Annotated in this window: 50 protein-coding genes, 1 pseudogene and 1 riboswitch (2 of these 52 cut by a window edge); of the genes and pseudogenes, 36 read left to right on the top strand and 15 right to left on the bottom strand. The window is 70.6% G+C overall.

Annotated features, from left to right (window positions below; translation table 11 throughout):
- The 3 genes from ABZ823_RS14085 to ABZ823_RS14075 form a co-directional block, all read left to right on the top strand.
- On the top strand, positions 1–884 hold the 3' portion of the coding sequence (locus ABZ823_RS14085) for a FadR/GntR family transcriptional regulator (protein ID WP_361658553.1). The gene continues 4 nt to the left of window position 1, outside the view; only the last 884 of its 888 coding nucleotides appear in the window; its start codon lies beyond the left edge, outside the window; it ends in the stop codon at positions 882–884.
- A gap of 597 nt (positions 885–1,481) precedes the next feature.
- On the top strand, positions 1,482–3,005 hold the full coding sequence (locus tag ABZ823_RS14080; protein ID WP_361658550.1) for an RNA polymerase sigma factor: 1,524 nt from the start codon (positions 1,482–1,484) through the stop codon (positions 3,003–3,005).
- A 119-nt stretch (positions 3,006–3,124) separates the two neighbouring features.
- The gene (locus ABZ823_RS14075) at positions 3,125–3,943 is read left to right on the top strand and encodes a serine protease (protein ID WP_361658548.1); all 819 of its coding nucleotides are present in this window, start codon (positions 3,125–3,127) and stop codon (positions 3,941–3,943) included.
- A gap of 232 nt (positions 3,944–4,175) precedes the next feature.
- Here the strand turns inward: ABZ823_RS14075 and ABZ823_RS14070 are convergent, their stop codons facing one another.
- Positions 4,176–4,403, bottom strand: coding sequence for a hypothetical protein (locus ABZ823_RS14070; protein ID WP_361658545.1), 228 nt, complete (start codon positions 4,401–4,403; stop codon positions 4,176–4,178).
- 443 nt (positions 4,404–4,846) lie between these two features.
- On the opposite strand from ABZ823_RS14070, the gene ABZ823_RS14065 reads away from it, so the two are divergent.
- The 6 genes from ABZ823_RS14065 to ABZ823_RS14040 all read left to right on the top strand — a co-directional run bounded on the left by ABZ823_RS14065 (position 4,847) and on the right by ABZ823_RS14040 (position 11,983).
- Entirely contained in the window at positions 4,847–6,970 is a 2,124-nt protein-coding gene (locus tag ABZ823_RS14065) for a DNA topoisomerase IV subunit B (RefSeq protein WP_361658542.1), read from the top strand.
- 438 nt (positions 6,971–7,408) lie between these two features.
- Entirely contained in the window at positions 7,409–7,933 is a 525-nt protein-coding gene (locus ABZ823_RS14060; RefSeq protein ID WP_361658539.1) for a DUF1453 domain-containing protein, read from the top strand.
- Entirely contained in the window at positions 7,930–9,081 is a 1,152-nt protein-coding gene (locus ABZ823_RS14055; RefSeq protein ID WP_361658536.1) for a sensor histidine kinase, read from the top strand. The genes ABZ823_RS14060 and ABZ823_RS14055 overlap by 4 nt, the downstream gene beginning before the upstream one ends.
- Positions 9,078–9,761 (top strand): response regulator transcription factor, encoded by a 684-nt coding sequence (locus ABZ823_RS14050; RefSeq protein ID WP_361658533.1) that lies wholly within the window; start codon positions 9,078–9,080, stop codon positions 9,759–9,761. The genes ABZ823_RS14055 and ABZ823_RS14050 overlap by 4 nt, the downstream gene beginning before the upstream one ends.
- 69 nt (positions 9,762–9,830) lie before the next feature.
- On the top strand, positions 9,831–10,394 hold the full coding sequence (locus ABZ823_RS14045) for a DUF485 domain-containing protein (protein ID WP_361658530.1): 564 nt from the start codon (positions 9,831–9,833) through the stop codon (positions 10,392–10,394).
- Entirely contained in the window at positions 10,391–11,983 is a 1,593-nt protein-coding gene (locus ABZ823_RS14040) for a cation acetate symporter (protein ID WP_361658528.1), read from the top strand. Before ABZ823_RS14045 ends, ABZ823_RS14040 begins: the two co-directional genes overlap by 4 nt.
- A 105-nt stretch (positions 11,984–12,088) precedes the next feature.
- Here the strand turns inward: ABZ823_RS14040 and ABZ823_RS14035 are convergent, their stop codons facing one another.
- Positions 12,089–12,781 (bottom strand): response regulator, encoded by a 693-nt coding sequence (locus ABZ823_RS14035; protein ID WP_361658525.1) that lies wholly within the window; start codon positions 12,779–12,781, stop codon positions 12,089–12,091.
- Positions 12,782–12,941: 160 nt separating this feature from the next.
- On the opposite strand from ABZ823_RS14035, the gene ABZ823_RS14030 reads away from it, so the two are divergent.
- The 3 genes from ABZ823_RS14030 (at position 12,942) to ABZ823_RS14020 (ending at position 15,784) form a co-directional block, all read left to right on the top strand.
- Entirely contained in the window at positions 12,942–13,757 is an 816-nt protein-coding gene (locus ABZ823_RS14030; RefSeq protein ID WP_361658522.1) for an ABC transporter ATP-binding protein, read from the top strand.
- On the top strand, positions 13,747–14,610 hold the full coding sequence (locus ABZ823_RS14025) for an ABC transporter permease (protein ID WP_361658519.1): 864 nt from the start codon (positions 13,747–13,749) through the stop codon (positions 14,608–14,610). The genes ABZ823_RS14030 and ABZ823_RS14025 overlap by 11 nt, the downstream gene beginning before the upstream one ends.
- 112 nt (positions 14,611–14,722) lie before the next feature.
- A complete protein-coding gene (locus ABZ823_RS14020) occupies positions 14,723–15,784 on the top strand; it encodes an ABC transporter substrate-binding protein (protein ID WP_361658516.1) in 1,062 nt (353 codons plus the stop codon).
- Positions 15,785–15,814: 30 nt separating this feature from the next.
- On the opposite strand, the gene ABZ823_RS14015 is transcribed toward ABZ823_RS14020, so the two are convergent.
- The 3 genes from ABZ823_RS14015 to ABZ823_RS14005 all read right to left on the bottom strand — a co-directional run bounded on the left by ABZ823_RS14015 (position 15,815) and on the right by ABZ823_RS14005 (position 19,301).
- Positions 15,815–16,504, bottom strand: coding sequence for a response regulator (locus ABZ823_RS14015; protein WP_361658513.1), 690 nt, complete (start codon positions 16,502–16,504; stop codon positions 15,815–15,817).
- 12 nt (positions 16,505–16,516) lie between these two features.
- Positions 16,517–18,232 carry a sensor histidine kinase gene (locus ABZ823_RS14010; RefSeq protein ID WP_361658511.1) on the bottom strand — a complete coding sequence of 572 codons (1,716 nt, stop codon included), beginning with the start codon at positions 18,230–18,232 and terminating at the stop codon, positions 16,517–16,519.
- A 118-nt stretch (positions 18,233–18,350) separates the two neighbouring features.
- The gene (locus ABZ823_RS14005) at positions 18,351–19,301 is read right to left on the bottom strand and encodes a sucrase ferredoxin (protein WP_361658509.1); all 951 of its coding nucleotides are present in this window, start codon (positions 19,299–19,301) and stop codon (positions 18,351–18,353) included.
- 374 nt (positions 19,302–19,675) lie between these two features.
- Here ABZ823_RS14005 and ABZ823_RS14000 point away from each other — a divergent pair.
- A pseudogene (locus tag ABZ823_RS14000) lies at positions 19,676–20,791 on the top strand (GTP-binding protein).
- Position 20,792: 1 nt separating this feature from the next.
- Here the strand turns inward: ABZ823_RS14000 and ABZ823_RS13995 are convergent.
- Positions 20,793–23,249 (bottom strand): DNA topoisomerase IV subunit A, encoded by a 2,457-nt coding sequence (locus tag ABZ823_RS13995; RefSeq protein ID WP_361658506.1) that lies wholly within the window; start codon positions 23,247–23,249, stop codon positions 20,793–20,795.
- Between the two features lie 297 nt (positions 23,250–23,546).
- On the opposite strand from ABZ823_RS13995, the gene ABZ823_RS13990 reads away from it, so the two are divergent.
- The 4 genes from ABZ823_RS13990 (at position 23,547) to ABZ823_RS13975 (ending at position 28,377) form a co-directional block, all read left to right on the top strand.
- Complete coding sequence (locus ABZ823_RS13990; RefSeq protein WP_361658503.1) at positions 23,547–24,926, top strand: pitrilysin family protein; 1,380 nt, start codon at positions 23,547–23,549, stop codon at positions 24,924–24,926.
- Positions 24,923–26,311, top strand: a complete 1,389-nt coding sequence (locus ABZ823_RS13985) for a pitrilysin family protein (RefSeq protein WP_361658500.1) — start codon at positions 24,923–24,925, stop codon at positions 26,309–26,311. Before ABZ823_RS13990 ends, ABZ823_RS13985 begins: the two co-directional genes overlap by 4 nt.
- Before the next feature lie 223 nt (positions 26,312–26,534).
- Positions 26,535–26,717, top strand: a riboswitch (cyclic di-AMP (ydaO/yuaA leader).
- Positions 26,718–26,729: 12 nt separating this feature from the next.
- Complete coding sequence (locus ABZ823_RS13980; protein WP_361658497.1) at positions 26,730–27,482, top strand: M23 family metallopeptidase; 753 nt, start codon at positions 26,730–26,732, stop codon at positions 27,480–27,482.
- 199 nt (positions 27,483–27,681) lie between these two features.
- Complete coding sequence (locus ABZ823_RS13975) at positions 27,682–28,377, top strand: GntR family transcriptional regulator (RefSeq protein ID WP_361658494.1); 696 nt, start codon at positions 27,682–27,684, stop codon at positions 28,375–28,377.
- Positions 28,378–28,651: 274 nt separating this feature from the next.
- Here the strand turns inward: ABZ823_RS13975 and ABZ823_RS13970 are convergent, their stop codons facing one another.
- A complete protein-coding gene (locus ABZ823_RS13970) occupies positions 28,652–28,933 on the bottom strand; it encodes an HPr family phosphocarrier protein (RefSeq protein WP_361658492.1) in 282 nt (93 codons plus the stop codon).
- A gap of 174 nt (positions 28,934–29,107) precedes the next feature.
- Between ABZ823_RS13970 and ABZ823_RS13965 the strand changes: the two genes are divergently transcribed.
- The 4 genes from ABZ823_RS13965 to ABZ823_RS13950 all read left to right on the top strand — a co-directional run bounded on the left by ABZ823_RS13965 (position 29,108) and on the right by ABZ823_RS13950 (position 34,470).
- A complete protein-coding gene (locus ABZ823_RS13965) occupies positions 29,108–31,909 on the top strand; it encodes a GNAT family N-acetyltransferase (RefSeq protein ID WP_361658489.1) in 2,802 nt (933 codons plus the stop codon).
- A 51-nt stretch (positions 31,910–31,960) separates the two neighbouring features.
- Positions 31,961–32,548 carry a DUF5998 family protein gene (locus ABZ823_RS13960; protein WP_361658486.1) on the top strand — a complete coding sequence of 196 codons (588 nt, stop codon included), beginning with the start codon at positions 31,961–31,963 and terminating at the stop codon, positions 32,546–32,548.
- Positions 32,548–33,738, top strand: a complete 1,191-nt coding sequence (locus ABZ823_RS13955; RefSeq protein ID WP_361658483.1) for a nucleotide pyrophosphatase/phosphodiesterase family protein — start codon at positions 32,548–32,550, stop codon at positions 33,736–33,738. The genes ABZ823_RS13960 and ABZ823_RS13955 overlap by 1 nt, the downstream gene beginning before the upstream one ends.
- 81 nt (positions 33,739–33,819) lie before the next feature.
- Positions 33,820–34,470: a thymidine kinase gene (locus ABZ823_RS13950; protein WP_361658480.1), complete on the top strand. Its 651-nt coding sequence runs from the start codon at positions 33,820–33,822 to the stop codon at positions 34,468–34,470.
- Between the two features lie 25 nt (positions 34,471–34,495).
- On the opposite strand, the gene ABZ823_RS13945 is transcribed toward ABZ823_RS13950, so the two are convergent.
- Positions 34,496–35,299 carry a VOC family protein gene (locus ABZ823_RS13945; RefSeq protein ID WP_361658477.1) on the bottom strand — a complete coding sequence of 268 codons (804 nt, stop codon included), beginning with the start codon at positions 35,297–35,299 and terminating at the stop codon, positions 34,496–34,498.
- Positions 35,300–35,620: 321 nt separating this feature from the next.
- Here ABZ823_RS13945 and ABZ823_RS13940 point away from each other — a divergent pair, with 321 nt between their 5' ends.
- A complete protein-coding gene (locus ABZ823_RS13940) occupies positions 35,621–36,466 on the top strand; it encodes a sulfurtransferase (protein WP_361658474.1) in 846 nt (281 codons plus the stop codon).
- Between the two features lie 124 nt (positions 36,467–36,590).
- Here the strand turns inward: ABZ823_RS13940 and sepH are convergent, their stop codons facing one another.
- From sepH to ABZ823_RS13925, 3 genes are all read right to left on the bottom strand, one after another.
- The gene (gene sepH / locus ABZ823_RS13935) at positions 36,591–37,628 is read right to left on the bottom strand and encodes a septation protein SepH (RefSeq protein WP_361658471.1); all 1,038 of its coding nucleotides are present in this window, start codon (positions 37,626–37,628) and stop codon (positions 36,591–36,593) included.
- Between the two features lie 586 nt (positions 37,629–38,214).
- The gene (locus ABZ823_RS13930; protein WP_361658468.1) at positions 38,215–39,534 is read right to left on the bottom strand and encodes a D-arabinono-1,4-lactone oxidase; all 1,320 of its coding nucleotides are present in this window, start codon (positions 39,532–39,534) and stop codon (positions 38,215–38,217) included.
- Complete coding sequence (locus tag ABZ823_RS13925) at positions 39,494–40,732, bottom strand: MFS transporter (protein ID WP_361658465.1); 1,239 nt, start codon at positions 40,730–40,732, stop codon at positions 39,494–39,496. Before ABZ823_RS13925 ends, ABZ823_RS13930 begins: the two co-directional genes overlap by 41 nt.
- A 261-nt stretch (positions 40,733–40,993) precedes the next feature.
- On the opposite strand from ABZ823_RS13925, the gene ABZ823_RS13920 reads away from it, so the two are divergent.
- Positions 40,994–42,121: a ferrochelatase gene (locus tag ABZ823_RS13920; protein WP_361658463.1), complete on the top strand. Its 1,128-nt coding sequence runs from the start codon at positions 40,994–40,996 to the stop codon at positions 42,119–42,121.
- A gap of 53 nt (positions 42,122–42,174) precedes the next feature.
- On the top strand, positions 42,175–42,948 hold the full coding sequence (locus ABZ823_RS13915; protein WP_361658734.1) for an inositol monophosphatase family protein: 774 nt from the start codon (positions 42,175–42,177) through the stop codon (positions 42,946–42,948).
- 438 nt (positions 42,949–43,386) lie between these two features.
- Here ABZ823_RS13915 and ABZ823_RS13910 read toward each other — a convergent pair whose 3' ends face one another.
- Complete coding sequence (locus ABZ823_RS13910) at positions 43,387–43,560, bottom strand: hypothetical protein (protein WP_234513720.1); 174 nt, start codon at positions 43,558–43,560, stop codon at positions 43,387–43,389.
- A gap of 415 nt (positions 43,561–43,975) precedes the next feature.
- Here ABZ823_RS13910 and ABZ823_RS13905 point away from each other — a divergent pair, with 415 nt between their 5' ends.
- The 4 genes from ABZ823_RS13905 (at position 43,976) to ABZ823_RS13890 (ending at position 47,461) form a co-directional block, all read left to right on the top strand.
- The gene (locus tag ABZ823_RS13905) at positions 43,976–44,629 is read left to right on the top strand and encodes a response regulator transcription factor (RefSeq protein ID WP_071369401.1); all 654 of its coding nucleotides are present in this window, start codon (positions 43,976–43,978) and stop codon (positions 44,627–44,629) included.
- A gap of 5 nt (positions 44,630–44,634) precedes the next feature.
- A complete protein-coding gene (locus ABZ823_RS13900; protein WP_361658732.1) occupies positions 44,635–45,867 on the top strand; it encodes a HAMP domain-containing sensor histidine kinase in 1,233 nt (410 codons plus the stop codon).
- A 393-nt stretch (positions 45,868–46,260) separates the two neighbouring features.
- Positions 46,261–46,557, top strand: a complete 297-nt coding sequence (locus ABZ823_RS13895; RefSeq protein ID WP_003993510.1) for a DUF4193 domain-containing protein — start codon at positions 46,261–46,263, stop codon at positions 46,555–46,557.
- A 13-nt stretch (positions 46,558–46,570) separates the two neighbouring features.
- Positions 46,571–47,461, top strand: a complete 891-nt coding sequence (locus tag ABZ823_RS13890; protein WP_361658458.1) for a hypothetical protein — start codon at positions 46,571–46,573, stop codon at positions 47,459–47,461.
- 36 nt (positions 47,462–47,497) lie between these two features.
- Here the strand turns inward: ABZ823_RS13890 and ABZ823_RS13885 are convergent, their stop codons facing one another.
- Positions 47,498–47,959: a DUF3093 domain-containing protein gene (locus ABZ823_RS13885; protein WP_361658455.1), complete on the bottom strand. Its 462-nt coding sequence runs from the start codon at positions 47,957–47,959 to the stop codon at positions 47,498–47,500.
- Between the two features lie 58 nt (positions 47,960–48,017).
- Between ABZ823_RS13885 and ABZ823_RS13880 the strand changes: the two genes are divergently transcribed.
- The 7 genes from ABZ823_RS13880 to ABZ823_RS13850 all read left to right on the top strand — a co-directional run bounded on the left by ABZ823_RS13880 (position 48,018) and on the right by ABZ823_RS13850 (position 54,521).
- Positions 48,018–48,602 (top strand): PaaI family thioesterase, encoded by a 585-nt coding sequence (locus tag ABZ823_RS13880; protein WP_361658452.1) that lies wholly within the window; start codon positions 48,018–48,020, stop codon positions 48,600–48,602.
- A complete protein-coding gene (gene dut, locus ABZ823_RS13875; RefSeq protein ID WP_361658449.1) occupies positions 48,599–49,114 on the top strand; it encodes a dUTP diphosphatase in 516 nt (171 codons plus the stop codon). The genes ABZ823_RS13880 and dut overlap by 4 nt, the downstream gene beginning before the upstream one ends.
- Before the next feature lies 1 nt (position 49,115).
- Positions 49,116–49,877, top strand: coding sequence for a DUF3710 domain-containing protein (locus tag ABZ823_RS13870; protein WP_361658446.1), 762 nt, complete (start codon positions 49,116–49,118; stop codon positions 49,875–49,877).
- Positions 49,878–50,078: 201 nt separating this feature from the next.
- Positions 50,079–52,622 carry an ATP-binding protein gene (locus ABZ823_RS13865; RefSeq protein WP_361658443.1) on the top strand — a complete coding sequence of 848 codons (2,544 nt, stop codon included), beginning with the start codon at positions 50,079–50,081 and terminating at the stop codon, positions 52,620–52,622.
- Entirely contained in the window at positions 52,619–53,302 is a 684-nt protein-coding gene (locus tag ABZ823_RS13860; RefSeq protein ID WP_361658440.1) for a response regulator, read from the top strand. The genes ABZ823_RS13865 and ABZ823_RS13860 overlap by 4 nt, the downstream gene beginning before the upstream one ends.
- Positions 53,303–53,366: 64 nt before the next feature.
- Positions 53,367–53,765 carry an OB-fold nucleic acid binding domain-containing protein gene (locus ABZ823_RS13855; RefSeq protein ID WP_361658437.1) on the top strand — a complete coding sequence of 133 codons (399 nt, stop codon included), beginning with the start codon at positions 53,367–53,369 and terminating at the stop codon, positions 53,763–53,765.
- Positions 53,766–53,768: 3 nt separating this feature from the next.
- A complete protein-coding gene (locus ABZ823_RS13850) occupies positions 53,769–54,521 on the top strand; it encodes a DUF3159 domain-containing protein (RefSeq protein WP_361658434.1) in 753 nt (250 codons plus the stop codon).
- Between the two features lie 46 nt (positions 54,522–54,567).
- On the opposite strand, the gene ABZ823_RS13845 is transcribed toward ABZ823_RS13850, so the two are convergent.
- A complete protein-coding gene (locus ABZ823_RS13845) occupies positions 54,568–55,245 on the bottom strand; it encodes a TrkA family potassium uptake protein (RefSeq protein WP_361658431.1) in 678 nt (225 codons plus the stop codon).
- Positions 55,245–55,916, bottom strand: a complete 672-nt coding sequence (locus ABZ823_RS13840; protein ID WP_361658729.1) for a TrkA family potassium uptake protein — start codon at positions 55,914–55,916, stop codon at positions 55,245–55,247. The genes ABZ823_RS13845 and ABZ823_RS13840 overlap by 1 nt, the downstream gene beginning before the upstream one ends.
- Before the next feature lie 388 nt (positions 55,917–56,304).
- Between ABZ823_RS13840 and ABZ823_RS13835 the strand changes: the two genes are divergently transcribed.
- Positions 56,305–57,179 carry the beginning of an APC family permease gene (locus ABZ823_RS13835; protein WP_361658429.1) on the top strand. Its footprint extends 1,177 nt past the window's final position, so the window shows 875 of its 2,052 coding nt (coding positions 1–875); it begins with the start codon at positions 56,305–56,307; its stop codon lies beyond the right edge, outside the window.

Here is a 57,179-nt window from a genome sequence, read left to right as displayed (position 1 = left end):
GTACCCTTGCGCACACCATGATGACCGCCGCCCGCTCAGCAGACTCCGGCCTGGCCGGACCGGGCGAACTCGACCGCTACCCCTACGCCGAGGCGCCCTCGGCCGACCGCGTCGGCACGCCCTCCTGGGAGGGCGCGGAACCGGAACTGGGCCGCGTCGGCCGTCGTGCCGCGGGCAGCCGCGGACGCGGACTGCACGGCCAACTCGTCCAGCAGCTCGGCCAGATGATCGTCTCCGGCGACCTCGGCGCGGACCGCCCGCTTGTCCCCGAGGAGATCGGCCAGCGCTTCGAGGTCTCCCGCACCGTCGTCCGCGAGTCGCTGCGCGTCCTGGAGGCCAAGGGCCTGGTCAGCGCCCGTCCGAACGTGGGCACGCGCGTGCGCCCCGTGAGCGACTGGAACCTCCTCGACCCGGACATCATCGAGTGGCGCGCCTTCGGGCCGCAGCGCGACGACCAGCGCCGCGAGCTCAGCGAGCTGCGCTGGACCATCGAGCCGCTCGCGGCCCGCCTCGCCGCCGGGCACGGGCGCGAGGACGTACAGCAGCGACTCGGCGACATGGTCGAGATCATGGGCCACGCCATGGGTCAGGGCGACTCCCTGACCTTCTCGCGCGCCGACGCGGAGTTCCACTCGCTGCTCATCCAGGTCGCCGGCAATCGGATGCTGGAACACCTCTCGGGGATCGTCTCGGCCGCCCTCCAGGTCTCCGGTGGTCCGGTCACCGGTTGCGAGCGGCCGAACGACGCGGCCCTCGCCCAGCACGGCCGCATCGTGGACGCGCTCGCCTCGGGTGACGGCGCGGCCGCCGAGGGGGCGATGCGTCAACTGCTCACCGTCCACCCCGAGGTGGAGCGCGTGGTGCCCGCACCCCGCGAGCACTGACCGCATCCCGCGGTCGATGCGATCGGGACCGGGCTGCTCGACGGGCAGTGTCCGACCTCGCCGCGGCCGGGCGCCGCATCTCCCGCCGTCGGGCTCCGTCGGATCCTCCCGGGACCCGGCGGAGCCCGACGGAGACCGGCGGCATCGCCGGGGTCGGTGCCGGTGCCCGTGAAGGAGTGGCGGATGTCCGCTGCCGGGCGCAGCCGTCGCGGCTTGACCCAGGCGCTCTCGGTCGTGGACTCCTGCCGTCGGTCATGGACTTCGCTGCCCGAGGCAAGCAATCCGCGGTGACGGGGCAGGGAGCCGCGACGGTCGAGCACCGGTCATGACGATCGCTGACCGCCTCTGCCCGTGTCTGGGCGTTTTTGAGCGGTTACGGGGTGTGACTCGGGCCACGCAGATTGGGCGTAACGCTCTTCGGGACTGCGCGATGACCTAAGAGGTGACAGCCGAGGAGGGAATACGGACGCCGGTCACGGCGCTGTGCATCCTCCCGGCCCCCGCCCGCGCCGTCGGCCCATCCCCAAGCCGGCGGTCGGCTCCTGTCCGTCATGGACGGGGCCGGAAGCCGTTTTCCAACGTTCCGAGAGGTTGTTCGTGTCGGCCAGCACATCCCGTACGCTCCCGCCGGAGATCGCCGAGTCCGTCTCTGTCATGGCTCTCATTGAGCGGGGAAAGGCTGAGGGGCAGATCGCCGGCGACGATGTGCGTCGGGCCTTCGAAGCTGACCAGATTCCGGCCACTCAGTGGAAGAACGTACTGCGCAGCCTCAACCAGATCCTCGAGGAAGAGGGTGTGACGCTGATGGTCAGTGCCGCAGAGCCCAAGCGCACCCGTAAGAGCGTCGCAGCGAAGAGTCCGGCCAAGCGCACCGCCACCAAGACCGTCGCGGCGAAGGCGGTGACCACCAAGAAGGCCGCCGCCCCGGCCGCTCCGGCCGCGCCGGTCGACGATCCGGCTGAGGACGCACCCGTCAAGAAGGCCGCCGCCAAGAAGACGGCCGCCAAGAAGACCGTGGCGAAGAAGGCCGTTGCCAAGAAGACCGCGGCCAAGAAGACGACGGCCAAGAAGGACGACGTCGAACTGATCGAAGAGGAAGTTCTCGAGGAGGCCAAGGGCGGCGACGAGCCCGAGGGCACCGAGAGCGCCGGTTTCGTGCTCTCCGACGAGGACGAGGACGACGCGCCCGCGCAGCAGGTCGCCGCGGCCGGCGCCACCGCCGACCCGGTCAAGGACTACCTCAAGCAGATCGGCAAGGTCCCCCTCCTCAACGCCGAGCAGGAGGTCGAGCTCGCCAAGCGCATCGAGGCCGGCCTCTTCGCCGAGGACAAGCTGGCCAACGCGGACAAGCTCGCCCCCAAGCTGAAGCGCGAGCTGGAGATCATCGCCGAGGACGGCCGCCGCGCCAAGAACCACCTTCTGGAGGCCAACCTCCGCCTGGTGGTCTCCCTGGCCAAGCGCTACACCGGCCGCGGCATGCTCTTCCTGGACCTCATCCAGGAGGGCAACCTCGGCCTGATCCGCGCGGTCGAGAAGTTCGACTACACCAAGGGCTACAAGTTCTCGACGTACGCCACCTGGTGGATCCGCCAGGCGATCACCCGCGCGATGGCCGACCAGGCCCGCACCATCCGTATCCCGGTGCACATGGTCGAGGTCATCAACAAGCTCGCTCGTGTGCAGCGTCAGATGCTCCAGGACCTGGGCCGCGAGCCCACCCCGGAGGAGCTGGCCAAGGAGCTCGACATGACCCCGGAGAAGGTCATCGAGGTCCAGAAGTACGGCCGTGAGCCCATCTCTCTGCACACCCCGCTGGGTGAGGACGGCGACAGCGAGTTCGGTGACCTCATCGAGGACTCCGAGGCGGTCGTCCCGGCCGACGCGGTCAGCTTCACGCTGCTCCAGGAGCAGCTGCACTCCGTGCTCGACACCCTGTCCGAGCGTGAGGCGGGTGTCGTCTCGATGCGCTTCGGTCTCACCGACGGTCAGCCGAAGACCCTCGACGAGATCGGCAAGGTGTACGGCGTCACCCGTGAGCGCATCCGCCAGATCGAGTCCAAGACGATGTCGAAGCTGCGTCATCCGTCGCGCTCCCAGGTGCTGCGCGACTACCTCGACTAGGTCTCGACGAGAGTGCAGAGGGGCCGGTTCCCAAGGGAACCGGCCCCTCTGCGTGTGCGCGATCCGGCGAACTGGATCACTGTGGGTGTTCTACCAACACCTCGCAGTGAGGAGTGAACATGCCTCGCCACTTCGCCCGAGCACTGGTCCTGTCAGCCGCGGCGGCCTTGATAACGCTGGGATCCCCGCCGTCTGCCACGGCGGACAGCATCGTCGTCGGAGGCTTTCCGGTGGACATCTCCCAGAGTCCGTGGACGGTCGCCATCTCCAGCCGTGACCGGTTCGGGGGTACGCGGGCCGGGCAGTTCTGCGGAGGAGTGGCGGTGGACCGGTCCACGGTGCTGACCGCGGCCCACTGCATGAGTGGGGCCGTTCTCGGCGCACCACCGGGACAAGTGCGCGATCTCAGAGTCATCGCCGGACGCACGGACCTTCTGTCCGGTCAGGGCGCGGAGATCCCGGTGCACACCGCCTGGGTCAATCCCCGGTACAACGGGGAGACGAACGTCGGTGACTTCGCCGTGCTGACGCTCGCCTCCCCCCTTCCGGCGGGTTCGGTGATCGGGATGGCGGCAGCCGGTGATCCCGCCTATACCCCGGGCACGACCGCGACGGTGTACGGGTGGGGTGATGTGACCGGGGATGGCGACTACGCGCACAGCCTGCGGGCTGCGAACCTCAAGGTGCTCCCGGACGCGGATTGCGCACGGGCCTATCCCGGTGGTGTGGACGGGAAGTACGACGCCGGCTCCATGCTGTGCGCCGGAGAGCCCAGGGGGGGCCGCGACGCCTGTCAGGGGGACAGCGGAGGCCCGCTCGTCGCCCAGGGGCGCCTCATCGGCCTGGTGTCGTGGGGCAACGGCTGCGGGCGGGCGGGGAGCCCCGGAGTCTATACGCGCGTCTCCGAGGTGGTCAGGGCCCTGGGCGGCCTCCGCTGAGCACGGCGTTCCGCCTTGCGGGCGCGTCGGACGCCAGTGGTCGTCGCGTGTGGTGCCCTGGGCCGCCTCGCACGTGCCGCGGGCCGTGTCCGGCCGGCGCGTCCGGCGGGGCGCCACGAGAATGCCGGCTCGTACGCGCCGGTACGAGTACGGGCGGCCATCCCGAGTGATCGGGATGGCCGCCCGTTCACCGGCTTCGCTGCCGGTGCAGGCTCGTCGTGGGCGCGAAGTCTCAGCGCTCCTCTTCGGAGGCGCTCGGAATGGAGGTGAGCCGCTCCGTCTCGTCCTGTATCTCAGCGGCGATCTTCTTGAGTTCCGGCTCGAACTTGCGACCGTGGTGGGCGCAGAAGAGCAGTTCTCCGCCGCTCAGGAGGACGACGCGCACGTACGCCTGGGCGCCGCAGCGGTCGCAGCGGTCAGCGGCCGTCAGCGGGCTCGCGGGGGTCAGAACAGTAGTCACGTCGCCTCTTCTCTAGCTCGACGAGCTGTCGTACCAGGGTCAACATCCAACCAGGCCGAAAACGTTCCCGCTCGCGGCTTTTCCTCGAAAAGTTTCTTTCCGAGCCGGCTGTCTGCTGCCGGTTGGCGGCGAATGTGCCGTATTGCGTGTCTTGTGTAGTACGGATTCGCGCTGTCTGTCGATTGTCTCGCCCTCCCGGCGGGGTTGCCGGTTGTTCATGAGGACGTGCCCGGAGCCTAAATGGTTCATGCCTCGAAGGGAACGTGATATGCGCTTCACCTCCTGCTGTAGATCGAACGTTCGTGCGACTGTGGACTAGTGTGGGTTCGGACGAGGGTGGCGGTACAACGGCTCTACCAGGCCTCGGTACCCTCGGACCGGTGACCGAAGCCGGCCCCTTACCCCAATGGGCCACATCCAAAATTCAGCGAGGAGCGAACCGCGTGACCGCCGAGACGTCCGTGCCGTCCACAGCGCTGCTCACCGGAGCAGACCGGGACGGTTCCAACTACACCGCGCGGCACCTGCTCGTCCTCGAAGGCCTCGAGGCCGTGCGCAAGCGCCCCGGCATGTACATCGGCTCGACCGACAGCCGCGGTCTGATGCACTGCCTCTGGGAGATCATCGACAACTCCGTCGACGAGGCCCTCGGCGGACACTGTGACCACATCGAGGTGATCCTGCACGACGACGCCTCGGTGGAGGTGCGGGACAACGGCCGAGGCATCCCGGTCGACGTGGAGCCCAAGACCCGCCTGTCCGGTGTCGAGGTCGTGATGACCAAGCTGCACGCGGGCGGCAAGTTCGGCGGTGGCTCGTATGCCGCGTCCGGCGGTCTGCACGGTGTCGGTGCGTCCGTGGTCAACGCGCTGTCCGCGCGCCTGGACGTCGAGGTCGACCGTGGCGGTCACACCCACGCCATCAGCTTCCGGCGCGGCGTGCCGGGCGCTTTCGCGGGTGAGGGCCCGGACGGGAAGTTCGAGGCCAAGGGCGGCCTGCGCAAGACGAAGAAGCTGCCCAAGACCCGCACCGGCACGCGTGTGCGCTACTGGGCCGACCGCCAGATCTTCCTCAAGGACGCCAAGCTCTCCCTGGAGACGCTGCACCAGCGCGCCCGTCAGACGGCGTTCCTGGTGCCCGGCCTGACCATCGTCGTCCGCGACGAGTACGGGCTCGGTGAGGGCGGCAGCAAGGGCGAGGAGTCCTTCCGGTTCGATGGCGGGATCAGCGAGTTCTGCGAGTACCTGGCGAACGACAAGCCGGTCTGCGACGTCCTCCGCTTCTCCGGGCAGGGCACCTTCAAGGAGACCGTTCCCGTCCTGGACGACCACGGCCAGATGACGCCCACCGAGGTGACCCGGGAGCTGGGCGTCGACGTGGCGCTGCGCTGGGGGACCGGGTACGACACGACGCTCAGGTCGTTCGTCAACATCATCGCCACCCCCAAGGGCGGCACCCACGTCGCCGGCTTCGAGCAGGCCGTGACCAAGACGCTGAACGAGGTACTGCGCGCCAAGAAGCTGCTGCGCGTCGCCGAGGACGACATCGTCAAGGACGACGCCCTGGAGGGCCTCACCGCGGTCGTCACGGTACGCCTGGCCGAACCTCAGTTCGAGGGTCAGACCAAGGAGGTCCTCGGCACCTCGGCGGCGCGCCGCATCGTCGCCAACGTGGTCACCAAGGAGCTCAAGGGATGGCTGACCTCCACGAAGCGTGACGCGGCCCAGCAGGCCCGCTCCGTTCTGGAGAAGGCCGTCGCCGCCGCACGCACACGCATCGCCGCCCGTCAGCACAAGGACGCGCAGCGCCGCAAGACGGCCCTCGAGTCCTCCTCGCTGCCCGCCAAGCTCGCCGACTGCCGCAGCGACGACGTCGAGCGCAGCGAGCTGTTCATCGTCGAGGGTGACTCCGCGCTCGGTACGGCCAAGCTCGCCAGGAACTCCGAGTTCCAGGCGCTGCTGCCGATCCGCGGCAAGATCCTCAACGTCCAGAAGTCGTCCGTGACGGACATGCTGAAGAACGCCGAGTGCGGCGCCATCATCCAGGTGATAGGAGCCGGATCGGGCCGGACCTTCGATCTGGACGCGGCCCGCTACGGCAAGATCATCATGATGACCGACGCCGACGTGGACGGCTCCCACATCCGGACCCTGCTTCTGACGCTGTTCCACCGTTACATGCGGCCCATGGTCGAGTCGGGCCGGGTGTTCGCCGCGGTGCCGCCGCTGCACCGTGTCGAGCTCGTCCAGCCGAAGAAGGGCCAGGACAAGTACGTCTACACCTACTCGGACCGCGAGCTGCGCGACAAGCTCCTGGAGCTGCAGAGCAAGAACATCCGGTACAAGGACTCCATCCAGCGCTACAAGGGTCTCGGCGAGATGGACGCCGATCAGCTGGCCGAGACGACGATGGACCCGCGCCACCGCACCCTGCGCCGGATCAACCTCTCCGACCTGGAGGCCGCCGAGCAGGTCTTCGATCTGCTGATGGGCAACGACGTGGCACCGCGCAAGGAGTTCATCTCCGGCTCGGCGGCGACGCTGGACCGGTCGCGCATCGACGCATAGCCCTGGTACGGGCCGGGCGGGACCCGGCCCCCGGTACGGGCCGGGCGGGACCCGGCGAACCCGGGGCCGGGACTGGGGGCGAGGACCCGGCGTCCACCGGGCCCCTGGGCGCCGCCGGGCGTGAACGATCCGTGCCCGCGGGGGCACCACCCTTATACGGGTCACCGCCGGAATCCGCGGGGATCCGCCGGGATCCCGCGGGGTCACCGACGTCGTCCGCAGGCATCGAGGGCCCCTGCCCGTCGGCCGAGCTCCGCACCCGGCGGTGCGGCAGGCGGTGCGGCAGGCGTCTCCACCCGTGGGTGGAGACGGAGAGCGCGCCGGGTTCCACCCACGATCCACCCGAGCGCCGATCTGCCCACCAGCGGAACTCCGTAGCGTCGAAGGCGTCGACAGCACTCGCCGTCGACAGCTCCTTTTCCGCTCACGGAGGCTCTGATGTCCGGCCTTGTCAACGCGCTGGTGATCGTGGCCGTGGCGGCCTTGGTGATCCTGCGGCAGTTCCGTGCCCGCCGGGTCGACAGCGACCGGCGCTGGTGGCTCCTGCCCGTGATCCTGGCGGTCGTGGCGCTGCGCGGGAACGGCATCCTCGATGCCCGTCACCCCACCCAGTCCGCCCTGCTGCTCGGTGCCGAGCTGCTCATCGGACTGGCCACCGGGGCCGGTTGGGCCTGGACCACCCGTATATGGGCGGAGGCGGACGGTGCCGTGTGGAGCAGGAGCACCAAGGCCAGCGTGGTCGTCTGGATCGTCGGCATCGCGCTGCGGGTCGGCCTCTTCGCGCTCGGCGCGTTGCTGGGCGTCCACCAGGACAGTTCCGCCCTGGTGCTGGCCCTCGCGGGCACGTTGCTGGTCCGCGCCGGAATCCTCGTCTGGCGTGCGCAGTCCCTTGCTCCGTCGTCCCGCCCGGCCGCGGCGTACGGTGACGGCATGCCCCGGTTCACGCGGAGGGAGCGCGTATGACGGAGAGCGCGTGGACGCGCTGGCCCTCCCGTGAGGCGCTCGGCCGCAAGGGGCTCTCGGAGCCCCGGCGACTGCTCGCCTGGGCCGTGAGGATATCGGTGCTCGGCCTGCTGCTGTGGGGCGTGTTCACCCGCAGTCACCTCCGCGGCTGGGGTGCGGCCGGGGCAGCGGCGGGCGTCATCGCGACCGCGCTGATCTCCTGGGCCTTCTTCCGCACCACGCTGGCGCACAGACTCTGGCCGTCCCTGGCACTCGTCACCGCGCTGCTCGCGCTGGCGGGCGCGGCAGAGGCAACCGACCTGCGCGTCCCGGCCCTCGTGATCTGGTGCGGCTGTGGCATCGCCGCCCTGGAGCGGTTGCCGCTCGCGGCCGCTCTGCCCGTGACCTCGGTCGCCCTCGCCTCGTACTCCGCGGTCGACAACGACGAGTGGCTGACCACCGCCGCCACGGTCGCGGGCATGGCACTGGCCGGCTACGTCCTGCGCCTCGACGCCGAGGCCCGTGGCAGCGCCCAGCGGCTCTTGGCCCAGGAGCGGGCAGCCCGGGCGGCCGAGAAGGAGTCGGCGGCGCTGGCGGAACGGGCCCGGATCGCCCGGGAGATCCACGACGTGCTGGCGCACAGCCTCTCGGCGCAGCTGGTGCATCTGGAGGCGGCCCGGTTGCTGATCGAGGGCGGAGCCGACCGGGACAAGATCCTGGAACGGGTGGTGGCGGCACGCGGCATGGCCCGGGAGGGGCTTGCCGAGACCCGGCAGGCGCTCTCCGCCCTCCGTGGCGAGATGTCCCCGCTCGAGGACTTCCTCAGCGAGCTCGTCGCCACGGCGGACGGCGCAGATGTCACCGTCTCGGGTGATCGCAGGCCGCTGCCCGCCGAGGCCTCACAGGCGGTCCGCCGAGTCGCTCAGGAGGCACTGACGAACGTCCGCAAGCACGCACCGGGCGCCAAGGTGCACATACGGCTGGAGTACGCCGACCACCAAGTGACGCTGCACGTGAGGGACTCGGGCGGATCGCCGGGTGAGCTGACGGGGTCGGGGGCCGGGTACGGTCTCCTGGGCATGCGGGAGCGTGCCGAGCTCCTGGGCGGCTCGCTCGACGCCGGGCCGGGCGAAGAAGGGTTCGTGGTGACATTGAAGGTGCCCGTATGACGGAGGAGGAGAGCGGGAAGCCCGCCCGGGTCGTGGTGGCGGACGACCAGACGGTCGTGCGCGAGGGCATTGTGATGCTGCTCGGGCTGCTTCCCGGGGTGGAGGTCGTCGGCGCTGCCGGGGACGGGCACGAGGCGGTGAAACTCGTCGCCGAACTGGCCCCGGACGTCGTGCTGATGGACCTGCGTATGCCGCGCTGCGACGGAGTCGAGGCCACACGGCGCATTCGCGAGGAGTACCCCGGGACCCAGGTCGTCGTGCTCACCACCTACGCGGACGACGACTCGCTGTTCCCGGCGCTGAGAGCGGGCGCGCGCGGCTATCTCACCAAGGACGCGGGAGGGGAGGAGATCGTGCGGGCCGTACGGAGTGTTCTGTCCGGGGACGCGGGGCTGTCCCCCGGTATCCAACGGCGCCTGCTCGAGCGGCTGTCGGAGGCGGGGCCGGAACCGCCCGCACCCGCGGTGGCGCCGGACGGTCTCACCGCACGGGAGACGGAGGTACTCGTGCTGATCGCCGAGGGGCTGACCAACCAGGAGATCGCCCGCAGGCTGCATGTCTCCACGGCCACCGTGAAGACCCACATCAACAATCTCTTCGCCAAGGCGGGACTCAAGGACCGTGCCCAGGCGGTCCGTTACGCCTATGCGAAAGAGCTGGCGCGGCCCCCGTCGAAGTGAGTCACCTGATGGGGTGAAGAGCGCGGAGAAGAAGAGTCAGGGATCTTCCCGTTCTGTCCATCCTTGTGCATGAAGTCAAGCAATGGCCATTCCCGCAGACGCGGGGAAGGCCCCGAGAGTCCGGTTGAGAAGTACGAAGGCCGCGACCCGGCCCCGGCGGTCGCCGGCGAGGACGGCCAGGCGGATTACGACGACCCCTGGTACGACACGCTCGCATCCGGCTGGAGCGAACTCGACGGAACGGGCGCTCCCGCTCCCGGCGTGCCGCACATGCGCGGGGAACAGCAAGGAACCGACCGGATGGCGGACGTCTATCTGGAGGTTCAGCGCAGCGCGGCGTTCCAGGAGGTCCGCCGCAGGTACCGACGGTTTGTGATCCCGGGGCTCGCCGTCTTCTCCACCTGGTACGTCGGCTATGTGGTGGCGGCGCAGACCGCACCCGGACTGATGGGCCGGCCGGTGGCGGGATCGGTGAACGTGGCGATGCTCGCGGGGCTCGGGCAGTTCCTGACGACGTTCCTCTTCACCTGGGCGTACGCGCGGCACGCTCGGCTGCGCAGGGACCGGGCCGCGCTGGATCTGCGGTGGGACACCCAGGAGCTGACGCGGGGACTCAGGGGTGGAGAGCGGTGACCGGACACCATCAGGCTCTGGCGCTCGTGCTGTTCAGCGTCTTCGTCGCGATCACGCTGGCGATCACGACGTGGGTGAGTCGCAACCGGCATGGGTCGGCGGAGGAGTTCTATGCGGGCGGACGGCTGTTCTCGCCCATGGAGAATGGTTTTGCCATCGCGGGCGACTACATGTCGGCGGCCTCCTTCCTCGGGGTCACCGGGCTCATCGCCCTCTTCGGGTACGACGGGATGCTGTACGTGGTGGGCTTCCTGGTGGCCTGGCTCGTGGTGCTCTTCTTCGTCGCCGAACTGGTGCGCAACTGCGGGAGGTTCACGCTCGCGGACGTGATCGCGGCGCGGATGAGTGAACGACCGGTGCGGATCGCCGTCGGCACGTCCTCGGTGACGGTGTCCGTGCTGTACCTGGTGGCGCAGATGGTAGGGGCGGGCAGTCTGGTCGCGTTGCTGTTCGGGGGGACGAGCGCGGCCGCGCGCGCGTGGACGGTGGTCGTCGTCGGCGCGCTCATGGTGATCTATGTGTCGCTGGGCGGGATGCGGGCCACGACCTGGATCCAGATCGTCAAGGCCGTCCTCCTGCTCGGCGGCACGATGGCGCTGACCGTGCTGGTCCTGGTGCGCTTCCACGGGGACGTCGATGCGCTGCTGCGCACGGCGGCGGAGCGCAGTGGGCATGGGGAGGCGTTTCTGGCGCCGGGGCTGAAGTACGGCGGGGACTGGACCGCGCGGATCGACTTCATCAGCCTGGGCCTGGCGCTGGTGCTCGGCACTGCCGGGTTGCCGCACATCCTGTCCCGCTTCTACACGGTGCCGACCGCGCGGGCCGCCCGGCGCTCGGTCGTCTGGTCGGTCGGTCTCATCGGTGGCTTCTATCTGATGACGATCGTGCTCGGCTTCGGCGCTGCCGCGGTCGTCGGGCCGAACGGGGTGCGGGAGTCCAACGCCGCCGGGAACACCGCGGTGGCGCTGCTGGCGATGAAGCTGGGCGGCGGAGCGGACTCCACCGGGGGGACGATCCTGTTCGCCGTGGTCGCCGCGATCGCCTTCGCCACCATCCTCGCGGTCGTCGCCGGGATCACACTGGCGTCCTCGGCCGCCGTAGCCCACGATCTGTACGCCTCGCTGAGGCGGCGGTGGTCCAAGCCGCGCGGCGAGGTGGCGGTGGCGCGGGCCGCCGCCGTCGGCATAGGCGGACTCGCGATCGCGCTCGGGCTGCTGGCCCGCGACCTCAACGTGGCCTTCCTGGTGGGGCTCGCCTTCGCGGTCTCCGCGTCCGCGAACCTGCCGGTCCTGATGTACACGCTCTTCTGGCGCGGCTTCACGACCAGGGGCGCCGTGTGGGCGGTCTATGGCGGACTCCTGCCCGCGCTGGGGCTCGTGGTGCTGTCCCCGGTGGTCTCGGGAAGCCCCGAATCACTCTTCCCGAGCGTGGACTTCCAGTACTTCCCGCTGCAGAACCCCGGCATCGTCTCCGTCCCGCTCGGCTTCCTCGCGGGCTGGCTCGGCACGGTCACCTCGGTGGAACCGGCGGACGAGGCCAGGCACGCGGAGACCGAGGTGCGGTCACTCACGGGCGCCGGGGCGGTCTGACGGACCCGGGCGCCGGGACGGCGGAGGGCGCCCCCGGTGACGTAGGAGACGCCGTGGCTGAGGTACGAGACGAACCGTGGCTGAGGTACGAGACCAGCCGGAGCCCTACGGCGCCACCCATGTGTACTGGTGTTCCGGCCGTCCCGTGTCGCCGTACTTCAGGGAGAGCCGCAGTCGCCCCGCCTGTTCCAGGTGGCGCAGATAGCGCTGGGCGGTGGAACGGCTGAGCCCCGTCCTGGCGGCCACCTCGTGTGCCGACAGCGGCTGGGCGGCCCGGTGCAGGACGTCGCAGATCAGGTCGGTGGTGGGTTCCGACTGGCCGCTGGGCAGCCTGGGCGACGAGGAGACCGGCGCCGTACGCAGGGCGCCGAAGATGCGGTCGACCTGCTCCTGGCCCGCCACGCCTCGGCCGCCGACCCGGTCGACGGTGCGACGCAGGGCCGCGTACGAGTCGAGGCGTGTGCGCAGGGCCGCGAAGGTGAACGGTTTCACCAGGTAGTGCAGGGCGCCCAGGCGCATCGCGGTCTGGACGGTCGCCACATCGCCGGCCGCCGTGATCATGATGACGTCGGTGCCGTGCCCGCGTTCCCGCATGCGATGGACCAGTTCGAGGCCCGTATGGTCGGGCAGATAGTGGTCGAGCAGAACGAGGTCGATCGGGGCACGCTCCACGGCGGCCAGAGCCTGGGCGGCACTGTGCGCACGGGCTGCGACCCGGAAGCCAGGAACCTTGCCCACGTACTTCGCGTTGATCTCGGCGACGCGGAAGTCGTCGTCCACGACCAGGACGTCAATCATCGGGCCCCTCTCCCTCAAGCCCAGGCGAGCGTTAAGCCCGTGTTTCGGCTCCGCTGTTGTAGCGCGAGCAAAATGAGCACAACAGACTCTTGCAAGCAGAAGACGGGGTTGCGCCCACAAGACTGCTGCTGAGGCACGCACCACATCTACGGTCCGGGCCATGAGCGCAGACACCGGCCCCGCCATCGAGCTACGGGGCGCGAGCAAGACCTTCCGGACCCCGTCGGGGGGTCTGCACACGGCCGTCCGGGGCCTGGACCTGGCCGTGGGGCGCGGCGAGTTCGTCGCCGTCGTCGGACCCACCGGATGCGGCAAGTCGACGACCCTGACCCTGGTCAGCGGCCTGGAAGAACCCTCCGAGGGCGAGGTCCTGGTGGCGGGCGAGCCGGTCGCAGGGGTGGGGGACAAGGTCGGTTTCGTCTTCCAGCAGGACGCGACGTTCCCCTGGCGCACGGTGCTGTCCAACGTCATGGCGGGCCCCCGCTTCCGTGGCGTGCCCAAGGCGGAGGCCCGGCAGAAGGCGCGCGAGTGGCTGGCCAGGGTCGGCCTCGCCGCGTTCGAGGACCGCTACCCGCACCAGCTCTCCGGCGGCCAGCGCAAGCGTGTCGCCCTCGCCGCGACCTTCGTCAACGACCCCGAGATCCTGCTCATGGACGAGCCGTTCTCGGCACTCGACGTGCAGACCAGGGCGCTGATGTCGGACGAGCTGCTGGAGCTGTGGGAGGGCACCGGCGCCTCCGTCGTCTTCGTCACCCACGACCTGGAGGAGTCGATCGCCCTGGCCGACAAGGTCGTGGTGATGACCGCCGGACCCGCGACCGTGAAGCGGGTCTTCGACATCGACCTGCCGCGTCCGCGCAAGGTGGAGTCGGTGCGCCTGGAGCCGCGGTTCATAGAGATCTACCGCGAGATCTGGGAGTCCCTCGGCGAAGAGGTCCGCATCACCCGCGAGAGGGGTGCCGCCCATGTCGCCTGACGTCATCTCCGCGCCGGCCATGGTCGACACGCCCAAGCCCGACCGCGCTCATTCACGCGCGCGTGCCGCCCGCAGACGCAAGGCCGTCGTCCTGCTGGCGCGTGTGCTGCTGCTGGTCGCCGTCCTGGGACTCTGGGAGGTGCTCTCCCGGACCGAGGCCATCGACCCGTTCAACTTCTCGATGCCCTCGAAGATCTGGGACCAGATCTACACCTGGGTGACCCACGGCACCGCTCTCGGCTCGATCGGCGAGCAGATCTGGGTCACCCTCCAGGAAGCGCTGCTGGGCTGGGTCATCGGTGTGGTGGCCGGTGTGCTCTTCGGCATCGCGCTGGGGCGGATCGCCTTCCTCGCCGATGTCCTCGGCCCGTACATCAAGGTGCTCAACTCCATCCCCAGGATCGTCCTGGCGCCGATCTTCGTGATCTGGTTCGGGCTCGGCCCGTCCTCGAAGGTGGCGTCGGCCGTCGTACTGGTCTTCTTCCCGGTGTTCTTCAACGCCTTCCAAGGTGCCCGCGAGGTCGACCGCAACCTCGTCGCCAACGCCCGCATCCTGGGCGCCAGTGACCGGCGCGTGACCCTTCAGGTCGTCATCCCGTCGGCCACCTCCTGGATCTTCACCAGCCTCCACGTCAGCTTCGGCTTCGCCCTCATCGGCGCCATCGTCGGCGAGTACATAGGTGCCACCAAGGGTGTCGGTCTGCTCGTCGCCCAGTCCCAGGGCACCTTCAACGCGGCCGGTGTGTATGCCGCGATGGTCATCCTCGCGGTCGTCGCGCTGGTGGCCGAGGGACTGCTCACCTTCGCCGAGCGCCGCATCTTCCGCTGGAAGCCGTCGGAGTCCCAGGACTGATCCGCCCGTTCCGAGGACCTCTCCGCTCCGTCCTCCGGGACACCCGTTCCTCCTCCCGCACCGCCCTCTCACAAGGCTCCCGCACCGCCCTCTCACAAGGACGTGAACCGCCATGCGCAAGTCCGCCAAAATCGCCGCTCTCGCCGCGGCAGGCCTGCTCGCCGCCACTTCGCTCACCGCCTGCGCCAACGAGGCCTCCACCACCACCTCCTCCGATTCCGGCAGCAAGGGTGACGGCAAGGGCGTGAAGGTCAAGATCATGGTGGGTGGCCTGGACAAGGTCATCTACATGCCCGCGATGCTCACCCAACGGCTCGGCTACTTCCAGGCCGAGGGCCTCGACGTGGAACTGCTGAGCGAGCCGGCCGGCGTGCAGGCCGAGACCGCGCTCGTCTCCGGACAGGTCCAGGGAGCCGTCGGTTTCTACGATCACACGCTCGACCTCCAGACCAAGGGCAAGCACGTCGAGTCCGTGGTGCAGTTCTCGCACGCGCCCGGTGAGGTGGAACTCGTCTCGGAGAAGAACTCCAAGGACATCACCTCGCCCAAGGACTTCAAGGGCAAGAAGCTCGGCATCACGGGTCTCGGTTCCTCGACCGACTTCCTCACCAAGTACCTGGCGGTCAAGAACGGTGTGAACGTCAGCGAGTTCAGCCCGGTCGCCGTCGGGGCCGGCCCCACGTTCGTCTCCGCCCTCCAGAAGGGCTCCATCGACGGCGGCATGACCACGGACCCGACCGTCGCCACGGTCCTGCAGAAGAAACTCGGGCGGGTGCTCGTCGACATGCGCACCCCGCAGGGCTCGCAGGAAGCGCTGGGCGGCCCGTACCCGTCGTCCAGCCTCTACATGCAGACGGACTGGGTGAACGGCAACAAGGACACGGTTCAGAAGCTGGTCAACGCCTTTGTGAAGACCCTGAAATGGATGTCCACGCACTCCGCGGACGAGATCGCCGCGAAGATGCCCGCCGACTACTCCCAGGGCGACAAGACGCTCTACGCGAGCGCCATCAAGAGCACGCTGCCGATGTTCACCAAGGACGGCGTGATGCCCGAGAACGGGCCCGAGACCGTCGAGAAGGTCCTCAAGGCGTTCAACCCCAACATCAAGAACGCCACCATCGACCTCGACAAGACGTACACCACGGAGTTCGTCAAGAAGGCCACCGGCTGAGCCCACCCGCTGAGCCCACCGGCCGTGCCCTCAGGCGCGGGTCGCCCAGACGTAGCGATGCTCGGGGCGGCCCGCGTCGCCGTACCTGAGGCTGAGCGTGGCCCGTCCCGTGCGCTCCAGGAGCTTCAGATAGCGCTGGGCGGTCTGGCGGCTCAGTCCGGTCCGCTCGGCGATCTCCTGGGCGGACAGCGGCCCCTCGGCGTTCATTAGGGCGCGGCGCACCAGGTCCGAGGTGGAGGGGGAGTGACCCTTGGGGAGCCCCGGCTCGGAACCGGCCGACAGAGCGCCGAAGATCCGGTCGACCTCCGGCTGCTCTGCCTCACCGCCGCCGTCGAGGGTGCGACGCAGTTCGGCGTACGCCTCCAGCTTGGCGCGCAGGCCCGTGAACGAGAACGGCTTGACCAGGTACTGGAGTACCCCGTGCCGCATCGCCGCCTGGACGGTCTGCACATCACGGGCCGCCGTCACCATGATCACATCGATGTCGTGCCCGCGTCGGCGCATCTCCTGGACGACCGCGATCCCCGTGTAGTCGGGCAGGTAGTGGTCCATCAGCACCAGGTCCGGACGGGGCAGTGTTTCCATCCGGCGCAGCGCCTCGGCCGCGCTGTGCGCCTTCGCGGCCACCCGGAAGCCGGGGACCCTGGTCACGTAGGCGGCGTTGACCCGTGCGACCCGGGTGTCGTCGTCCACCACCAGTACGTCGATCGGCCGGTTCATCGCGACTCCTCCTCAAGCCCCTGGACGGGTGTCATCGGGCCGGTCCCACCGCGCGGGCGCACCCTGCGCGGGAACCAGGTCCGGGCGGTCCCCGGCACCCGGCCGTGCCGCCGCGGCGGGCTCCTCGAGCGCCTCCGGCAGGACGACGGTGAACTCCGCGCCCCCGCCCTCAGCCTCGTCCACGTGGGCACTGCCTCCCTGGCGTTCGGCGAGACGGCGCACCATCGACAGGCCAATCCCGCGCTTGCCGTGGGCCGGGGGCTGCTTGGTCGACCATCCGTCGGTGAAGATCAACTCCCGCCGCTCGGCCGGGATTCCGGGTCCTGTGTCGCGCACCCGGAGGACCGCCGTTCGCCCCTCGGCGCGCAATTCGACCTCCACGCGCGCGTGCGGTGTGCCCGCGACGGCGTCCAGCGCGTTGTCGACCAGGTTGCCCACGACCGTGACGATGCCCCTCGGGTCGATCAACCGGTCCGGCAGCAGCGTGCGGTCCGCGATCCACAGGGCCACACCACGCTCCGCGGCGACCGTGGCCTTGCCCACCAGCAGGGCGGCGAGCAACGGGTCGTGGATCTTCTCGGTGACCTGTTCCGCGGTGGCCCGGCGGTCGCCCACCACCTCGCCGACGAACTCCACGGCGTCGTCGTACATCTCCAGCTCGAGCAGTCCCAGGAGCGTGTGCATCCGGTTGGCGTGCTCGTGGTCCTGCGCGCGCAGGGCGTCGATGAGACCGCGTGTGGAGTCCAGCTCCCGGCCCAGTTGCTCCAGCTCCGTGCGGTCGCGCAGGGTGGCGACGGCGCCGCCGTCCTCGGTGGGCATACGGTTGGCGACGAGCACCCGCTGACCGCGCACCGTGAGCAGATCGGTGCCCGTGACCCGTCCGGCGAGCACATCGGTCGTACGGCCCTCGCCGAGCGCTTCGTCGAGCGACCGGCCGACGACCTCGTCGCCGATGCCGAGCAGACGTTGTGCCTCGTCGTTGAGGAGGCGCACCCGGTCCTGCTGATCCAGGGCGACGACGCCCTCCCGTATGCCGTGCAGCATCGCCTCCCGTTCCGCGAGCAGCGCCGAGATGTCCGAGAAGGCGAGATCACGGGTCTGCCGCTGCACCCTGCGCGAGATCAGATACGCGGCGAGGGCGCCGATGGCCAGGGCCGCGCCCGCGTACGCGAACAGACCCGGTATCGCGTGGATCAGCCGGGCCCGGACGCTGTCGTACTCGATGCCCACGGAGACAGCGCCGACGATCCGGCCGTGCGCGTCCCGCAGCGGCACTTTGCCGCGGGCCGAGCGCCCCAGGGTGCCGCTGTCGATCTGCATGACCTCCTTGCCCGCCAGGGCCTCACTCGGATCGGTCGAGACCGTCTTGCCGATCTGCCAGGGGTCCCGGTGCGACCAGCGCACGCGCTGCCTGTTCATCACCACGACGTACTCGGCCCCGCTGGCCTTGCGGATCCGTTCCGCCTCGGCCTGCAAGGGCCCGTCGGGCGACGGCCGGGTCGACTGGAGATCCTCGGCGATCTGCGGCTGAGCCGCCGTGGTCTGCGCGATCGCCAGGGCTCGGCGCATCGCCTGCTCGTCCAGCGTGCGACTGAGCGGGGCCAGGAACAGCCCGGTCGCGAGCACGGCGACACCCGCGGCGATCACCACCTGCATGAGCAGGAGCTGCGAGAACATCCGCCGCGGCAGACCGAGGCGCAGCCGCCGTGCAGGGGGAGATGGGCGCATGCGTACGACGGTACGGGCACGGGGGTGCCCTGCCGTAGGGGGTGTGGCGTGGATCTCCCGTGAGGCGCGCGTGGGGGCCGGGACGAGGCTCCGGCCGCCGCCGCGCGGAGCGTGTGCCTCAGCAGTGCGCGGGGTCGGCGGCGGCCGCGGAGTGAAGCTCCCGTACCGAGACGACATCCATCCGCGCCGGCGAACCCAGCGCCGCACCGCAGCTGTCCGGTCGCGGCGGCAGGGAGGCGCCCTGTGCCACGAGGACGCGCCACAGCCGGCCGTCGGTGTGGGCGACGGTGACCTCCCAGCGTGGTGCGGCACCTTCCGTGCGGACGACGGTCAGCGCGTCCGCCGCGTACTCGTGGGCCGATGTGCGCACCGCGAGCTCCGCTGCTTGCGCGGGCCGCTCCCAGGCGGATCTGCCGCGGCAGCCCTCGAGCACGACCCGCCCTTCCTGCACTCCGTGGAGGACCTCCTTCACGTGCGGTGCCTGGGCCCGCCCGTACGCGTAGCCGAAGGGAAGGACGAGGAGCGTGGGGGAGAAGCGGTGGCCGCCGAGGTGGGTGACCTCCCAGACGCCGTCGGCTCCCGAGGTCGTCAGCTCGGCCGCGAGAGGGCGGCCGAGAAGGGCACAGCAGCGGTCCCGCCTGCCGTTGGTGCAGACGAACGCGAGGGGATCACCTGTGTGGGGCCGGCCCTGGAGCGCTGCTTCGAAGGTACGGGGGTCCCCCCTGCCGAGCGCCCCGAGGTCCAGATCGAGCAGCCGTTCCGGCTCGGATGTGGTGGCGGCGTGCAGCCAAACCTTTCCGGGAACCGTGTGGGCCGCATACACCTGCCGTATGGCAGGTGTGCCGCAGTCGGCGTGCCGGCCGGGGCGGCGGATGAGCGCGATGCGCACGCCGGTGCCCTCCGCGGCCGCCTCGAGGGCGCGCCCCAGTACCGGATCCAGGTGGCTCGATGTGAGCGCCTTGGGCCCCCAGGGACCGGGCTGCTCCAAGAGCAGCCATGTCCTCGCGGTCGCCGCGGTCCCCGCGAGGGGCTCGTCGAGGTCCCGGGACGCGGTCGTGCACGTACTCACAGAGGTGAGCCTAACCTGCCTGGCTCTGCGGTGACTTCCAGCCCCCTGCCGGGGGGCGTGTTGGGGCGCTGTGGAGGCGAGCCAGGGCGTGGAAGGAGCGCGCGGAGGGCTGCCGGAGAGCGGGCCATGGCCGCTCCCCGTACTCCTCCAGGGGGGTGGTCATGGAACTCCCTGGTCTTCCGCGCGAGATGTCCACTGCGGCCTTCGTGTGCGCCGAACCACCGAAGGCCGTGCCGGCTGCCCGGCCTCCGCAGCGACCCGGCCTGACAGGGCGCTGCGAGCGCCGCTGACCGGCCTTCGTCTCGCGGGGCCACCCACTCGTATCCTGGGGCGGAATTTTCGTGCTTGGACATCGGTGGGAGAAGGGGCGCACGTTGAGTCGGTCGTCGGGTCCGCAGCAGATTCCGGTCGTGGTACTCGCCGGGTTCCTGGGGTCGGGCAAGACCACCCTGCTCAACCACCTCCTTCACCACAGCTGAGGCAGCCGCATCGGCGCCGTCGTCAACGACTTCGGGGCCATCGAGATCGACGCGATGGCGGTCGCCGGGGCGCTCGGGGACTCCACGGTCTCCCTGGGCAACGGATGTCTGTGCTGCGCCGTCGACGCAAGCGAACTCGACGGCTATCTCGACCGGCTCGCCCAGCCCTCCGCCGGCATCGACGTCATCGTCATCGAGGCCAGCGGGCTCGCCGAACCGCAGGAACTGGTCCGCATGGTGCTCGCCAGCGAGCAACCGCGTGTCGTCTACGGAGGACTCGTGGAGGTCGTCGACGCGGTGGAGTTCGACGCCACCCGCGAGAGGCATCCCGAACTCGACCGGCATCTCGCCCTCGCCGACCTCGTGGTCGTCAACAAGACAGACCGGGCCGACGACGGTGAACGGGTCCTCCGGCTCGTTCGCACTCTCAGCGACGGCGCCGCGGTCGTACCGGCCGTCTACGGGCGTATCGACCCCGGGCTCCTGTTCGACTGCCGGCCGACCGAGGAACGGATCGGGCAGCTGTCCTTCGACGACCTCCACGTGCACCACGACCACGAGCACGACGGCCACGGCCCGCACGAGGCTCATCTGCACTCGGCCTACGACAGCCTCTCCTTCCGTTCCGGCGTGCCCATGAACCCCAGGCGACTGCTGGACTTCCTGGACACCAGGCCAGAGGGCCTCTACCGGATCAAGGGATACGTCGACTTCGGCGCCGCCGACCCACGCAACCGGTACGCCGTGCACGCCGTCGGGAGGTTCCTGCGTTTCCACCCGGAGCCGTGGAGCGCGGGCGACGAGCGGCTCACCCAGCTCGTCCTCATCGGGTCCGGCATCGAAACCGCCGCCCTCCGCGGGGAACTCCAGGCGTGCACGGACGACGCCCCATCCGCCGACGAGCACAGCATGTGGGGCGTCCTTCGCTACGTCCAGGACAAGGAAAGCGAGGCCACCGGGGTCACCGACCCCGTCGGTGACCCCGCTGAACTCGCCGACCTCGAGGGCTGACCTACAGCGGTCCAGCCACCGCCGCCACCGTCTTGGCCAGGGACACACCGGAACCGTCGCGCCGCGGGTCCATCTCGGGCAGCTCGGCCGGGGTGCCGTTCTTCTGCGCGGCCCGGGCCGGCGCCGCGCCCGCCCACGCCAGTGACAGGCAGTCCTCGCCCTTGAGGAACCGCTGGCAGCGGACACCGCCCGTGGCCCGGCCCTTGCGCGGGAACTGATCGAACGGGGTCAGCTTGGCGGTCGTCTGCACCGAGTCGTCGAGCGTGCCGCGCGAGCCCGCGACGGTGAAGACCACCGCGTCGACCGCCGGATCCACCGCCGTGAAGGAGATGACCTTCGCGCCGTCCGTGAGCTTGACGCCGGTCATGCCGCCCGCCGGGCGGCCCTGCGGACGCACCTGGGACGCCGGATAGCGCAGCAGCTGCGCGTCGTCCGTGATGAAGACCAGGTCCTCCTCGCCGGTGCGCAGCTCGGTCGCCCCGACGATCCGGTCGCCCTCCTTGAGGGTGATGACCTCCAGCTCCTCCCTGTTCGCCGGATAGTCGGGAACCACACGCTTGACGACGCCCTGTGCCGTACCGAGCGCGAGGCCCGGGGAGGACTCGTCCAGCGTCGTCAGGCAGACCACCGACTCGTCCGCCTCCAGGGGCGCGAACTCCGATACCGGCGCGCCCCCGGACAGGCTCGGCCGCGTCGCCGTCTCCGGCAGCTGCGGCAGGTCGATCACGTTCAGCCGCAGCAGCCGCCCGGCGGACGTCACCACGCCCACCTCGCCGCGTGCCGTCGCCGGAACGGCGGAGACGATCACGTCGTGCTTGGCTCGCTTGCCCTCGGTGTCCTCCTCGAACGGGTCGCCGTTCGCCGTGCGCGCCAGCAGGCCCGTCGACGACATCAGCACCCGGCACGGGGCGTCCTCGACCTGCAACGGCACCGTCGGAGCCGGGGCACCCGAGGACTCCAGGAGCACCGTGCGCCGCTCCGTGGCGAACTTCTTGGCGACCGTGGCCAGTTCCGCCGAGACCAGCTTGCGCAGCTCCGCGTCCGACTCCAGGATGCGGGTCAGCTCCGCGATCTCGGCGTTGAGCCGGTCCTTCTCCGCCTCCAGTTCGATCCGGTCGTACTTGGTCAGACGGCGCAGCGGGGTGTCGAGGATGTACTGCGTCTGGATCTCGCTCAGCGAGAAACGCTCCATCAGTCGCTGCTTGGCCTGTGCGGAGTTGTCGCTGGAGCGGATCAGCCGGATGACCTCATCGATGTCCACCAGCGCAGTGAGCAGGCCCTCCACCAGGTGGAGGCGGTCGCGCTTCTTCCCACGGCGGAACTCCGAGCGGCGGCGGACGACCTCGAAGCGGTGGTCGAGGTAGACCTCCAGCAGTTCCTTGAGGCCCAGGGTCAGCGGCTGTCCGTCGACCAGCGCCACGTTGTTGATGCCGAAGGACTCCTCCATGGGCGTCAGCTTGTAGAGCTGCTCCAGGACCGCCTCCGGCACGAAGCCGTTCTTGATCTCGATGACCAGGCGCAGGCCGTGCTCGCGGTCGGTGAGGTCCTTGACGTCGGCGATGCCCTGGAGCTTCTTCGAGCCGACCAGGTCCTTGATCTTGGCGATCACCTTCTCCGGGCCGACCGTGAAGGGCAGCTCCGTGACGACGAGGCCCTTGCGGCGCGCCGTCACGTTGTCCACCGACACCGTGGCGCGAATCTTGAAGGTGCCGCGGCCCGTCTCGTACGCGTCACGGATGCCCGAGAGGCCGACGATCCGGCCGCCGGTCGGCAGGTCCGGGCCGGGGACGTGCTTCATCAGCGTGTCCAGATCCGCGTTCGGGTGGCGGATCAGGTGGCGGGCGGCGGCGATGACCTCGCCCAGGTTGTGCGGCGGCATGTTCGTGGCCATGCCGACCGCGATGCCCGAGGAGCCGTTGACCAGCAGGTTCGGGAAGGCGGCGGGCAGCGCCACCGGTTCCTGCTCCTGGCCGTCGTAGTTGGGCGCGAAGTCGACCGTGTCCTCGTCGATCGACTCGGTCATGAGGCTCGTCGCCTCGGCCATGCGGCACTCGGTGTACCGCATGGCGGCCGGCGGGTCGTCGTTGCCCAGCGACCCGAAGTTGCCGTGGCCGTCGACCAGGGGGACGCGCATCGAGAAGGGCTGGGCCATACGCACCAGGGCGTCGTAGATCGACGCGTCGCCGTGCGGATGCAGCTTGCCCATGACCTCGCCGACGACACGGGCGCACTTCACATAGCCGCGCTCGGGGCGCAGGCCCATCTCGTTCATCTGGTAGACGATCCGCCGGTGCACCGGCTTGAGGCCGTCTCGCGCGTCCGGCAGCGCCCTGGAGTAGATGACCGAGTACGCGTACTCGAGGAAGGAGCCCTGCATCTCGTCGACGACGTCGATGTCGAGGATCTTCTCCTCGTATGCATCGTCGGGCGGCGGGGTCTTCGTGCTGCGGCGGGCCATTGCTGCCGGCTCCTTCACAGTCTGTGCTGGGCATGAATGGAATCTGACGCCGACCATTGTGGACCGCCGCACCGACAACGCGGACCAGGACCCGTCCCCTAGGGGCCCCGGCCCGGCACCGGCGTGCCCCCGCGCCGTCAACGCCGTACGCTGTCCACCACCCCCCGTAATCACGGTCTCGCTCTGGGCGTACGCAGCCCGGGAACTTGGCCACTTGTCCGCACGCTTGCATACAGTGACAGGACCGGCAGGAAACCGCGGGTTTCCGCGACAGCTTCCGCGATCGAAGGGACGTACATGCCCATGGGTCACACGGCCACAGCCGAGGCAGGCTCCGGGGGCCTGACAGCGACCGAGCACCGCCTGGCCAACGGCTTGCGCGTGGTGCTCTCCGAGGACCACCTGACCCCGGTCGCGGCGGTGTGCCTCTGGTACGACGTCGGCTCACGTCACGAGGTGGAGGGCCGCACCGGCCTCGCCCACCTCTTCGAGCACCTGATGTTCCAGGGGTCGGGGCAGGTGAAGGGCAACGGCCACTTCGAACTGGTGCAGGGCGCCGGCGGATCACTGAACGGCACGACCAGCTTCGAGCGCACCAACTACTTCGAGACCATGCCGGCCCACCAGTTGGAGCTCGCCCTCTGGCTGGAGGCCGACCGCATGGGCTCGCTGCTCGCCGCCCTCGACGACGAGTCGATGGAGAACCAGCGGGACGTCGTGAAGAACGAGCGCCGCCAGCGCTACGACAACGTCCCGTACGGCACCGCCTTCGAGAAGCTCACCGCGCTCGCCTACCCGGAGGGCCACCCCTACCACCACACGCCCATCGGCTCGATGGCGGACCTGGACGCGGCCACCCTGGAGGACGCGCGCGCCTTCTTCCGCACGTACTACGCGCCCAACAACGCGGTCCTGTCCGTCGTCGGCGACATCGACCCGCAGCAGACCCTCGCCTGGATCGAGAGGTACTTCGGGTCCATCCCGTCCCACGACGGCAAGCCCGACCCGCGCGACGGCTCGCTGCCCGACATCATCGGCGGGCAGCTGCGCGAGGTCGTCGAGGAGGAGGTCCCGGCGCGTGCCCTCATGGGCGCCTACCGGCTGCCGCACGACGGCACGCGCGCGTGTGACGCGGCGGATCTGGCCCTCACCATCCTCGGCGGCGGCGAGTCCTCCCGTCTCTACAACCGGCTCGTGCGGCGCGACCGCACCGCCGTCGCCGCCGGCTTCGGCCTGCTCCGGCTCGCCGGGGCGCCCTCCCTGGGCTGGCTGGACGTGAAGACCTCAGGTGACGTCGAGGTGCCCGTCATCGAGGCCGCCATCGACGAGGAGCTCGCCCGGTTCGCCGAGGAGGGACCCACGGCCGAGGAAATGGAGCGTGCCCAGGCCCAGTTGGAGCGCGAGTGGCTGGACCGCCTCGGCACGGTCGCCGGCCGCGCAGACGAACTGTGCCGGTACGCCGTGCTGTTCGGCGACCCGCAGCTCGCGCTGACCGCCGTGCGACGGGTGCTCGACGTGACCGCCGAGGAGGTGCAGGAGATCGCCAAGGCCCGTCTGCGCCCCGACAACCGCGCGGTCCTCGTGTACGAGCCGGTCGCGGCCGAGGCCGAGAGCGCTCAGGCCGCCGAGACCACCGCCGCCGAAGACACGAGCAACGACGAGGAGTCGGCGAAGTGACCGAGCTCGCGACCATGGACTTCCACCCGCAGCCCCAGCCCGGCGCGGCCCGCCCCTGGGCGTTCCCCGCGCCCGAGCGCGGTGCCCTCGACAACGGCCTGACGGTGCTGCGCTGCCACCGCCCCGGCCAGCAGGTCGTCGCCGTCGAGGTGCTCCTCGACGCGCCCCTTGACGCCGAGCCGGCCAGCCTCGACGGCGTCGCCACGATCATGGCGCGTGCCTTCTCCGAGGGCACCGACAAGCACTCCGCCGAGGAGTTCGCCGCCGAGCTGGAGCGCTGCGGCGCCACCCTCGACTCGCACGCCGACCACCCCGGTGTGCGCCTGTCCCTCGAAGTGCCCGTCTCCCGCCTGTCGAAGGCACTCGGGCTGCTCGCCGACGCCCTGAGGTCGCCGGCGTTCGACGACAGCGAGGTCGAGCGCCTGGTGCGCAACCGCCTCGACGAGATCCCGCACGAGATGGCCAACCCGGCCCGCCGCGCCGCCAAGGAACTCTCCAAGGAGCTGTTCCCGGCGTCCTCGCGGATGTCGCGCCCGCGTCAGGGCACCGAGGAGACGGTCTCCAACATCGACGCTGCGGCGGTCCGCGCCTTCTACGAGCGCCATGTGCGGCCCTCCACGGCCACCGCCGTCGTGGTCGGCGACCTCACCGGCGTCGACCTCGACGAGCTCCTCGGCGAGACGCTCGGAGCCTGGACGGGGGCACCCGCCAAGCCGCGCCCCGTGCCCCCGGTGACCGCCGACGACACCGGCCGCGTGATCATCGTGGACCGCCCCGGTGCCGTCCAGACACAGCTGCTGATCGGCCGCGTCGGCGCGGACCGACACGACCGGGTGTGGCCCGCACAGGTGCTCGGTACGTACTGCCTCGGCGGCACCCTCACCTCCCGCCTGGACCGCGTCCTGCGCGAGGAGAAGGGCTACACCTACGGGGTGCGGGCGTTCGGCCAGGTGCTGCGTTCCGCGCCCGACGGCACCGGCGCCGCGATGCTGGCCATCAGCGGTTCCGTCGACACGCCGAACACCGGCCCGGCGCTCGACGACCTCTGGAAGGTGCTGCGCACCCTCGCCGCCGAGGGGCTGACGGACGCCGAGCGTGATGTCGCCGTGCAGAACCTGGTGGGTGTGGCGCCGCTGAAGTTCGAGACCGCGGCGGCCGTCGCGAGCACGCTCGCGGACCAGGTCGAGCAGCACCTGCCGGACGACTACCAGTCGACCCTGTATCAGAAGCTCGCCGACACAGGCACGGTCGAGGCCACGGCCGCCGTCGTGAACGCCTTCCCGGTGGACCGGCTGGTGACCGTTCTGGTGGGCGACGCCGCGCAGATCGAGGAGCCCGTCAAGGCGCTGGGCATCGGCGAAGTGCGCGTCGTCCGGGCCGAGTAGAGGCGCTGCCCGCGCGTCCGGAGCCGCGACGCTCAGAAGGGCCCGGGTGACGCCTTCCGTCACCCGGGCCCCCTCTCGAGGAATTTGTCCGTATTGCCATGGAGGCTGCCTCTCTGCCCTGTGGGATGCGCTACAAACCCCCTGATCGGTTTGCCGACCGAAAGAGGCTCCTTTTAGCGTCTGTCGGGCTGTCCGTCAGGCAGTGCGCCGCATCCGCGGCACCGGACAGCCATCGCCGAGTCCCCGTACGGCGCGAGCCAGGGGAGCCGGGGACCCACCCTCCTGTCGCCGCCTTCGCGGCCGGCGGGGCCCATGCAGTCCCTGGGGTGAATCGGGCGTCAGCCCGTAGGAGACCTTCCTGCTCCGAACCCGTCAGCTAACCCGGTAGGCGAGAGGGAAGGAAAGGACCAGCCACTTCATGGCGTTCACCTGCGCCACCGGGAAGCACCGCCGTCCCAGCCGCATGCGGCGTACGACCGCGAACGCCGTGGGTGTCGCGGCGCTCACCACCACCGGCGTCATCGGCACCCTGGCCGCCCCGGCCTTCGCCGCCGGGCACCCTGTCGAGGAGACGGGACTGATCCGGGCCGTCAGCCTCGGCGACTCGGTCGCGGAGAAGATCGACGCCCAGGCCGCCGCCCAGAAACAGGCCGCCGAGCAGAAGAAGGCCGCGGAGGCCGCGCGCCGGCAGGCCGCGGAGAAGGCGCGCAAGGAACGCGAGGCCAAGGAGCGCGCCGCCCGCGAGGCCGAGCGCAGGCGCCTGACCGCGTACGTGGCGCCGATCCTCCACTCCTACGTCTCCACCGGCTACAGGACCGGCGGCTCCCTGTGGTCCTCCGGCACCCACACCGGCATCGACTTCCATGCCGCCACGGGCACGCCTGTGCACGTGGTCGGCTCGGGTGCCGTCGTCGAGATCGGTTGGGGCGGCGCGTACGGCAACCAGATCGTCGTCAAGATGAACGACGGCACCTACACGCAGTACGGCCACCTGTCCTCCATCGGCGTCTCCGTGGGCCAGAGCGTCACCCCGGGAGAGCTGATCGGCCTCTCCGGGGCGACCGGCAACACAACCGGTCCGCACCTCCACTTCGAGGCGCGCACCACCCAGGAGTACGGCTCGGACATCGACCCTGTCGCCTACCTCCGATCGCACGGCGTGAACGTCTGACAGCGGGCCGCCGTGCGGCGCGCCCGTATGTGACGACCCCGGCCCATCGGCCGGGGTCGTCGTCGTTTCGGACTGCTGTCTGTCCAAAAAATATCCATGGATTTCGGCTCGCCGTCGGAAATTCAGGCGAGCTGCAATAGAGTCGGCGGGACACACGTCAACCGTCGACGTTTCACGGGTATTAAGGCGGAGGTCGGTCATGCGTATTCCGGCGCACTCGGTATGCACGGCGATCCGTGACGACATCGTCGCGGGTGTCTACGAGCGCGGCGGCCGGCTCACCGAGGAGCTCCTCGCCCGCCGCTACGGCGTCTCCCGCGTCCCCGTGCGCGAGGCCCTGCGCACCTTGGAGGCCGAGGGCTTCGTCGTCACCCGCAGGCACGCGGGCGCGTGTGTCGCGGAACCCACCGAGCAGGAGGCCGCCGACCTTCTGGAGATGCGGATGCTGCTGGAACCGCTGGGGGCAGCGCGGGCCGCCCAGCGCCGCACCGAGGCCCACCTCAAGGTGCTGCGCGGCCTGGTCAGGCTGGGCCAGGAGCGCGCCAGGAGGGGCGGCAGCGAGGATCTGCGGTCTCTGGGCGGCTGGTTCCACGAGACCTTGGCGCAGGCCTGCGGGAGCCCCGTGCTCACCTCGACACTCGCCCAGCTGCGGCACAAGATCGGCTGGATGTACGTGGTCGAGGCGCCGGTCGATCCCGTGGAGTCCTGGGCCGAGCACGGCGGAATCGTGGACGCCGTCGCGCGCGGGGACAGCGAGCGGGCGCGCGCCATCACGGCGCTGCACACCGAGCGCATGACCGTCGCGCACCGGCTGCGCTTCCCCGGCGCGGGCGACCGCGCGGAGCGTGTGAGGGCTTCGCAACACACCGTAAACGCGTCCGGTTCCCGGTATTAACACAGGCGCCGTATACAAAGAGGGGTATTCGGCGAAGCCTATTCCGGCTGCCCTGTTCCCGCGTGCCCGGTAAAACCGGCATGCGTGAATTCCGTGTGCCGCGCGTAATTTCTCGTGACGGCGCCATATTCCGCGGGCGCCGGGCCGAGGGGCAGTCACCGGAGAGGGCCCGCACGGAGGCGCCGAACACCTCAGGGCCGGTGCCCGAAGACGGCGGAAGCCGCGTCCGCCCCGAGGGCGCGACGCGGCTTCCGCAACCGTGGTGTCCGAAGGGTCAGACCGTCTCGGGAAGCTCCTCGAGCCCCTCGGCGACCAGCTTGGCCAGGCGGTCCAGCGCGGCGTCCGCGCCCTCCGCGTCGGAGGCCAGGACGACCTCCTCGCCGCCCTGGGCGCCGAGGCCGAGAACCGCCAGCATGGACGCGGCGTTGACGGGGTTGCCGCCGGCCTTGGCGATCGTCACGGGGACCCCGGAGGCCGTGGCTGCCCGGACGAAGATGGAGGCGGGGCGGGCGTGGAGGCCCTCGGCCCAGCCGACGTTGACGCGGCGCTCAGCCATGTGTTGCTGCCCTTCAGGTGTTCAGGGTTGTCTAGACCAGTTTTCCATATGATGAAGCGTTTCCGGGCCGTGCGGAAGTCCCCTCCCGTGCCGGTCCGGATGCTGGACGGTCCCCGCTCGGCTTCCCCAGCCTGCCTCGCGCCGTTGTCGGACGCGAGCCGTACTCTGGGGCCCATGCAGACCGCGTCGGATCGGCACGAGTACCCCGCCCACTGGGAAGCCGACGTGGTGCTGCGCGACGGTGGCACCGCGCGCATCAGACCCATCACCGTCGACGACGCCGAGCGCCTCGTCAGCTTCTACGAGCAGGTCTCGGACGAGTCGAAGTACTACCGCTTCTTCGCGCCGTACCCCCGCCTGTCCGCCAGGGACGTCCACCGCTTCACACACCACGACTTCGTGGACAGGGTGGGACTCGCGGCCACGGTCGGCGGCGAGTTCATCGCCACCGTACGCTATGACCGCATCGGCGCCGGCGGCATGCCCGCCTCCGCGCCGGCCGACGAGGCCGAGGTCGCCTTCCTCGTGCAGGACGCGCACCAGGGACGCGGGGTCGCGTCCGCGCTTCTCGAACACATCGCGGCGGTCGCCAGGGAGCGCGGTATCCGTCGGTTCGCCGCCGAGGTGCTGCCCGCCAACTCCAGGATGATCAAGGTGTTCACGGACGCCGGGTACCAGCAGAAGCGCAGCTTCGAGGACGGCGTCGTACGCCTGGAGTTCGACCTGGAGCCCACCGACCGCTCGCTGGCGGTGCAGCGGGCGCGGGAGCAGCGGGCCGAGGCCCGGTCGGTGCAGCGGCTGCTCGCGCCCGGCTCGGTCGCCGTGATCGGCGTGGGCCGCAGGCCCGGGGGAGTGGGCCGCAGCATCCTCGGCAACCTCAGGGACGGCGGGTTCACCGGCCGCCTGTACGCGGTGAACAAGGCCTTCGACGAGCTGAGGGAACTCGACGGGGTGCCCGCCCACCGGTCCGTCCGCGAGATCCCCGAGCCGGTGGACCTCGCGGTCGTCGCCGTCCCCGCGGAGCACGTTCCCGAGGTGGTCGCCGAGTGCGGCGAGCACGGGGTGCAGGGACTCGTCGTGATCTCCGCGGGCTACGCCGAGAGCGGGCCGGAGGGGCGGGAGCGGCAGCGGGCGCTGGTGCGACAGGCGCGGTCGTACGGAATGCGGATCATCGGGCCCAACGCCTTCGGGATCATCAACACCTCGCCGGACGTGCGGCTCAACGCCTCCCTCGCCCCCGAGATGCCGCGCACCGGGCGCATAGGGCTGTTCGCCCAGTCCGGCGCCATCGGCATCGCCCTGCTCTCCCGGCTGCACCGGCGGGGCGGAGGCGTCACCGGGGTCACCGGGGTGTCTACCTTCGTCTCCTCCGGGAACCGGTCGGACGTCTCCGGCAACGACGTCCTCCAGTACTGGTACGAGGACTCGGACACCGATGTCGCCCTGATGTACCTGGAAACCATCGGCAGCCCGCGCAAGTTCAACCGGCTCGCACGGCGCACGGCGGCGGCCAAGCCGCTGGTCGTGGTGCAGGGCGCGCGGCACGGAAGCGCCCCCCAGGGCCATGCCGTACGGGCCACGCGCCTGCCGCACGCCACGGTCTCCGCGCTGCTGCGGCAGGCCGGGGTGATCAGGGTGGACACGATCACGGAACTGGTGGACGCGGGGCTGCTGCTGGCCCGCCAGCCGCTGCCCGCCGGACCGCGGGTGGCGATCCTAGGCAACTCCGAGTCGCTCGGCCTGCTGACCTACGACGCGTGTCTCACGCAGGGACTGCGCCCCTTGCCGCCGCTCGACCTGACGACCGCGGCGTCGGCCGAGGACTTCCACCGGGCGCTGACCGCGGCGCTGGCCGACGACGCGTGCGATGCCGTCGTGGTGACGGCCATCCCGACGGTGGCGGAGACCTCGGCCCAGGACGCAGCCCTGGCGGAGGCCCTCCGCTCGGCCGCCGCCGCGGCCCCCGCGAAGCCGGTGCTGGTGGTGCACGTCGAGCTGGGCGGGCTCGCCCAGGCGCTGTCCGCCGCGGCCAGCACCTCGCCCCAGGCCCAGCGCACCGACCCCCCGCCCCCGGCGGAACCTCCGCTCACCCCCGTCCAGGCCCCGGCAAACGCCCGCCTGATCCCCGCCTACCCCGCCGCCGAACGCGCCGTCCGGGCCCTGGCGGAAGCCGTCGGGTACGCCCAGTGGCGGCGCGACACCGCCGAGCCCGGCAAGGTGCCCGAGTACGACGACATCGACGAGAAGGGCGCCGCCGCGCTGATCGGGCGCCTGCTCGCGCGGGGCCAGGGCCTCACGCTCGGTTCGGACGAGACGTGCGACCTGCTGGCCCGCTACGGAATCCACGTCCGAAGGGCCCTGCCCGCGCCCACCCCAGACGCCGCCGCCCAAGCCGCGCGGGCGATCGGCTACCCGGTCGCCCTCAAGGCCACCGCCCCGCATCTGCGGCACCGCGCCGACCTGGGCGGAGTCCGCCTCGACCTGGCCGACGAGGAACAACTGCGGCGCGCTTACGCGGAGTTGACCGAGCTGTTCGGGAAGCCGGAGGAGCTGCGGCCGGTCGTGCAGGGCATGGCACCACGCGGCGTGGACACACTCGTACGCGCCGTGATCGACCCCGCGGCCGGGGCCGTGCTGTCGTTCGGGCTCGCCGGGGCCGCCTCGCAGCTGCTCGACGACATGGCGCACCGCTTGATTCCGGTCACCGACCGCGACGCCACCTTCCTGGTCCGGTCCATCCGGACAGCCCCACTCCTGTTCGGCTGGCGCGGCTCCGCCCCCGTGGACACGCCTGCCCTCGAGGAGCTGATGCTGCGCGTATCACGCCTGGTCGACGACCATCCCGAGGTCGTCGCGGTCACCCTGGAGCCCGTGGTCGTCGCGCCCCGCGGCCTGAGCGTGCTCGGCGCCACCGTGCGGCTCGCGCCGCCGCCCGCCCGGGGCGACCTCGGCCCGAGGACGCTCCCGCCGTACTGAGCGCCGACGAGCGGTGCCTCGCAGTCAGTGCGCCCCCGTAGGATGGACGTCATGGCCAAGACCAGTACGACGACCCAGGGGCTGCGCGCGGCGATCGAGCGCAGCGGCTACTACCCGGCTCTCGTGGCCGAAGCGGTGGATGCCGCGGTGGGCGGCGAGCCCATCCGGTCGTACCTGGTCCACCAGGAGACCACGTTCGACGCCAACGAGGTGCGTCGTCACGTGACCGTGCTGGTCCTCACCGGCACCCGCTTCATCGTCAGCCACACCGACGAACAGGCCGCGGACGACACCTCCCCGACGCCGTACGCCACGACGTCGACGGAGTCCGTGAAGCTCGGCCGGATCTCGTCGGTCGTCGTCAGCCGCGTGGTCGCCAACCCTGAGGCGTACTCGCCGGGCACCCTGCCCCGCGAGGTCGTCCTGACCATCGGCTGGGGCGCCGTCTCCCGCATCGACCTGGAGCCCGCGGCCTGCGGCGACCCCAACTGCGAGGCGGACCACGGCTACACGGGCAGTTCGACGGCGGACGACCTCAGCCTTCGCGTCAGCGAGGCCGGGGACGGCCCGGAGACGGTGCGCCAGGCGCTCGCCTTCGCACAGTCCCTCTCCGAGGCGACCGCGGATCCGAACCTCTGATGGCGCTGCCCACCTGGGAGGACCACCCGGAGCCGCTCGCCGCCGGGTCCGCGCCCCTGCCCCAGTACGGATCCGGTTCCCTCGCCGACCTCCTGCCCACCCTGGCCGCGGGCATGGGTGTGCCCGGCCAGACCCCCGTGATTGCGGAACTGACCGCCGCCGACCGCAACTGCCTCTTCCTGATCGACGGCCTCGGCTGGGAGCAGCTGAAGGCGCACCCCGACGAGGCGCCCTTCCTCACCTCGCTGCTGGCGTCCTCCCGCGGCGGCACCGGCCGCCCCCTCACCGCGGGCTACCCCGCGACCACCGCGACCTCGCTCGCCTCGGTCGGCACCGGTCTGCCGCCGGGCGCGCACGGCCTGCCCGGATACACGGTCCGCAACCCGGCGACCGGTGAGCTGATGAACCAGCTCCGCTGGCAGCCCTGGACCGACCCGCGCGCCTGGCAGCCGTACCCGACCGTCTTCCAGCTCGCGGACGCGGCCGGTGTGCACACCGCCCAGGTGTCCTCCCCGAGCTTCGAGCGCACCCCGCTCACCGAGGTCGCGCTCAGCGGCGGCACCTTCCACGGCCGGCTGACCGGCGAGGACCGCATGGACCTGGCGGCCGAGCAACTGGCCGCCGGCGACCGCTCCTTGGTGTACACGTACTACGCCGAACTCGACGGGGCAGGCCACCGCTACGGCGTCGACTCGGACACCTGGCGCGGCCAGCTCATGTATGTCGACCGGCTCGCCCAGCGTCTGGCGGAGCAGCTGCCGCCGCGCACCGCGCTGTACATCACCGCCGACCACGGCATGCTCGACATCCCGTTCGACGAGCGGCACCGTATCGACTTCGACGAGGACTGGGAGCTGCGCGCGGGAGTCGCCCTGCTGGGCGGCGAGGGTCGCGCCCGGCACATCTACGCCCTGCCCGGCGCCCAGAACGACGTCCTGACCTGCTGGCGCGAGGTGCTCGGCGAACAGTTCTGGGTGGCCTCGCGGGACGAGGCGATCGCCGCAGGCTGGTTCGGCCCCCACATCGACGAACGGGTGTACGGGCGCATCGGTGACGTGGTCGCGGCCGCCCACGACGACGTGCTCCTCATCGCGTCGGAGCGGGAGCCGAAGGAGTCGTCGATGGTCGGCAACCACGGCTCGATGACGCCTGTGGAACAGCTGGTTCCGCTGCTCGAGGTCCGCACCTGAGCCCGGGACGCACCTCGCGCACCCTTGTCTCCCATTGACCTCCGCCCTCCCTCCGCACTGCCCCGAAAGGCCGCACGTCCCATGCCTGAGCTGGTGTTCTTCTCCGGAACGATGGACTGCGGGAAGTCGACACTGGCTCTCCAGATCGAGCACAACCGCTCGGCGCGGGGTCTTCAGGGCATGATCTTCACGCGGAACGACCGGGCCGGTGAAGGGAAGTTGTCCTCACGGCTCGGCCTGGTGACGGACGCGGTGGAGGTCGCGGACGGGCAGGACCTCTACGCCTACCTGGTCGACCATCTCTCACAGGGCCGCCGCGCCGACTATGTGATCGCGGACGAGGCCCAGTTCCTGGTGCCGGAACAGATAGACCAACTGGCCCGGGTGGTCGACGACCTCGGACTCGACGTCTATGCCTTCGGCATCACGACCGACTTCCGCACCAAGCTCTTCCCCGGCTCCCAGCGCCTGGTGGAGCTGGCCGACCGGGTCGAGGTCCTCCAGGTGGAGGCCCTGTGCTGGTGCGGCGCCCGCGCCACCCACAACGCCCGCACCGTCGGCGGCGCGATGGTGGTCGAGGGCGCCCAGGTCGTCGTGGGCGATGTCAACCAGTCCGCGGACGAGGTCGGCTACGAGGTGTTGTGCCGCCGCCACCACCGACGCCGGATGACGGCGGCCACGGCTCGCGCGGCCGCCCTCTCCCCGGACGTCCTGCCGGTGCCGTCCACCTGACCGACCCACCGGCTCAGCCGAAGGCTCAGTCGAGCCGACTGACCACCGAGAACGTCGCGCCCTCCGGATCCGCGACGGTGACCACACGGCCGAGGTCCGTGACGCACGCGGGGCGCACCACACGCCCACCCAGGGCGGCGACCTTCTCGGCCGTCGCGTCGACGTCCGTGACCTGGAAGTACGTCATCCAGTGCGGGCCACGGTCACGGGGAAGGGCGGAGCCGACGCCGTGGATACCGGCGACCGGACGGCCCTCGATGTGCACATGGACGTAGTCGGGGCCGCCGCGCAGGACCGGATCCCGTCCGGATGCGAAGACGGTCCGGTAGAACTTCGCGACGCCCGCCGTGTCGTAGGTGAGCAGTTCGTTCCAGGCGGGAGCCCCGGGGACACCCGTCAGGCCCGTCGCGAGGTGCTCGGCCGACTGCCAGACGCCGAACACCGCGCCCATCGGGTCCGAGGCGATCGCGAGCCGTCCGGCCCCGGCCACGTCGAGCGGACCGACCGCGACCGTACCGCCGCAGCTGCGGATCGTCTCGGCGGTCGCGTCCACGTCGTCCGAGGTGAAGTACGGCGTCCAGGTGATCGGCAGATGGCGGTCCGGCGGCAGCCGGCCGATGCCCGCCACCTCGTGGCCGTTCAGCACGGCCCGCACATACGGCCCCAGCGGCCGGAGTCCCGGCCGGAACTCCCAGCCGAACAGCGCCGCGTAGAACTCCTGGGCCGCGGCCATCCCGTGCACCATCAGACTTGCCCAGCACGGTGTGCCGGGCGGGTGCCACGCGTTCGTCGGGCCGTTCGGGTCGTACGACCTCCACGCCTCGGTCATGGTCACTCTCTTCTCGGCCACTCGTGGCGGCCGCTCGGCTTCCATCGCGTGCGCATGTGTCGCGCACGCGCAGGTGCACGCCCGGTGCCGATGCTCGCACCACATTTCGCCTCGCGCGCCGCGACCGCGCCGAGGTGCGGCGCCCGGGGCGGCGGAGACGACGTCCCGTGTGTCCCTGTCGTTGCGGCGGGGTGGCCCTGTGCGGTCCATCGGGTTTACGGCGTGTGTCCGATCCCGTACGAACGGTGATCGGGGCTTTCCGGCGGAGCAGAGTAGCGGGACCGGGGCGCGACGGCCACCCCGTGCGCGAGGATGGGGGCCATGAAGGCCATCATCTCCGCATCCGAACTTGCCGGTGAGCTGGCGGGACGGCGTCCGCCGACGCTCCTGGACGTCCGCTGGCAGCTGACCACCACGGCCGACGCCGCTCCCTTCGACGGCCGCGCCGCTTACGCGGCCGGACACATTCCGGGTGCCATCTTCGTGGACCTGAACGCCGACCTCGCGGATCCGCCCGGGCCCGGCGGCCGGCATCCGCTGCCCGGCACGGATCGATTCGGTGCCGCCATGCGGGCCGCGGGCGTCTCCTCGGACCGGCCGGTGGTCGTATACGACGGCGGACCGGGCTGGGCCGCCGCGCGCGCGTGGTGGATGCTGCGCTGGACGGGTCACCCGGATGTGCGGGTGCTCGACGGCGGACTGGCCGCCTGGGAGGGGCCCTTGGCCGCCGGAAGCGAGGAGCCCGCTTCCGGCGACTTCCGGCCCGCGCCGGGCGCACTGCGTGTGCTCGACGCCGATGGCGCCTCGGAGCTCGCCCGCACGGGGGTGCTGCTGGACGCACGGGCGGGTGAGCGCTACCGGGGCGAGGTCGAGCCCATCGACCCGGTAGGCGGTCATGTCCCGGGCGCGGTGTCCGCGCCGACGACGGAGAACCTGACGGAGACCGGCCACTTCCGGCCCATCGCCGAACTCGCCGAACGCTTCAAGGCGCTCGGCGTGACGGAGGGCACGGAGGTCGGCGTGTACTGCGGATCGGGCGTCTCCGCGGCACAGGAGGTGCTGGCGCTCGCGCTCGCCGGGATCCCCGCCGCGCTGTACGTGGGCTCGTGGTCGGAGTGGTCGTCGGACGGCAGTCGCCCGGTCGCGGTGGGCCCCGACCCGCAGTGAGCGCCGGGTAGCCGACTCAACCCCCGGTACGGGGCACACGCGACCGCGTGTGCCCGGTACCGGTGTGGCCTCTGTTCCCTCCGGTGCGTCCGCCGGCTCCCGCGGATTGCCGGCGGTGGGGCGACTATTCCTGCTTCTTGCGTCGAGTCCCGAACACGATCTCGTCCCAGCTGGGAACCGCCGCCCTGCGACCCGGACGGACCCCGTCCGCTTCGGCCTGACGGTCCGTCGCGCCGATGAGGCGGTCGCGGTGGCTGGCGACCGTGCGGGGCATCAGTACGTCCGCGTACGCCGCACCGGCCGAGGCCGATGCCGCGGGCGCCGGGGGTTCCTCCGCCGCGGGTTCCTCGACGGGCTCCTCCTGCGGTTCCGCGGGCCGCTCCGGTACGACCATGTCGCCGCGGAAGCTCGGCACCGCCTCCAGGAGGCTGGTGAGCGAGTCCCGCTCACCGGTGCTCTCCTCGGCGGGCTCCGGCGACTGCGAGGGCAGGACGGGCCGGTCGGCCGGGCGGTCCAAGGGGCGGTGGCCTTCGCGCGGCAGCCGTGCGATCCGCGGTACGAACGGGTAGCTCGGTTCGGGTGCCGCGAGGTCGTCGGACTCCCCGATCAGCGAACGCGCCTCGTCGTCGACGGCCTGGACGAGCCGCCGGGGCGGGTCGTACGTCCAGCTGGCCGAGTGCGTCTCGCCCGCGACCCGGTAGACGAGCAGGACCTCCCAGGTGCCGTCGTCGCGGCGCCAGGAGTCCCACTGGACCGTGTCCTTCTCGGCGCCGCGCATCATCAGCCGTTCCTGGACGGCCTCGCCGAGCTGGGGGCCGGCGTTCTCCCCGGGCCGACGCACGGGCGTCTTGCGGGCCCGCTCGGCCATGAAGGCACGCTCGGCGAGGACCGGGCCCTCGAAGCGGCGCACACGGTCGACCGGAATCCCGGCGAGCTGTGCGACCTCTTCGGCGGACGCCCCGGCCCGTATGCGCGCCTGGATGTCTCGGGGGCGGAGATGGCTCTCCACCTCGATCTCGATCTGGCCGAGGCGGGGACGGTCGCCGCGCACGGCGGCGCGGAGCCGTTCGTCGATCGGAAGCGTGTACTCCGTGCTGTCCGCAGCCTTCAGCACCAGCCGTGTGCCGTCATTGGAGACGGCCACGACACGCAGTTCGGGCATGGGGACCTCCCGGGTGGTGCCTGCCGACGTCACGTGCGTCGCTGCTTCCGCTAGTCGAGTGTGGCCTGCCCGGGTGCAGCCTGCCACAACCTTGCCGAGTTGCCCGGCGTGTCGGGCGGGGGCCCTGGATCGCCGTTATGGCACGGTTACCTATTCGCAACGCTAAGTGACCAACTCCGTCACCCTGTGCAACTAGCCCCCTCCCGGCGGTCCGGCAAGGCCCCGGACGCCTGGCGGGAGACCGGACCCAGGGCTCGCAACAGTACTCCATTCGGGCCACCTGCGTGGATCGGCACGCCGCCCAACTTCTGGCAAGGTGCGCGAGTTGGCCGCCCGATGCGCCGTTTTCGTGCCCGTCAAACGTGGCGCACCTCACTCAATCACCCGAAACGGAACCAATGGTGAGGAGCCTGCGCCCCCCTTCCCGTGCGGGCGGACGAGTACCCCCGGCGGGTTGGACGGGCCCGTGGGGGCTGCTGAGGGTGAAAGGGAGACGCGCGCCGTGGACGCGCGGCGAAGCGGGCGTAGGTGTCGAAGCGGAATCCGGGCGGCAAAGCGGGGCGATTCGGCCGGATATGAGCGCCCGTCAGGAGCCCATCACCCGGCGGAGGTAGTCGTTCGCGAAGCGCCGGTCCGGGTCGAGCCGGTCCCGCACCGCGATGAACTCCCCGAAGCGCGGATAGACCTCGGCGAAGTACTCCGCGTCGCGCGTGTGCACCTTGCCCCAGTGCGGTCGTCCCTCGTGTGCCGTGAAGATCCGCTCGGCGGCGGTGAAGTATGCCTGATAAGGCGTACCGCGGAACATGTGTACGGCGATGTAGGCGGTGTCCCGTCCGGACGCCGTGGACAGGGTGATGTCGTCGGCCGGGGCGGTGCGCACCTCGACGGGGAAGCTGACGCGAAGGCCCGAACGGTCGACCATGGCCTTCAGTTCGCGCAGCGTCTCCACCAGGGCAGCGCGCGGGACGGCGTACTCCATCTCCACGAACCGCACCCGCCGCGGAGAGGTGAAGACCTTGTAGGGGATGTCGGTATAGGTGCGGGCCGACAGGGCGCGGCTGGAGATCCGGGCGATCGCCGGGATGGTGGCGGGAACGGCGCGGCCGACCCAGTTGACCGCCTGGAAGACGCCGTTGGACAGGAACTCGTCCTCGAACCAGCCGCTCAGCCGCCCGACCGGCCTCTCGGGACCGGCGCTGCGGTTGTTGCGCTTGGTGTTGGTGTTCCCGGTGTGAGGGAACCAGTAGAACTCGAAGTGCTCGTTCTCGGCCCACAGTTCGTCGAACTCGGCCAGGACCTTCTCGAAGGGCATCGGCTCCTCGAGGGCCCTGAGCAGGAAGAGGGGCTCCACCGCGAAGGTGATCGCGGTGATGATTCCGAGGGCCCCGATGCCGATGCGCGCGGCGGCGAAGACCTCCGGGTTCTCCTTCTCGGAGCAGGTCAGCACCGAGCCGTCCGCCGTCACCAGTTCGAGTCCCCTGATCTGAGCGGCGATCGAGGCCGAATCGCGGCCGGTGCCATGGGTGCCGGTGCTGGTGGCGCCGGAGACGGTCTGCTCCATGATGTCGCCCATGTTCGTGAGCGACAGTCCCTCGCGTGCCAGGGCCACATTGAGTCTCTTGAGCGGGGTGCCCGCCTCGACGGTGACCGTCCCGGCATCCCGATCGATATGGCGTATGCCGGCCAGCAGTTGAGGACGCACCAAGAGGCCGTCGGTGGCCGCGGCGGCCGTGAAGGAGTGTCCGGTGCCGACGGCCTTCACCCTGAGGCCGTCCTCTGCCGCCGCGCGTACGGCGTCGGACAGCTCCTCGACCGAGGCGGGGGTGACCTCCCGCAGGGGCCGGGCGGTGACGTTCCCCGCCCAGTTACGCCATGTGCCGCTCTTCCCGCTCGCTGTGGTGCTCATGGGACCCTCCCCGCTGCGGAACCGGCCTGCAGAGCCGGCGATAACCGAGGAAACCGACCGTGACCGCGACGGCTCCGGACAGGGCCGGAACCCCGTACCCGGTCCTCGCGCCGGTGGCGTCGATCACCCAGCCGGCCGTGGAGGAGCCGATCGCGACACCGACCGCGAGCCCGGTGGACACCCAGGTCATTCCCTCGGTCAGATGCGCGCGTGGTACGTGCCGCTCGATGAGGGCCATCGTCGTGATCATGGTGGGTGCGATGGTCAGGCCCGCAACGAACAACGCCACGGCCAGAAACGGCAGGTTCCCGACCAGTAGGAGGGGGATCATACTCACGGCCATGGCACATACGCCCAGCAGCCATCTGCGTTCCGGGGCGCCCGTGAAGCGCAGCAGTCCGAAGACCAGGCCGGCGACACACGAGCCCGCCGCGTAGAGCGCCAGGACGACACTGGCGGCCGCCTTGTGGCCCTGCTCGTCGGCGAAGGCGACGGTCACCACGTCGACCGCGCCGAAGATCGTGCCCGTGGCCACGAACGTGCCGACCAGCACCTGGAGTCCCGGTGAACCCAGGGCGGTGCCTCCGGTGTGGTGGTCGCGCGGGTGCGGCTCCGGTTCGGTGGCGCGCTGCGCGGTGAGCCAGAAGACGCCGGTCACGAGGAAGCACACGGCGAGCAGGGGGCCGGCCTCCGGGAACCAGCCCGTGGACAGGCCGATGGAGATGATCGGCCCGAAGATGAAGCAGATCTCGTCGACCACCGACTCGAAGGAGTAGGCGGTGTGCAGTTGCGGGGTGCCCCGGTACAAGGCCGCCCAGCGGGCCCTGACCATGGCGCCGAGGCTGGGCACCGTGCCGATGCTCGCGGCGCATCCGAAGAGCACCCAGTCCGGCCAGGCGAGGTGGACGGCCAGCAGCAGCCCCGTGGCCGCGGTCAGCGCGCAGAGCGTCGCCGGGCGCAGCACCCGGCGCTGCCCGTACCGGTCGACCAGGCGTGAGATCTGGGGGCCGACGACGGCGGCGGACAACGCGAGGGTGGCCGAGAGGGCGCCCGCGAGCCCGTAGCGTCCGGTGAGCTGGGAGACCATCGTGACCACGCCGATGCCCATCATCGACAGGGGCATCCGGCCGAGGAGGCCGGCGGCGGAGAAACCCTTGGAGCCTGGGGCGGTGAAAAGGGCGCGGTAGGGGCTGGGCACGGTGTCTCCGTTGCGTCCGGTAAGGCGTGAAAAGGAGGCATGTACCTTACGAGTTGGGCAACCCTAACGTATTCGGGATGCTATGTCCGCACCAGTGTTCGGACAGGGGATGGCCGGGAGGGCGACGGTGTGGCGGCGGCCGGGCCGGTGAATTGCCCCGATCCGTACTCCCGGTCGATCGCGAGTGAAGCGTCATGGCCCCGGGTGGGTCACGGGCGGGTGGCGGAAGCGCTGTCCGCGGTGGGTGGCAGGATCGTAGACATGCCCGACGCACTAGACGCCAGCCCGTACGACGCCCTGCTGCTCCTTTCGTTCGGAGGCCCGGAGGGCCCGGACGACGTGGTCCCGTTCCTGGAGAACGTGACGCGGGGCCGGGGCATCCCCAAGGAGCGCCTGAAGGAAGTGGGGCAGCACTACTTCCTCTTCGGCGGGGTCAGCCCCATCAACGACCAGAACCGCGCCCTCCTCGACGCCCTCCGCAAGGACTTCGCCGGCCACGGCCTCGGGCTGCCCGTCTACTGGGGCAATCGCAACTGGGCGCCCTATGTGACCGACACCCTGCGCGAGATGGTCACCGACGGTCACCGCCGCATCCTGGTCCTCGCCACCAGCGCGTACGCCTCCTACTCGGGCTGCCGTCAGTACCGCGAGGACCTCGCCGGAGCCCTGGCCGCCCTGGAGGCCGAGGGCCTGGACCTGCCGAAGGTCGACAAGCTGCGGCACTACTTCAACCACCCGGGTTTCGTGGAGCCGATGATCGAGGGCGTCCTGAAGTCCCTGGCCGACCTCCCGGAGGACGTCAGGGCCGGCGCCCACATCGCCTTCACCACCCACTCCATCCCGACGTCGGCCGCCGACACCTCCGGCCCGGCCGAGGAGCACGGGGACGGCGGCGCCTATGTGCAGCAGCACCTGGACGTGGCCCGGCTGATCGCCGAGGCTGTGCGCGAGCGGACCGGCGTCGACCACCCCTGGCGGCTGGTCTACCAGTCCCGCTCGGGCGCCCCGCACATCCCGTGGCTCGAGCCGGACATCTGCGACCACCTGGAGGAGCTGCACGGCGCCGGGGTCCCGGCGGTCGTGATGTCGCCGATCGGGTTCGTCTCGGACCATATGGAGGTCCTCTACGACCTGGACACGGAGGCCAAGGCGAAGGCCGAGGAACTGGGACTGCCGGTGCGCCGCTCGGCCACCGTCGGAGCCGACCCGCGGTTCGCCGCCGCGATCCGCGACCTGGTCGTCGAGCGCGCCGCGACCGAGAGCGGGCGGCAGGTGACCCCGTGCGCCCTCGGCGCGCTGGGCCCGAGCCACAACGTCTGCCCCGTGGGCTGCTGCCCCGCCCGCACCGCCAAGCCCGCCGCCGCGGGCGCCGACAGCCCGTACGCGTGAGGAGCACCGTGACCGAGCACTCAGAGTCGTCCGACCGGCTGAAAACCGAACTCATGGAGCTCGCGCTGGAGGCCGCGACCCGCGCGGGGACCTTCCTGCGCGAAGGGCGCCCCGACGACCTCGGGGTGGCCGCCACCAAGTCCAGCGCCATCGACATCGTCACCGAGATGGACATCGCCGCCGAGAAGCTGATCACGGGGCTGCTCACCGACCGCAGGCCGGAGGACGGCCTGCTCGGTGAGGAGGGGGCCAGCGTCGAGGGCCGCAGCGGTGTCGAATGGGTGATCGACCCGATCGACGGCACGGTCAACTACCTCTACGGGCTGCCGAGCTGGGCGATCTCCATCGCGGCCCGCAAGGACGGGGAGACGCTGGTCGGAGTGGTCCACGCGCCGATGCGCGGGGAGATCTTCCGGGCGGTCCGGGGCGAGGGCGCGTTCGTGAACGACCGCCCCGCACGGGTGCGGCCCGCGCCCGAACTGGGGCTCGCGCTGGTGGGTACCGGCTTCGGCTATCTCGCCGAGCGCAAGGTCCGGCAGGCCGAGGTGGTCCGGCGGCTGATCCCCGAGGTGCGCGACATCCGGCGGGGCGGTTCCGCCGCGATCGACCTGTGCGATGTGGCGGCCGGACGCCTGGACGCGTACTACGAACGGGGGCTGAACCCCTGGGACTACGCGGCGGGCGACCTGATCGCCAGGGAGGCGGGTGCCCTGACCGGCGGCCGCCCCGGGGAGCCACTCTCCCCGGCCCTGGCGATCGCGGCCCCACCGGGCCTTTTCGAACAGCTCCAGGCCAGGCTGGACGAACTGGGGGCGTGGCACGACTGATCGGCCTGATGGCATGCGGATGGCTCGGGACGGGGCCCGGCCCCCGTCCCGAGGCACCTGATGGCCTGACGGCATGCGGTCCGAGCGGGGGCCGGGGCCGGGGGCCTCGCCTCGCCACTGGCCTGTCGGCCCGTGGGGGCGGGCCCGCGCCGAGCCGTGCTGTCGGCCGGCCGGCGCGCGGGGGCGGCGGCGCCCAGGCGTCGCGATCTTGTCGGGCACGGCTTGCCGGACGCGAGGCGGGCCTGCGTGGGGGAGCCGACCCCGGCCTGCCGGCCCGCCGGGAGGCAGGCATCAGTCGCCGCCTGCGCCCGTCGGCGCGCCGCGCCCGGTGGCGGATGCGGAGCCGGACCCGGTGCCGAATGCAAAGCCGCGGCCGGTGCCGGACGCAAAACGGGGCCCCGGCCTGGATCTGCCGGGGCCCCGCTTCGAGCGAGCTGATCAGACGCGCGTCGCGCCGACTTCCACACCGTGCTCGGCGGCAAGGCGGTGCAGGTCGTCGAGCTCCGACTGTTCGACATCCGCGAGGAAGTCGTCGCCGGTTTCGCGGGCACGCGTCAGGTCGGACTCGGTCGCCCGTATGCGCTGCAGAAGTCCTGCGGTGAATGCGTCCATGCTGCGCCCCCTCGTCCTGGGTCGTGGGTCGGTGGCACGGGGGTGTGCCGTTGTGAAGGGGCGATCACGCCTCCTGGGTGCCCAGCGCTGCCCTGGCTGGGCGGCGGCGGTGCCGGACACCCACGCCCGCTCTACGGGAAGCGGTGAGCAGCCGACCACGTAGTGGCGTGACACATGCAGAGCGTGATCGCGGGGTGTAAAGCCGTCCTCCCCCCGCGTTCTTCCGCGGAAACCTCAACCGCTCGAGAAAAATTTCCCTCCCGCGTCCAGGAAGCGCCGCCCTGGCCCCCGCCCACCCGTCTTACAGCCGGTTTACGGCGGAAAAGGGCAGGATGGAGGTCTCACCCACGACAGAACCCACCCGCCGGCTGCCCTCACCCGGGCGGCCCGGGCGGACACAGGAAGGACAAGCGACGTGCGCGTACTCGTCGTCGAGGACGAGCAGCTGCTCGCCGATGCGGTGGCCACCGGACTGCGCCGGGAGGCCATGGCCGTCGACGTCGTGTACGACGGTGCGGCCGCCCTGGAGCGCATCGGCGTCAACGACTACGACGTGGTCGTCCTCGACCGCGACCTCCCGCTCGTGCACGGTGATGACGTCTGCCGCAAGATCGTCGAGCTGGGTATGCCCACCCGCGTCCTGATGCTCACCGCTTCGGGCGATGTCAGCGACCGCGTGGAGGGCCTGGAGATCGGCGCCGACGACTATCTCCCCAAGCCCTTCGCGTTCAGCGAGCTGATCGCCCGGGTGCGGGCCCTCGGACGGCGTACGAGCGTGCCGCTGCCGCCCGTTCTGGAGCGCGCCGGGATCAAGCTCGACCCCAATCGCCGCGAGGTCTTCCGCGAGGGCAGGGAAGTCCAGCTCGCCCCCAAGGAATTCGCCGTCCTGGAGGTCCTCATGCGCAGCGAGGGCGCCGTCGTCTCGGCCGAGCAGCTCCTGGAGAAGGCATGGGACGAGAACACGGACCCGTTCACCAATGTCGTACGTGTGACGGTCATGACCCTGCGCCGAAAGCTCGGCGAGCCCCCGGTCATCGTCACCGTGCCCGGTTCCGGATACCGGATCTGATGACCGTGACCACGACACCCGCACCGCCCACGGCACCGCCGAAGCCCACCTGGGATCCCCGCAGGCCGGAGCCCCCGTTCCCCTGGCTGCGCCCGACCATCCGCATACGCCTCACGCTGCTGTACGGCGGCATGTTCCTGATCGCCGGCATCCTGTTGTTGTCGATCATCTATCTGTTCGCGGCACAGGCGCTCAACGTGGGCAGCGAGCTTCCGTTCAAGATCCTCTCGGGGCAGGTCGCGAGCAACACCTGCAACTTCCCGGCCCAGCCGTCGGCCAACGAGCTCAACGACGCGATGAACGCCTGCGTGAACGAGCAGCGCCAGCACGCCCTGGACAACCTGCTCAGCCGCTCGCTGCTGGCCCTGCTCGGCCTCGCCGTCATCGCCTTCGCCTTCGGCTACGCGATGGCGGGCCGAGTGCTCTCGCCGCTCGGCAGGATCACCCGCACCGCGCGCGCGGTGGCCGGCTCGGATCTGTCCCGGCGGATCGAGCTGGACGGCCCGGACGACGAGCTGAAGGAGCTCGCGGACACCTTCGACGACATGCTGGAGCGGCTTCAGCGGGCCTTCACCGCCCAGCAGCGGTTCGTCGGCAACGCCTCGCACGAGCTGCGCACGCCGCTCGCGATCAACCGCACGCTCCTGGAGGTCCATCTCTCCGACCCCGGGGCGCCCATGGAGCTTCAGCAGCTCGGCAAGACGCTGCTCGCCACCAACGAGCGCAGCGAGCAGCTTGTGGAAGGGCTGCTGCTGCTCGCCCGCAGCGACAACCAGATCGTCGAACGCAAGCCCGTGGACCTGGCCGAGGTGGCCTCGCAGGCCGTGGACCAGGTGCACGCCGAGGCGGAGGCCAAGGGCCTGGAGATCCGGGGCGAGCGCGCTCCCGCGGTCGTCCAGGGCAACGGCGTCCTGCTGGAGCGGATCGCCTTGAACCTCGTCCAGAACGCGGTGCGCTACAACATCCCTGAGGGCGGCTGGGTGGAGGTGACCACCCAGGTCCAGCACGCGCAGGCGGTCCTGGTGGTGGTGAACACCGGGCCGGTCGTCCCCGCCTATGAGATTGATAATTTGTTCGAGCCGTTCACCCGGCTGCGGACGGAGCGCACCGGCAGCGACAAGGGCGTCGGCCTCGGTCTTTCCATCGCGAGGTCCGTGGCGCGCGCCCATGGCGGCCACATCACCGCGCAGCCCCGGGAAGGGGGTGGCCTGGTGATGCGCGTCACGCTGCCGACCTGAGATCATGCCGCTCTGGGCGCCCAATGTTCGCTTTCGGCTGAATTTCCCGGTCGTGGACCCGGGTAACCGGTGTGTGATCGATCACAGGGGCGCCTTTCCGGCCATGTACCGTCCGTGACCTCATGACTCCCGTAAAGCCGGGAAAATCCGGGTTTTCCGGGGGCCTGATCACGGGAAGTACACGGGGGATGGCCTTTGAAGTGCGGCACCGAGACCGTGTACGGTCCGCTTCGCCATCCAACCCGATCACTCGTGAGGAGTCCGGTTGGGTGTCGATTGAGTAACAGACCTTGATGTGAGGCAAAATCTCCGCCTCGAGGCGGGCACAAGTCCGGCCTCTCACGCGTTACGTGCGCTGGAGACACCCGCAGACACCCAGAGGGGGAGAGCGAAATGGCAACGGATTACGACACCCCACGCAAGACCGACGACGACGTCGATTCCGACAGCCTTGAAGAGCTGAAGGCCCGGAGGAACGACAAGTCCGCGTCGGCCGTTGACGTTGATGAGTTCGAGGCCGCCGAAGGCCTGGAGCTGCCGGGCGCCGACCTTTCGAACGAGGAACTGGCCGTCCGGGTCCTGCCGAAGCAGCAGGACGAGTTCACCTGCATGAGCTGCTTCCTGGTCCACCACCGCAGCCAGCTGGCCCGGGAGAAGAACGGTCAGCCGATCTGCCGCGACTGCGACTGAGGCGGGGTCGGCCGTGACCGGCTCGACCCCTCCCTGGAAGCGCCGCTTCCTGCACAAAGGAGCGGACCAGGAGCCGCTGAGCGGCTCTCACGGCGTGCGTGACGACGAGCGGGGCTCCTCCTTCGAGGGAGCAGCCTCGCTCGAACCGGGACATGCCTCCGCGGCCCCCGAGGGCCCGGCGCACCGCCATGCACTCCTCGCGCGTCGCCGTGCGGCCGCCGTCCGGGCCGGGATCCGGGAGGGTGTCCGCAAGGGCGGCAGCCGGGCCAGAGTGGGCCTGGAATATCTCGCCGACCGGATCATCGAGTTGGCCCCGCGGGTCCCCGTACGGGACCTGGCAACACTCCGCAGACAGTTCCCCGGGCTCGGGCCCGAAGCGCTGGCCGACAAGCTCGTGGCGGGCGCGACGCGGGCGACGGCGACCGTCGGGGCCGGGATCGGCGCAGCCGCGATGCTGCCGGTGCCGCCCGCCATGCCGACCGAGCTGGCCGCGGAGATCACCGGAGTCGCGGCGATCGAACTGAAGCTGATCGCCGAGCTGCACGAGGTGTACGGGGTGCGACCGCCCGGAAGCCTCGGCCAGCGCAGTGCCGCGTATCTGAGGGCCTGGTCCGGGGAGCGCGGGATCGACGTGACCAAGCCGTCGACGATAGACATGGCCCTGGGCGGCCAGATGAAGCGGGAACTGCGGCAGCAGATCACGAGGCGCGTGGTGCGGGATCTGCCGAACCTGATGCCGTTCATGGTCGGCGCCGCCGTCGGAGCGGTCATGAACCGACGCGACACCAAGCGGCTCGCGGACCGGATCCGCAGGGATCTACGACGGCAGCAGGTGCCCTGGGTGGCATTGCCGGCGCTGCCGCCCCTGGAGAAACCGAAGGATCCCCTGGAGCTCGACCCCTGACCAGGGGACGAGGCGCACCGCCAGTGCGTGCGTCTCCTAGGCCTCTGCCCGGGCCGTCTTGAGCGCCGCAGCCAGCCGCTCGGGCTCCCGCGTCGACAGATACAGATACGGCGTCGGGTCGGCCGGGTCCGTGACCTCCACCTTCAGGGCCGTCGGAACATAAGCGCGCAACAGCATGAAGGCACGCGTGTCGGCCTTGTACGTGCGCCAGGCCCGGGCCTCCTCCTGGTCCAGGACCTCCGTGTCGCCGAGGGCCGACAGCGGGATCCGCGCCTCGCCGGCGAGGAGCGAGTCCCCCATCACACGGATGCGGACGGAGCCGTAGGAACTGGCCACCACGGCCGAGGCCGCCGTACCGCCGACCAGTCCGCCGAGCAGCGGCAGCGTGCCGAAGGGGAGCAGGACGAGCGCCAGGGCGACACCGACCAGGAGACACATCAGCCACCAGGAGCGGGGCGCGGTCAGGCGTTCTTCGTACGGCGACGCGGAGAGCTGCATGAGGCCAAGCTTGGCACGGTGCCGGAGAGGCGTTCACGCGCGGGTAAGGTCTGCGGCTGTGAGTGGTACTTCCGCAGCCCTGACGCCCCCCGCCGACGCCGTGGCGCCCGTCCGGCACCCCGACGCGCCCGCTCCGGGAGAGCTGCTGGGCGCGCACTACGCACAGTGCTTCGGATGCGGGGAGGACCAGCCCGATGGACTGCACCTCCAGGCGCGGGCGGGCGAGGGCGTGTCCCTGACCGCGGAGTTCACGGTCCAGCCCGCCCACCAGGGGGCGCCCGGCCTCGCCCATGGCGGGGTGCTCGCCACCGCCCTTGACGAGACCCTCGGCTCGCTGAACTGGCTGCTGCGCACCATCGCGGTGACCGGACGGCTGGAGACCGACTTCGTACGGCCGGTCCCCGTGGGTACCGTGCTGTATCTGGAGGCCGAGGTGACGGCGGTGGCCGGGCGGAAGATCTACTCGAGGGCGACCGGCCGGACAGGCGGACCCCACGGGCCCGTCGCCATCCGCGCCGAGGCCCTCTTCATCGAGGTCAAGGTCGACCACTTCGTCGACAACGGCCGTCCGCAGGAGATCCAGGCGGCCATGGACGACCCGGACCAGCTCCGGCGCGCACGAGCCTTCGAGGTGAACCCGTGAGCAGCGACCCCGTGAACGTGCTGATCCGGCGCGTCGACCCCGACGTACCCCTTCCGGCGTACGCGCACCCAAGTGACGCGGGAGCCGACCTGCGCACCACCGAGAGCTGCGTACTCGGGCCCGGCGAACGGGCCGTTCTGCCCACGGGCGTGTCTGTCGCGCTGCCCGAGGGGTACGCGGCCTTCGTGCATCCGCGTTCGGGTCTCGCCGCGCGCTGCGGTGTCGCCCTCGTGAATGCCCCGGGGACGGTGGATGCCGGGTACCGTGGGGAGATCAAGGTGATCGTGGTGAATCTCGACCCGCACGAGCCCGTGCGGTTCGAGCGCTTTGACCGGATTGCCCAACTGGTCGTTCAGCAGGTCGAGAGGGTCCGCTTCCACGAGGTCGCGGAGCTTCCCGACTCGACGCGGGCCGAGGGGGGCTTCGGGTCCACCGGCGGTCACGCCGCCGTGGGCGGGACAACGGGTGGGAATCGATACGCTTCGGTCGTATCCGATCGGGAAGGACAGTGACGTGTTCGGACGTCGCAACAAGAAGGGTGCCGCCGAGGACGCGGCCCGCGAGGCCGAGCAGGTCGTCGACGGTGTCGACACTGAGGCGGACGAAGAGGTCCGGCGCGAGCGCGTGAGGCTCGAGCCGGAGCCGCGTCCCGACGGCCCCTGGGACGCTTCCGAGGTCCGCGAGCCCGGCGAGGGCCGGGTGGACCTGGGCGGGCTGTTCGTGCCCGGGGTCGACGGCATGGAGCTGCGCGTCGAGGTCGCGGGTGACGCGATCGTCGCGGCGACCGTCGTGCTGCGGGACAGCGCGATCCAGCTTCAGGCCTTCGCCGCGCCCAAGCGCGAGGGCATCTGGGGCGAGGTCCGCGAGGAGATCGCCAGCGGTATCACCCAGCAGGGTGGCATCGTCGACGAGGTCGAAGGACCGCTCGGCTGGGAGCTGCGGGCCCAGGTGCCGGTGCAGCTGCCCGACGGCACGAGCGGTTTCCAGGTCGTCCGGTTCGTCGGTGTGGACGGCCCCCGCTGGTTCCTGCGGGGTGTGATCTCCGGCCAGGGAGCCGTGCAGCCGCAGGCCGCTGGGCTGCTCGAGCAGATCTTCCGGGACACCGTCGTGGTGCGGGGCGAAGGCCCGATGGCGCCGCGCGACCCGATCGTCTTGAAGCTGCCGAACGACGCGCAGATGGTGCCCGAGGGAGTGCAGCAGGACGAAGGCGCCTCCCGTTTCTCCGGCGGCATGGGCCAGCTCCAGCGCGGACCCGAGATCACCGAGGTGCGCTGACCGCTCCGCGGACAACGCCGTTGCGAGGCCGTACCCCAGGGGGTACGGCCTCCGTCATGTGCCCGCCGCACGGGGACTGCAAGGCCGCATCAGAGTTCCGTCAAAGACACCCTTCCGGGCGCATCCTGCCGCATTCGCCGGGATTGGTGGCCGTAAGGTCGACGCAGCGTACGCAGGTTTGTTTGGGAAGACAATGGGGCCATGGGGCGCGGCAAGCTACGGATCTACCTCGGTGCGGCACCGGGCGTCGGCAAGACCTACGCCATGCTGTCCGAGGCACACCGCCGCATCGAGCGCGGGACGGACTGTGTGGTGGCCTTCGTGGAGCACCACGACCGGCCACGCACCGAGGTGATGCTCCACGGCCTGGAGCAGATCCCCCGCAAGGAACTCGAGCACCGGGGCTCGTTCTTCACCGAGATGGACGTGGACGCCGTGCTGCGCCGCGCCCCCGCGGTCGCCCTGGTGGACGAACTCGCCCACACCAATGTCCCCGGCTCGCGCAACGCCAAGCGCTGGCAGGACGTCGAGGAACTGCTGGCCGCCGGGATCGACGTGGTGTCGACGGTCAACATCCAGCACCTGGAGTCCCTCGGCGATGTGGTGGAGTCCATAACGGGCGTACGGCAGCGGGAGACGGTCCCCGACGAGGTGGTGCGCCGCGCGGACCAGATCGAGCTGGTGGACATGTCGCCGCAGGCGCTGCGCCGGCGGATGGCACACGGCAACATCTACAAATCGGACAAGGTCGACGCGGCGCTGTCGAACTACTTCCGGCCCGGCAACCTGACCGCCCTGCGGGAACTGGCCCTCCTGTGGGTGGCCGACCGGGCCGACGAGTACCTGAACGAGTACCGCAGCCGGCACCGGGTGTCGGCGATCTGGGGCTCACGCGAGCGGATCGTGGTGGGTCTGACCGGCGGTCCCGAGGGGCGGACCCTGATCCGCCGGGCAGCCCGGCTGGCGGAGAAGGGCGCCGGCGGCGAGGTGCTGGCCGTCTACATCTCCCGCAGCGACGGACTCACCTCCGCCTCGCCCAAGGAGCTGGCGGTCCAGCGCACGCTGGTGGAGGACCTCGGGGGCACCTTCCACCACGTCGTCGGCGACGACATCCCCGCGGCGCTCCTGGACTTCGCACGCGGAGTGAACGCCACCCAGATCGTCCTCGGCTCCTCGCGCCGCAAGGCATGGCAGTACGTCTTCGGGCCCGGCGTCGGCGCCACGGTCGCCCGTGAGTCGGGGCCCGACCTCGACGTGCACATCGTCACCCACGGCCAGGTCGCCAAGGGGCGCGGCCTGCCGGTGGCCCGGGGCGCACGGCTCGGCCGCACCCGCATCGTCGCGGGCTGGCTGGTGGGCATCGTGGGCCCGGCCGTCCTGGCACTGGTGCTGAACACCGTCGATCTCGGCCTCGCCAACGACATGCTGCTGTTCCTGGCGCTGACCGTGGCGGCGGCCCTGCTCGGCGGCCTCTTCCCCGCCCTCGCCTCGGCCGCCTTCGGCTCCTTGCTGCTGAACTACTACAACACGCCCCCGCTGCACCGGCTGACGATCGCCGACCCGAAGAACATCGTCGCCATCGCGATCTTCGTCGGAGTGGCGGTGTCGGTGGCCTCGGTGGTGGATCTGGCAGCCCGGCGCACCCACCAGGCGGCGAGGCTGCGCGCGGAGTCGGAGATCCTCTCCTTCCTCGCGGGCAGTGTGCTGCGCGGCGAGACCAGCCTCGAGGCACTCCTTGAACGGGTGCGCGAGACCTTCGGCATGGAGTCGGCGGCCCTGCTGGAGCGAACGAGCGATGTCGACCCGTGGACCTGCGCGGGCAGCGTCGGCCCGGCCCAGGCCGTCGCACGGCCCGAGGACGCGGACGTGGACGTGCCGGTGGGCGACCACATGGCGCTGGCACTGTCCGGACGGGTCCTGCCCGCCTCGGACCGCCGGGTGCTGGCCGCGTTCGCCGCGCAGGCCGCGGTCGTCCTTGACCGCCAGCGCCTCCAGCAGGAAGCCGAACAGGCCCGCACGCTGGCCGAGGGCAACCGTATCCGCACCGCCCTGCTGGCCGCCGTCAGCCATGATCTGCGCACCCCGCTCGCGGGCATCAAGGCGTCGGTGACGTCCCTCAGGTCGGACGACGTGGAGTGGTCGGAGGAAGACCGCGCCGAATTGCTGGCGGCGATCGAGGAAGGCGCCGACCGGCTCGACCACCTGGTGGGCAACCTGCTGGACATGTCCCGCCTCCAGACCGGCACCGTCACCCCGCTCATCCGGGAGATCGACCTGGATGAGGTGGTGCCGATGGCGCTCGGCGGGGTGCCCGAGGACAGCGTCGAGCTGGACATCCCGGAGAGCCTGCCGATGGTCGCCGTCGACGCCGGGCTGCTGGAGCGCACGGTCGCCAACCTGGTCGAGAACGCGGTCAAGTACAGCCCGTTGGGAACATCTGTGCTGGTCGCCGCTAGCGCCCTCGCCGACCGGGTCGAGGTACGCGTGGTGGATCGCGGGCCGGGCGTGCCCGACGAGGCGAAGGAGCGGATCTTCGAGCCCTTCCAACGCTACGGCGACGCCCCGCGCGGCGCCGGCGTCGGTCTCGGCCTCGCGGTCGCCCGCGGCTTCGCCGAGGCCATGGGCGGCACCCTGAACGCCGAGGACACGCCCGGCGGCGGACTCACCATGGTCCTCACCCTCCGGGCCGTAGGGAGCCCGCACGACTTCGCTCGCATGGCCGAACCAGAAAGGCAAACCACATGACCCGGGTGCTCGTGGTCGACGACGAGCCGCAGATCGTGCGCGCCCTCGTCATCAACCTCAAAGCGCGCAAGTACGAGGTGGACGCGGCCCCCGACGGCGCCACCGCGCTCCAGCTCGCCGCCGCCCGCCACCCCGACGTCGTCGTACTGGACCTGGGACTCCCCGACATGGACGGCGTCGAGGTGATCAAGGGCCTGAGGGGCTGGACCCGGGTGCCGATCCTCGTCCTGTCCGCCCGCCACTCCTCCGACGAGAAGGTCGAGGCGCTGGACGCGGGCGCCGACGACTACGTCACCAAGCCGTTCGGCATGGACGAACTGCTGGCCCGCCTCCGCGCCGCCATCCGCCGGGCCGAGCCGACCGGGGGTGGCGAGGACGACGTGACGGTGGAGACCGAGGGGTTCACCGTCGACCTGGCCGCGAAGAAGGTCAACCGGGACGGGAAGGACGTACGCCTCACCCCCACGGAGTGGCATCTGCTGGAGGTGCTTGTGCGCAACACCGGCCGCCTGGTCAGCCAGAAGCAGCTGTTGCAGGAGGTGTGGGGGCCGTCGTACGGCACGGAGACCAACTACCTGCGGGTCTACATGGCCCAGCTGCGGCGGAAGCTCGAAGTGGACCCGTCGCACCCCAAGCACTTCATTACCGAGCCCGGGATGGGGTACAGGTTCGAGAAGTAGGGCCTGTCCGCGGGTCGATGGCGCGTGCACGCCGGTGTCGGAGCACCCCGGTACGCTTTTCGGTATGAGCGCTGTTCCTCGTTCCGAAAAGCCGGTGGGCCGTTTCCGGCGCATGCTCGAGCGGCTTTCCTCATCGCAGGAGGATCTGGAGTCCGAGGAGCTGCGTGAGGACGCCGAGAGCGCGGGGTGTACGCGCATCGGCGACTGCCACGACCGGCAGATCGTGACCGTTACTGGTACCTTGCGCACGGTCACGCTGCGCCCGCGGGCCGGTGTGCCGGCTCTGGAGGCCGAGCTGTTCGACGGCTCGGCCGCGCTGGACCTGGTCTGGCTCGGCCGGCGTTCCATCGTCGGCATAGAACCGGGACGCAAGCTCATCGCTTCGGGCCGGATCTCCATGAGCCGGGGCCGCAGGGTGCTGTTCAATCCGAAGTACGAACTCAGACCGCTCGGACGGGAGTAGCCGGTGACGTCACTCGAGAAGCCGACCGAAGACGCCCAGCACGATTCGCGGGCGGTGACCGAGGCCGCGCTCTTCGAGGCGTTCGGCGGGGTGCGAGGCATGGTCGAGACCGTGGTGCCCGGCCTCTTCTTCGTCACCATCTTCACGATCAACAAGAACCTGCACTGGTCGGCGATCACCGCCCTCGCGGTGTCCTTGCTGCTCGTGGTCGTCCGCCTCGTCATGAGGGACACCGTGAAGCACGCCTTCAGCGGTGTGTTCGGTGTCGCGTTCGGCGTGGTCTTCGCGATGATGACCGGCAACGCGAAGGACTTCTATCTGCCGGGCATGCTCTACACGCTGGGTCTGGCCGTGGCGTACATCGTCACCACGCTCGCGGGAGTGCCCCTGATCGGGCTGATGCTCGGCCCGGTCTTCAAGGAGAACCTCTCCTGGCGCACCCGCAACCCGGGCCGCAAGAAGGCGTACACCAAGGCCAGCTGGGCCTGGGGGCTGATCCTGCTCGCCAAGTGCGCGATCCTGTTCCCCCTGTACTGGTGGGCCGACACCACCCAGCTCGGCTGGGTCCTGATCGCGCTCAAGATTCCCCCGTTCCTGCTCGCCGTCTGGCTCACCTGGGTGTTCCTGGCGAAGGCGCCCGCGCCGATCGATGTGTTCGCGGAGATGGAAGCGCAGGAGAAGGCCGAGGAGGAGCGGAAGGCGGCGGCCGCCGCCGAACGGGAGACCTCGGCGGGTCGGCATCGCCGGGAGTCCTAGCCCTAGGGCGTGTTTCGAACACGCCCTAGGGATTTCACGAAACCCCCTAGCCCGCCGTGTCCTCCCGGCGTACCGACAGCAGGTCCTCGAGCTGTCCCTCGCGCGCCTGGGCCGCCACGAACAGCAGTTCGTCGCCTGCCTCCAGGGAGTCCTCCTGCGACGGCGTCAGCACCCGGGTGCCGCGGATGATGGTCACCAGGGACGTGTCCTGCGGCCACTCCACATCACCGACCTGCGTGCCGGCCAGAGCCGACTCCGGAGGCAGCGTCAGCTCCACGAGGTTCGCGTCGCCGTGACTGAAGCGGAGCAGCCGGACCAGGTCGCCGACGCTCACCGCCTCCTCGACCAGCGCCGACATCAGACGCGGGGTGGAGACGGCCACGTCCACGCCCCACGCCTCGTTGAACAGCCACTCGTTCTTCGGGTTGTTCACACGGGCGACGACGCGCGGTACCGCGTACTCCGTCTTCGCCAGCAGGGACACGACCAGGTTCACCTTGTCGTCGCCCGTCGCGGCGATCACCACGTTGCAGCGCTGCAGCGCCGCCTCGTCCAGGGACGTGATCTCGCACGCGTCGGCCAGCAGCCACTCCGCCTGCGGTACACGCTCGACCGAGATCGCGGTCGGCGCCTTGTCGATCAGCAGGACCTCGTGCCCGTTCTCCAGCAGCTCGCCCGCGATCGAGCGGCCCACGGCCCCGGCACCGGCAATGGCGACCCTCATCAGTGCCCGCCCTCTCCTTCAGGCCCCTTGGCGAACGCCGCCTCGACCTTCTCGACGTCGTCCGTCCGCATCATCACGTGCACCAGATCGCCCTCCTGCAACACCGTCTGCGAGGTGGGCAGCATCGTCTCGCCCAGGCGGGTGAGGAATGCCACGCGCACACCGATCTCCTCCTGGAGCCGGCTGATCTTGTGCCCGACCCAGGCGGGCGAGGTGTGCACCTCGGCGAGCTGGACACCACCGGTGGGGTCCCGCCACAGCGGCTCGGCGCCCGAGGGAAGCAGGCGGCGCAGCATCTGGTCGGCCGTCCACCGTACGGTCGCCACGGTGGGGATGCCCAGGCGCTGGTAGACCTCCGCACGGCGGGGGTCGTAGATACGGGCCGCGACGTTCTCGATGCCGAACATCTCGCGGGCCACACGCGCGGCGATGATGTTCGAGTTGTCCCCGCTGGAGACGGCGGCGAAGGCGCCCGCCTCCTCGATGCCCGCCTCGCGCAGGGTGTCCTGGTCGAAGCCCACTCCGGTGACTCGACGGCCGCCGAACCCGGAGCCCAGCCGTCGGAAGGCGGTGGGGTCCTGGTCGATCACGGCGACCGTGTGCCCCTGTTGCTCCAGGGTCTGGGCAAGAGCGGAGCCCACTCTTCCGCAGCCCATGATGACGATGTGCACGACCGTCCTTCCGAAGTCAATGGTCACGGCTCAGTCGAAACGCCAAGGACAGCGTCTCAGACCGCCGCCCAAGCTACACACGCGCGGTCCGCGCGGGGCACCCCCGTGCACGCGTGCCGCACGGCTTCGTGCGATCAGCGGCGGCCAGCCCGCGGGCGCCGAGAAGTGTCAGGATTCCGAGGCCGGGCCGGGCGAGGAAGCCGGCGAACTCCGCTCACGTGTCCCCGCAACCTCCCGGGGCGGCCACGGAAAGGGCTTTGTCGCGGAGGCGCGCGGAAACCCCTCACCTGCGGAATCCGCAGCTCGCCCACTCCCTCGAATCACTCGTGAGGCAGATCTCTGTCAGCGGGTGGGCGACCCCCGGTACGAACCCTTACGATCCTCTCTTGTGTCCAAACTGACCGACGTGCCCAAACGCATCCTCATCGGGCGCGCACTGCGCAGTGACCGGCTGGGGGAGACCCTCCTGCCCAAGCGCATCGCACTCCCCGTTTTCGCCTCCGACCCGCTCTCCTCCGTGGCCTATGCCCCCGGAGAGGTGCTGCTGGTCCTCTCCATCGCGGGCGTGTCGGCCTACCACTTCAGCCCCTGGATCGCGGTCGCTGTCGTCGTACTGATGTTCACCGTCGTCGCCTCCTACCGGCAGAACGTGCACGCGTACCCGAGTGGCGGCGGCGACTACGAGGTCGCCACCACCAACCTCGGACCCAAGGCGGGCCTCACCGTCGCCAGCGCTCTGCTCGTCGACTACGTCCTCACGGTCGCGGTGTCGATCTCCTCGGGCATCGAGAACCTCGGCTCCGCCATCCCGTTCGTCGTCGAGCACAAGGTCCTCTGCGCGGTCGCGGTGGTCGTGCTGCTCACGCTGATGAACCTGCGCGGGGTCAAGGAGTCCGGCACGCTGTTCGCGATCCCGACCTATGTCTTCGTCTCGGGCGTGTTCATCATGATCGCGTGGGGCGCGTTCCGCGGGCTGGTCCTCGGGGACACCATGCGGGCACCCACGGCCTCGTACGAGATCAGGGCGGAGCATCAGGGGATCGCCGGATTCGCGCTGGTCTTCCTGTTGCTGCGGGCCTTCTCCTCCGGCTGTGCCGCGCTCACCGGTGTCGAGGCGATCTCCAACGGCGTCCCGGCCTTCCGCAAGCCCAAGTCGAGGAACGCGGCGACGACGCTCGCGATGATGGGGCTGCTCGCCGTCACCATGTTCTGCGGCATCATCGCGCTGGCCATGACGACAGAGGTGCGCATGGCCGAGAATCC

Source organism: Streptomyces sp. NPDC047079 (genome assembly GCF_040643755.1).
In the GTDB taxonomy this organism is placed as follows: Bacteria; Actinomycetota; Actinomycetes; order Streptomycetales; family Streptomycetaceae; genus Streptomyces.
Note: the sequence above shows the minus strand (reverse complement) of the source record. Positions and strands in the feature narration are given on the sequence as shown.

Bases quoted from the DNA above. Each gene is read 5' to 3' on its own strand.
- ABZ823_RS14075 (WP_361658548.1), top strand. From the start codon at position 3,125: ATGCCTCGCCACTTCGCCCGAGCACTGGTCCTGTCAGCCGCGGCGGCC.
- ABZ823_RS14060 (WP_361658539.1), top strand. From the start codon at position 7,409: ATGTCCGGCCTTGTCAACGCGCTGGTGATCGTGGCCGTGGCGGCCTTG.
- ABZ823_RS14055 (WP_361658536.1), top strand. From the start codon at position 7,930: ATGACGGAGAGCGCGTGGACGCGCTGGCCCTCCCGTGAGGCGCTCGGC.
- ABZ823_RS14050 (WP_361658533.1), top strand. From the start codon at position 9,078: ATGACGGAGGAGGAGAGCGGGAAGCCCGCCCGGGTCGTGGTGGCGGAC.
- ABZ823_RS14045 (WP_361658530.1), top strand. From the start codon at position 9,831: ATGAAGTCAAGCAATGGCCATTCCCGCAGACGCGGGGAAGGCCCCGAG.
- ABZ823_RS14035 (WP_361658525.1), bottom strand. From the start codon at position 12,781: ATGATTGACGTCCTGGTCGTGGACGACGACTTCCGCGTCGCCGAGATC.
- ABZ823_RS14030 (WP_361658522.1), top strand. From the start codon at position 12,942: ATGAGCGCAGACACCGGCCCCGCCATCGAGCTACGGGGCGCGAGCAAG.
- ABZ823_RS14025 (WP_361658519.1), top strand. From the start codon at position 13,747: ATGTCGCCTGACGTCATCTCCGCGCCGGCCATGGTCGACACGCCCAAG.
- ABZ823_RS14020 (WP_361658516.1), top strand. From the start codon at position 14,723: ATGCGCAAGTCCGCCAAAATCGCCGCTCTCGCCGCGGCAGGCCTGCTC.
- ABZ823_RS14015 (WP_361658513.1), bottom strand. From the start codon at position 16,504: ATGAACCGGCCGATCGACGTACTGGTGGTGGACGACGACACCCGGGTC.
- ABZ823_RS14010 (WP_361658511.1), bottom strand. From the start codon at position 18,232: ATGCGCCCATCTCCCCCTGCACGGCGGCTGCGCCTCGGTCTGCCGCGG.
- ABZ823_RS13995 (WP_361658506.1), bottom strand. From the start codon at position 23,249: ATGGCCCGCCGCAGCACGAAGACCCCGCCGCCCGACGATGCATACGAG.
- ABZ823_RS13990 (WP_361658503.1), top strand. From the start codon at position 23,547: ATGCCCATGGGTCACACGGCCACAGCCGAGGCAGGCTCCGGGGGCCTG.
- ABZ823_RS13980 (WP_361658497.1), top strand. From the start codon at position 26,730: ATGGCGTTCACCTGCGCCACCGGGAAGCACCGCCGTCCCAGCCGCATG.
- ABZ823_RS13975 (WP_361658494.1), top strand. From the start codon at position 27,682: ATGCGTATTCCGGCGCACTCGGTATGCACGGCGATCCGTGACGACATC.
- ABZ823_RS13970 (WP_361658492.1), bottom strand. From the start codon at position 28,933: ATGGCTGAGCGCCGCGTCAACGTCGGCTGGGCCGAGGGCCTCCACGCC.
- ABZ823_RS13965 (WP_361658489.1), top strand. From the start codon at position 29,108: ATGCAGACCGCGTCGGATCGGCACGAGTACCCCGCCCACTGGGAAGCC.
- ABZ823_RS13960 (WP_361658486.1), top strand. From the start codon at position 31,961: ATGGCCAAGACCAGTACGACGACCCAGGGGCTGCGCGCGGCGATCGAG.
- ABZ823_RS13955 (WP_361658483.1), top strand. From the start codon at position 32,548: ATGGCGCTGCCCACCTGGGAGGACCACCCGGAGCCGCTCGCCGCCGGG.
- ABZ823_RS13950 (WP_361658480.1), top strand. From the start codon at position 33,820: ATGCCTGAGCTGGTGTTCTTCTCCGGAACGATGGACTGCGGGAAGTCG.
- ABZ823_RS13945 (WP_361658477.1), bottom strand. From the start codon at position 35,299: ATGACCGAGGCGTGGAGGTCGTACGACCCGAACGGCCCGACGAACGCG.
- ABZ823_RS13940 (WP_361658474.1), top strand. From the start codon at position 35,621: ATGAAGGCCATCATCTCCGCATCCGAACTTGCCGGTGAGCTGGCGGGA.
- sepH (WP_361658471.1), bottom strand. From the start codon at position 37,628: ATGCCCGAACTGCGTGTCGTGGCCGTCTCCAATGACGGCACACGGCTG.
- ABZ823_RS13930 (WP_361658468.1), bottom strand. From the start codon at position 39,534: ATGAGCACCACAGCGAGCGGGAAGAGCGGCACATGGCGTAACTGGGCG.
- ABZ823_RS13920 (WP_361658463.1), top strand. From the start codon at position 40,994: ATGCCCGACGCACTAGACGCCAGCCCGTACGACGCCCTGCTGCTCCTT.
- ABZ823_RS13915 (WP_361658734.1), top strand. From the start codon at position 42,175: ATGGAGCTCGCGCTGGAGGCCGCGACCCGCGCGGGGACCTTCCTGCGC.
- ABZ823_RS13910 (WP_234513720.1), bottom strand. From the start codon at position 43,560: ATGGACGCATTCACCGCAGGACTTCTGCAGCGCATACGGGCGACCGAG.
- ABZ823_RS13895 (WP_003993510.1), top strand. From the start codon at position 46,261: ATGGCAACGGATTACGACACCCCACGCAAGACCGACGACGACGTCGAT.
- ABZ823_RS13885 (WP_361658455.1), bottom strand. From the start codon at position 47,959: ATGCAGCTCTCCGCGTCGCCGTACGAAGAACGCCTGACCGCGCCCCGC.
- ABZ823_RS13865 (WP_361658443.1), top strand. From the start codon at position 50,079: ATGGGGCGCGGCAAGCTACGGATCTACCTCGGTGCGGCACCGGGCGTC.
- ABZ823_RS13860 (WP_361658440.1), top strand. From the start codon at position 52,619: ATGACCCGGGTGCTCGTGGTCGACGACGAGCCGCAGATCGTGCGCGCC.
- ABZ823_RS13855 (WP_361658437.1), top strand. From the start codon at position 53,367: ATGAGCGCTGTTCCTCGTTCCGAAAAGCCGGTGGGCCGTTTCCGGCGC.
- ABZ823_RS13845 (WP_361658431.1), bottom strand. From the start codon at position 55,245: ATGAGGGTCGCCATTGCCGGTGCCGGGGCCGTGGGCCGCTCGATCGCG.